Annotated in this window: 44 protein-coding genes and 5 pseudogenes (2 of these 49 cut by a window edge); 17 read left to right on the top strand and 32 right to left on the bottom strand. The window is 48.4% G+C overall.

The window, feature by feature from the left end:
* Positions 1–1135 (bottom strand): annotated as a pseudogene (locus K6K13_RS06990) (TonB-dependent receptor) (it extends 950 nt beyond the left edge of the window).
* 308 nt (positions 1136–1443) lie between these two features.
* Here K6K13_RS06990 and K6K13_RS06985 point away from each other — a divergent pair.
* Positions 1444–2940, top strand: coding sequence for a Na+/H+ antiporter NhaC family protein (locus tag K6K13_RS06985; RefSeq protein WP_222160120.1), 1497 nt, complete (start codon positions 1444–1446; stop codon positions 2938–2940).
* A gap of 105 nt (positions 2941–3045) precedes the next feature.
* Here the strand turns inward: K6K13_RS06985 and K6K13_RS06980 are convergent, their stop codons facing one another.
* Positions 3046–3435: a CesT family type III secretion system chaperone gene (locus K6K13_RS06980; RefSeq protein WP_222160119.1), complete on the bottom strand. Its 390-nt coding sequence runs from the start codon at positions 3433–3435 to the stop codon at positions 3046–3048.
* Positions 3436–3553: 118 nt separating this feature from the next.
* Positions 3554–4927: a hypothetical protein gene (locus K6K13_RS06975; RefSeq protein ID WP_222160118.1), complete on the bottom strand. Its 1374-nt coding sequence runs from the start codon at positions 4925–4927 to the stop codon at positions 3554–3556.
* Positions 4928–5197: 270 nt separating this feature from the next.
* Here K6K13_RS06975 and K6K13_RS06970 point away from each other — a divergent pair, with 270 nt between their 5' ends.
* The gene (locus tag K6K13_RS06970) at positions 5198–6091 is read left to right on the top strand and encodes a DMT family transporter (protein ID WP_222160117.1); all 894 of its coding nucleotides are present in this window, start codon (positions 5198–5200) and stop codon (positions 6089–6091) included.
* 66 nt (positions 6092–6157) lie between these two features.
* Here K6K13_RS06970 and K6K13_RS06965 read toward each other — a convergent pair whose 3' ends face one another.
* Positions 6158–7111, bottom strand: coding sequence for a chemotaxis protein (locus K6K13_RS06965; protein ID WP_222160116.1), 954 nt, complete (start codon positions 7109–7111; stop codon positions 6158–6160).
* 516 nt (positions 7112–7627) lie between these two features.
* Between K6K13_RS06965 and katG the strand changes: the two are divergent.
* Both katG and K6K13_RS06955 read left to right on the top strand, forming a co-directional pair.
* A pseudogene (katG, locus tag K6K13_RS06960) lies at positions 7628–9826 on the top strand (catalase/peroxidase HPI).
* Positions 9827–10327: 501 nt separating this feature from the next.
* Positions 10328–10924, top strand: a complete 597-nt coding sequence (locus K6K13_RS06955; protein ID WP_222160115.1) for a DJ-1/PfpI family protein — start codon at positions 10328–10330, stop codon at positions 10922–10924.
* A gap of 38 nt (positions 10925–10962) precedes the next feature.
* Here the strand turns inward: K6K13_RS06955 and K6K13_RS06950 are convergent, their stop codons facing one another.
* Positions 10963–11535, bottom strand: a complete 573-nt coding sequence (locus K6K13_RS06950) for a hypothetical protein (RefSeq protein WP_222160114.1) — start codon at positions 11533–11535, stop codon at positions 10963–10965.
* Between the two features lie 525 nt (positions 11536–12060).
* Between K6K13_RS06950 and K6K13_RS06945 the strand changes: the two genes are divergently transcribed.
* Positions 12061–13386 carry a GGDEF domain-containing protein gene (locus K6K13_RS06945; protein ID WP_252120439.1) on the top strand — a complete coding sequence of 442 codons (1326 nt, stop codon included), beginning with the start codon at positions 12061–12063 and terminating at the stop codon, positions 13384–13386.
* A gap of 140 nt (positions 13387–13526) precedes the next feature.
* On the opposite strand, the pseudogene K6K13_RS06940 reads toward K6K13_RS06945, so the two are convergent.
* Both K6K13_RS06940 and K6K13_RS06935 read right to left on the bottom strand, forming a co-directional pair.
* Positions 13527–14947 (bottom strand): annotated as a pseudogene (locus K6K13_RS06940) (DASS family sodium-coupled anion symporter).
* Between the two features lie 39 nt (positions 14948–14986).
* Positions 14987–16339 (bottom strand): class-II fumarase/aspartase family protein, encoded by a 1353-nt coding sequence (locus K6K13_RS06935; protein ID WP_222160112.1) that lies wholly within the window; start codon positions 16337–16339, stop codon positions 14987–14989.
* A 244-nt stretch (positions 16340–16583) separates the two neighbouring features.
* Here K6K13_RS06935 and K6K13_RS06930 point away from each other — a divergent pair, with 244 nt between their 5' ends.
* Together K6K13_RS06930 and mgtA are read left to right on the top strand one after the other, a co-directional pair.
* On the top strand, positions 16584–17315 hold the full coding sequence (locus K6K13_RS06930) for a GntR family transcriptional regulator (protein WP_222160111.1): 732 nt from the start codon (positions 16584–16586) through the stop codon (positions 17313–17315).
* A gap of 740 nt (positions 17316–18055) precedes the next feature.
* The gene (gene mgtA / locus K6K13_RS06925) at positions 18056–20764 is read left to right on the top strand and encodes a magnesium-translocating P-type ATPase (protein WP_222160110.1); all 2709 of its coding nucleotides are present in this window, start codon (positions 18056–18058) and stop codon (positions 20762–20764) included.
* A gap of 60 nt (positions 20765–20824) precedes the next feature.
* Here mgtA and K6K13_RS06920 read toward each other — a convergent pair whose 3' ends face one another.
* A complete protein-coding gene (locus K6K13_RS06920) occupies positions 20825–21895 on the bottom strand; it encodes a LacI family DNA-binding transcriptional regulator (RefSeq protein WP_222160109.1) in 1071 nt (356 codons plus the stop codon).
* A gap of 332 nt (positions 21896–22227) precedes the next feature.
* On the opposite strand from K6K13_RS06920, the gene K6K13_RS06915 reads away from it, so the two are divergent.
* From K6K13_RS06915 to K6K13_RS06900, 4 genes are all read left to right on the top strand, one after another.
* A complete protein-coding gene (locus K6K13_RS06915) occupies positions 22228–23535 on the top strand; it encodes an MFS transporter (RefSeq protein WP_222160108.1) in 1308 nt (435 codons plus the stop codon).
* A 77-nt stretch (positions 23536–23612) separates the two neighbouring features.
* Positions 23613–25985 carry a glycoside hydrolase family 31 protein gene (locus tag K6K13_RS06910; RefSeq protein WP_222160107.1) on the top strand — a complete coding sequence of 791 codons (2373 nt, stop codon included), beginning with the start codon at positions 23613–23615 and terminating at the stop codon, positions 25983–25985.
* Between the two features lie 211 nt (positions 25986–26196).
* Complete coding sequence (locus tag K6K13_RS06905; RefSeq protein ID WP_222160106.1) at positions 26197–27540, top strand: AMP nucleosidase; 1344 nt, start codon at positions 26197–26199, stop codon at positions 27538–27540.
* 297 nt (positions 27541–27837) lie between these two features.
* Complete coding sequence (locus K6K13_RS06900; protein ID WP_222160105.1) at positions 27838–28575, top strand: carbonic anhydrase; 738 nt, start codon at positions 27838–27840, stop codon at positions 28573–28575.
* A gap of 71 nt (positions 28576–28646) precedes the next feature.
* Here K6K13_RS06900 and K6K13_RS06895 read toward each other — a convergent pair whose 3' ends face one another.
* Positions 28647–29558: a helix-turn-helix domain-containing protein gene (locus K6K13_RS06895; RefSeq protein ID WP_222160104.1), complete on the bottom strand. Its 912-nt coding sequence runs from the start codon at positions 29556–29558 to the stop codon at positions 28647–28649.
* A 163-nt stretch (positions 29559–29721) separates the two neighbouring features.
* Here K6K13_RS06895 and K6K13_RS06890 point away from each other — a divergent pair, with 163 nt between their 5' ends.
* Positions 29722–30723: a class I SAM-dependent methyltransferase gene (locus tag K6K13_RS06890; protein WP_222160103.1), complete on the top strand. Its 1002-nt coding sequence runs from the start codon at positions 29722–29724 to the stop codon at positions 30721–30723.
* A 59-nt stretch (positions 30724–30782) separates the two neighbouring features.
* Here the strand turns inward: K6K13_RS06890 and K6K13_RS06885 are convergent, their stop codons facing one another.
* From K6K13_RS06885 to K6K13_RS06860, 6 genes are all read right to left on the bottom strand, one after another.
* Positions 30783–31919: a M24 family metallopeptidase gene (locus K6K13_RS06885; RefSeq protein ID WP_222160102.1), complete on the bottom strand. Its 1137-nt coding sequence runs from the start codon at positions 31917–31919 to the stop codon at positions 30783–30785.
* Positions 31912–32715: an ABC transporter permease gene (locus K6K13_RS06880; RefSeq protein WP_222160101.1), complete on the bottom strand. Its 804-nt coding sequence runs from the start codon at positions 32713–32715 to the stop codon at positions 31912–31914. Before K6K13_RS06880 ends, K6K13_RS06885 begins: the two co-directional genes overlap by 8 nt.
* Positions 32712–33566, bottom strand: a complete 855-nt coding sequence (locus K6K13_RS06875; RefSeq protein ID WP_222160100.1) for an ABC transporter permease — start codon at positions 33564–33566, stop codon at positions 32712–32714. The genes K6K13_RS06880 and K6K13_RS06875 overlap by 4 nt, the downstream gene beginning before the upstream one ends.
* Positions 33563–34693: an ABC transporter ATP-binding protein gene (locus K6K13_RS06870; RefSeq protein ID WP_222160099.1), complete on the bottom strand. Its 1131-nt coding sequence runs from the start codon at positions 34691–34693 to the stop codon at positions 33563–33565. Before K6K13_RS06870 ends, K6K13_RS06875 begins: the two co-directional genes overlap by 4 nt.
* The gene (locus K6K13_RS06865) at positions 34693–35823 is read right to left on the bottom strand and encodes an ABC transporter substrate-binding protein (RefSeq protein WP_222160098.1); all 1131 of its coding nucleotides are present in this window, start codon (positions 35821–35823) and stop codon (positions 34693–34695) included. Before K6K13_RS06865 ends, K6K13_RS06870 begins: the two co-directional genes overlap by 1 nt.
* A 229-nt stretch (positions 35824–36052) precedes the next feature.
* Positions 36053–36934, bottom strand: a complete 882-nt coding sequence (locus K6K13_RS06860; protein ID WP_222160097.1) for a MurR/RpiR family transcriptional regulator — start codon at positions 36932–36934, stop codon at positions 36053–36055.
* A gap of 249 nt (positions 36935–37183) precedes the next feature.
* Here K6K13_RS06860 and K6K13_RS06855 point away from each other — a divergent pair, with 249 nt between their 5' ends.
* Positions 37184–37834, top strand: coding sequence for a hypothetical protein (locus K6K13_RS06855; protein WP_222160096.1), 651 nt, complete (start codon positions 37184–37186; stop codon positions 37832–37834).
* A 32-nt stretch (positions 37835–37866) separates the two neighbouring features.
* Here K6K13_RS06855 and K6K13_RS23130 read toward each other — a convergent pair whose 3' ends face one another.
* The 8 genes and pseudogenes from K6K13_RS23130 to K6K13_RS06820 form a co-directional block, all read right to left on the bottom strand.
* On the bottom strand, positions 37867–38535 hold the full coding sequence (locus tag K6K13_RS23130) for a diguanylate cyclase (protein WP_252120438.1): 669 nt from the start codon (positions 38533–38535) through the stop codon (positions 37867–37869).
* Positions 38536–38565: 30 nt separating this feature from the next.
* Positions 38566–38928 (bottom strand): MASE2 domain-containing protein, encoded by a 363-nt coding sequence (locus tag K6K13_RS23125; protein ID WP_252120437.1) that lies wholly within the window; start codon positions 38926–38928, stop codon positions 38566–38568.
* A gap of 215 nt (positions 38929–39143) precedes the next feature.
* Positions 39144–41298, bottom strand: a pseudogene (locus K6K13_RS06845) (YjbH domain-containing protein).
* Complete coding sequence (locus K6K13_RS06840) at positions 41298–42077, bottom strand: capsule biosynthesis GfcC D2 domain-containing protein (protein ID WP_222160095.1); 780 nt, start codon at positions 42075–42077, stop codon at positions 41298–41300. Before K6K13_RS06840 ends, K6K13_RS06845 begins: the two are co-directional and overlap by 1 nt.
* A gap of 9 nt (positions 42078–42086) precedes the next feature.
* A complete protein-coding gene (locus K6K13_RS06835) occupies positions 42087–42746 on the bottom strand; it encodes a YjbF family lipoprotein (protein ID WP_286206783.1) in 660 nt (219 codons plus the stop codon).
* 93 nt (positions 42747–42839) lie between these two features.
* Positions 42840–43097 carry an exopolysaccharide production protein YjbE gene (yjbE, locus tag K6K13_RS06830; RefSeq protein ID WP_222160093.1) on the bottom strand — a complete coding sequence of 86 codons (258 nt, stop codon included), beginning with the start codon at positions 43095–43097 and terminating at the stop codon, positions 42840–42842.
* Between the two features lie 408 nt (positions 43098–43505).
* Positions 43506–44912 (bottom strand): NADP-dependent phosphogluconate dehydrogenase, encoded by a 1407-nt coding sequence (gene gnd, locus K6K13_RS06825; protein WP_222160092.1) that lies wholly within the window; start codon positions 44910–44912, stop codon positions 43506–43508.
* 166 nt (positions 44913–45078) lie between these two features.
* On the bottom strand, positions 45079–45981 hold the full coding sequence (locus K6K13_RS06820; RefSeq protein WP_222160091.1) for a sugar phosphate nucleotidyltransferase: 903 nt from the start codon (positions 45979–45981) through the stop codon (positions 45079–45081).
* Positions 45982–46169: 188 nt separating this feature from the next.
* Between K6K13_RS06820 and rfbA the strand changes: the two genes are divergently transcribed.
* The 4 genes and pseudogenes from rfbA to K6K13_RS23700 form a co-directional block, all read left to right on the top strand.
* The gene (gene rfbA, locus K6K13_RS06815; RefSeq protein ID WP_222160090.1) at positions 46170–47042 is read left to right on the top strand and encodes a glucose-1-phosphate thymidylyltransferase RfbA; all 873 of its coding nucleotides are present in this window, start codon (positions 46170–46172) and stop codon (positions 47040–47042) included.
* A gap of 139 nt (positions 47043–47181) precedes the next feature.
* On the top strand, positions 47182–47715 hold the full coding sequence (gene rfbC, locus K6K13_RS06810; RefSeq protein ID WP_222160089.1) for a dTDP-4-dehydrorhamnose 3,5-epimerase: 534 nt from the start codon (positions 47182–47184) through the stop codon (positions 47713–47715).
* Positions 47715–48560: a dTDP-4-dehydrorhamnose reductase gene (rfbD, locus tag K6K13_RS06805; RefSeq protein ID WP_222160088.1), complete on the top strand. Its 846-nt coding sequence runs from the start codon at positions 47715–47717 to the stop codon at positions 48558–48560. Before rfbC ends, rfbD begins: the two co-directional genes overlap by 1 nt.
* Before the next feature lie 265 nt (positions 48561–48825).
* Positions 48826–48930, top strand: a pseudogene (locus K6K13_RS23700) (integrase); the annotation flags it as partial.
* A 283-nt stretch (positions 48931–49213) separates the two neighbouring features.
* Here the strand turns inward: K6K13_RS23700 and K6K13_RS06800 are convergent.
* The 9 genes from K6K13_RS06800 to K6K13_RS06760 all read right to left on the bottom strand — a co-directional run.
* Positions 49214–50380, bottom strand: coding sequence for a nucleotide sugar dehydrogenase (locus tag K6K13_RS06800; protein WP_222160087.1), 1167 nt, complete (start codon positions 50378–50380; stop codon positions 49214–49216).
* Between the two features lie 54 nt (positions 50381–50434).
* Entirely contained in the window at positions 50435–51442 is a 1008-nt protein-coding gene (locus tag K6K13_RS06795) for an NAD-dependent epimerase (RefSeq protein WP_222160086.1), read from the bottom strand.
* 46 nt (positions 51443–51488) lie between these two features.
* Positions 51489–52232, bottom strand: coding sequence for a glycosyltransferase family 2 protein (locus K6K13_RS06790; protein WP_222160085.1), 744 nt, complete (start codon positions 52230–52232; stop codon positions 51489–51491).
* Positions 52233–52284: 52 nt separating this feature from the next.
* On the bottom strand, positions 52285–53304 hold the full coding sequence (gene galE, locus K6K13_RS06785) for a UDP-glucose 4-epimerase GalE (protein ID WP_222160084.1): 1020 nt from the start codon (positions 53302–53304) through the stop codon (positions 52285–52287).
* Between the two features lie 34 nt (positions 53305–53338).
* Entirely contained in the window at positions 53339–54112 is a 774-nt protein-coding gene (locus K6K13_RS06780) for a glycosyltransferase family A protein (RefSeq protein ID WP_222160083.1), read from the bottom strand.
* Between the two features lie 6 nt (positions 54113–54118).
* Positions 54119–55225 carry a glycosyltransferase gene (locus K6K13_RS06775; RefSeq protein WP_222160082.1) on the bottom strand — a complete coding sequence of 369 codons (1107 nt, stop codon included), beginning with the start codon at positions 55223–55225 and terminating at the stop codon, positions 54119–54121.
* 498 nt (positions 55226–55723) lie between these two features.
* A complete protein-coding gene (locus K6K13_RS23535; RefSeq protein ID WP_222160993.1) occupies positions 55724–55987 on the bottom strand; it encodes a hypothetical protein in 264 nt (87 codons plus the stop codon).
* Positions 55988–56394: 407 nt separating this feature from the next.
* Positions 56395–57615 carry an oligosaccharide flippase family protein gene (locus tag K6K13_RS06765; protein ID WP_222160081.1) on the bottom strand — a complete coding sequence of 407 codons (1221 nt, stop codon included), beginning with the start codon at positions 57613–57615 and terminating at the stop codon, positions 56395–56397.
* Positions 57608–57671, bottom strand: partial view of a N(5)-(carboxyethyl)ornithine synthase gene (locus tag K6K13_RS06760; protein ID WP_222160080.1) — the 3' portion only. 1061 nt of this gene lie beyond the right edge of the window; the window shows 64 of its 1125 coding nt (coding positions 1062–1125); its start codon lies off the right edge, out of view — the gene reads right to left on this strand; it ends in the stop codon at positions 57608–57610. The genes K6K13_RS06765 and K6K13_RS06760 overlap by 8 nt, the downstream gene beginning before the upstream one ends.

The raw sequence follows: 57671 nt of genomic DNA, 5'->3' as shown, positions 1-57671 counted from the left end.
GGAACGCTTTGCCGTTATTCGCCAGAACGATGCCGTCCTTCATGCGGGCATCCCAATACTGGCCCCCAACCGTTAACAGATGGCTGTCTCCCAACGGCGCGACCAGTTTGGAATCAAGGATAATATTGGTATTTTCAAGATCGCGCTTGGTTCCCGCCAGGCCCGTAGCAGCAGGAACAGAAGCGTTGGTGATCAGTCGGCCTTTATTCTCGGTTTTATTGTACGAGAGGCTCGAATTCCAAGTACCGAAGCTCAGATAATTATCACTGCCAAGGGTCACTTTACGACGCTGATAACGCAACGTATCTTCATATCCTCCTGCGGCACCGATCGTACCAAGTTGGCTTTCGGCGTTATCGTATTTCTGATTGGCGATCTCACCATCCAGCCAGAACACATTTTTATCATTAATCTGCCACTGTAATTTATTGCCTAGCGTATAATTATCTGACTTAACGGGGTTTGGCCCACGATTACTCAGTTCAGTACCGGTACTTGATGATTCAACCTGAGAAGCCCCGCGACGAAAAATACTGCCGCGTAGTGACAGCCCCAATTTATCTTCAATTAATGCACCGCCGGAATAAAATGAGAATTTTGAACTGTCGCCAAAGTCAGTGTTTTCCTGAAAGGTGTGCTCCAGCGTTGCGGTACTGCCCCATTCGTTGGGCACTTTTTTGGTAATAATATTCACCACGCCGCCAATAGCATCAGAGCCATATAGCGTCGACATCGGTCCGCGAATAACTTCAATACGTTCAATGGCAGAAAGTGGCGGCATAAAACTGGTATTCATGGCACCAAACCCATTTGGCGTAACATCAGAGGTACCATTCTGTCGGATGCCATCTATCAGGATAAGCGTATAACTGCTGGACATACCGCGAATACTGATATCAAGGCCTCCCGTTTTACCCGTCGTACTATGGACATCCACCCCTTCGATATCACTGAGCGCATCGGCAAGATCGGTGTAACTTTTCTGGCTAAGCTCACGTTGGCTGATGACAGAAATACTGGCCGCTGCCTGCCGCAATTTTTGTTCATAACCCTACGCAGTGACGACCATCACATCGTTATTTTCTGCGGAGATCCCGTAAGGTGCTGCCGTGATGGTAAGTGCCGAAACTAACATTTTTTTTATCATCCCAACTCCCTTGAAACGCGTCTAAATGGATGCCAATGAAGTGACTTGCGAGATGATTTGAAATGATAATACAAACAACAGTCATTATCATTTGCATTTCTTTACCATTTTATAGGGAATCTTTACAAAGTAAAAAAGGGATGAGAAAAAACAGACTAACATTTAGCAATGGGTGTCCCATTACATACTTCGATACCACAGCAAAAAGCGGCTATGCTTAAACCAGAACACGCCGCGCAACACGATCATGCCAAATTTAAAAAAACCTTTTCACCTTAACGGGATATGGAGCATATATGGTCAACGATCCCAAGTCTCCCCGTACAATAAAAGCGCCAAGTTATTTTGATGCTTTACTCCCAGTCGTCACCTTGATCGTGCTGGTAGGGGCTTCCGTTGCCTTATTCGGCTTGGATGCGGTAAATGGCCCGCTGCAAGTTGCAATTATTCTTAGTACCATGATCACGTCGATGGTCATATTAAAAAATGGCCACACGTGGGAAGACATTTCTGAATCAGGGCGAAAAGGGATTGCCACCGTCTCCGGTGCCATCTTTATTCTTTTTTCCGTGGGCGCATTGATTGGCACCTGGAACATGTCCGGCACCATACCAACCATGGTGTATTACGGCATCGTCATGATCATGCCGAACTGGTTTTACCCCATCGCCTTTTTGGTGTGTGTGGGCGTGTCACTCAGTATTGGCAGTTCATGGACAACCGCCGGTACATTGGGTGTTGGCTTGGTCGGATTGGCCAATATGCTCGGCTTATCGCCTGAGATCACCGCCGGTGCCGTCATTTCCGGTGCTTATGTGGGCGATAAAGTATCACCGCTGTCTGAAAGCACCGTATTGGCTGCCCAACTGAATGGTGTCGAGCTGTATAAACATATTCGCACTCAGATGTGGACCACCCTACCCGCAGCAGCTATTGCCTTGATAGCGTTTATTGCGCTCGGTATGAATCAGCACAGTGCCTTCGATGCCAACGTCACGGATAATGAGTTGAAACGGTTTAACGAACTGTTCCACATTACCCCCTGGAATCTGCTGCCTTTATTCTTTTTACTCACGCTCTCGGTATTAAAGGTGCCTGCGTCGCTGGCGATTATGTGCTCCGCATTACTGGCAGGCATTATGACGCCGATAATGCAACCGCAGGTGGTGCTGCGTTTTATTGCTGAGCCAGATACCGCCGCACCACTGCTTGCCGTAAAAGCAATGTGGACAGCGATGGCAACAGGTTTTCAGGAGAATTCGGGGATTGAGCAGATCGATGCGCTGCTGTCGCGCGGTGGCATGGATAGCATGTTACTGACCATCTGGCTCATCATCGGAGCGGTCACCTTCGGTATTATGGTGGACGATTTTGGTCTGCTCAACAAACTGGTTACACCGCTGTTATTACGTGCCAGAACAGTTGGCCGCTTGATTGCTTCGGTCGTTGCTACGGCTATTGGTTTAAACATTGCTGCAGGCGATCAATACATTGCTCTGCTGTTACCCACTCGCTTATTCAAATCTGAATTTGCCCGACGAGGATTGGCACCGGAAAACCTTTCCAGAGCAGTTTCTGACGCCGGTATTGTTACCTCGCCGTTGATTCCCTGGAACTCCTGTGGGGCTTATATGGCAGCGGTGCTCGGTGTCTCTACCATGGCCTACATGCCGTTTGCTATCTTTAACATTGCCGCCCCGTTAATCACATTAATATTGGGCATCACCGGAATGAATATTCGGCGTATCCTTGTCACTGCGCCAAACACAATGCAAGAAAGCGGTGAAAAATAATCACGCTAATCGGCATCACCTTCCCTGCTCAACGGCGAGATGCAGGGAAGGATTTTCTGTTTATCTTACAGGCTCCGTGACAGCACTCTACGGTTCAAACCACTCTTATTCCAGCGTCTCACGCAACACATCCAAACGCTGAACATAGTGATTTAAATTTTCATACAATTCATCCGCATTGTGATTCGTCTCTCGAAACCCACCAACGAACATGAGAATATCCGATGATTCATTGAGGCACAGCCCCCCAATCCCCGTACGTAATGTGTTAAAACTCTCTTTGAGAATTTTTTGATAGAAAGCACAAGGACTATCTTCATTTTTCAAATGACGCACCATGCCATAAAAATACCATTTCCCATCATCAAGTTGCAGTGATACTGGGCATTTACCATCGATTAATAATAAAATCTGTTGTTTTTCATCTAATTTTATATCCAGCCCTAACTTTTCACCTAAATAATGAATTTGTCTTTCCGATCCAGTTCCTGTCATTAACTCCCCTCCCGATAGAGATAAAACGTCACCGCTTCCTCTAACTTATCTGAAAGTGTGAAATAAAATACACTACAACTTATAATAGCTTCACAGTTTCGCTGCCGGTTAAATAGCGTTATTTATCGCCGCTGGATTCGTCTGATGCTGAACCATAAAGACTATCTACCTCATAAGGCTCTGAGGACTCCTGTTGATACAAACGAAGTTCTTCTGCTGTTGGCGGTGGCGGAAAATCATCAATATCTGACAAATCATCTTGTATAAGCTTAAGTTCTTCCGGCGTTGGCGGGGGTGGAAAATCATCAATATCTGACAAATCATCCTGTATAAGCTTAAGTTCTTCCGGCGTTGGCGGTGGAGGTAAATCATCACTGTCAGCTAAAGATATTACCTCGGTGTCGTCATCTTCACTGCACACTGAACTAAAAAAGCTGTCAATACTTGACGTATCCGATAACGATTCTTGCAAACTATAAGGTGTTACCGGCGCTGATAATGGAACCCAATGTTCAGTGTCCCCCCGTTCTACATTCGCTTTCTCGATAGCGTCTCTTATATAACCATCGTAGAACTCCTTCGCTAAATAAGCATACATACCGCTACACAATAGATTTTTATCTTCACTGCTTTTTAATTTTAGTTTATCATTGAATAAAAAAACATCGCAGAGCAAGTTATCTAATGCCGATGAATCATTACCCATAGATATATTGAGTAGAGCTAACCGTTCATCCATTTTCAGTGCAAACGGTTTTCCAGGAACCTGGTTAAGACTCTCTTTCTCTTTATCCGTACCAGACAAGGTATGCAAATAGCATTTCAGGGCGTCCAACGAATAATTATTCCCTAATGCATTTACATTTAAAAACTCCAACATCCGGGCCTTAATGTCATTGTAAATACCACTAGGGACTCTGTTAGCTTGTAAGATTTCATTTACCTGATAATTTATTTCATTGTGGAATTTTTTTAAAACCCTATCATCCTTTCCAGATAGAAAATCATAAAACTCCTTTTTAATTTCCGGAAAAGCTTGGCTCAGAACGACTTTCATAGCTATAAGGTTTTTTTGATTATGATATTTGGTGATAAATGATGAAGGGTTTATTTTAGAGGCTAACGTTAAATACTTAGTGATATTTTTACATTTCAGATACTCCCCCCCAGATTTACCCTCGGGCAAACGGCCAAGTAAAAATGTATTGCCGAACCCTTTATTCAATGTTTCTAAAAAAGCGGTAACTGCATCGTGTTGTTGGAACTCAATTTCTTGTTTATAGTTAGAGATGCATTTAAAATCAGAGAGCCATGGAATCTTAGAGAAAAACAATATAGCACGATCAGCGATAGAGTAATTCGATGACAAACAAACTTCCCCCTTATTATTTCTTATCAATCGGATAATATCATCAGACTCTGATTTATCACAGACACTCACAAAATGAGAATAGCTGAGATCGACTTCTTTAAACGTGATACAATGTGGCATTTCCCCTCCAATATCATCAAATCAATCAATGGCATATTGTTAACATCCAACCAAATAATAATCATCACTCATTATTTTATAATCAGGCTTTAAAACTATAAGATCATAAAAAATAATTTCCATCATGACATATAATGTTTTCTAAAATGGAAATAGTGACGCCAGTAGTAAACAAATAACTATTTAAATTAATCATTATTGATTTGTATCATTGCCAATCTTTTACCAATGATAAATCATCGCCAATACGCTAATGAAGAGAATGGAATCATGCCTTATCTTTTACTCACAATGGCAGCCCTATTCTGGGGGGGAAATTACGTTGTTGGTCATGTTCTGGTTGCACGCGCTGATCCCATCATCATGACGCAAGCGCGCTGGGCTATTACCGCGATCCTGTTGATAATCCTTTATTTCAAACAGGTACGACAACACTGGCCAACGATGCGGGCATCGATGGGGATCCTGTTTTTTCTCTCCGTGTGCGGGCAAGTCCTTTTTCCCTTGACGCTCTATATTGGCTTGCAATATACCACATCGTTAAATGCTGCAATTTACATGTCAGCGACGCCAGCCGTCGTACTACTGCTTAACCGCTTAGTATTCAACGATCCTGTTTCGCGTAACAATATGCTCGGCGTTATCCTCAGTACCGGTGGCGTGTTGTATCTGGTGGTAAAGGGAGAGATCCCCACGCGAGAAACCTTTAGCGCGCTCAATCAGGGCGATTTATGGACCATGGGATCGGCGCTCAGTTGGGCATTCTATTGCACCTTTTTAAGGAAAAAAGATAAACGTATACCGGGTAATGCATTCGTGGCCGTTAGCGCATTGCTCGGCGCGATACTGCTTATTCCCTTGGTGTTTATTCATGTCATCGACCTTCCCTCGCTCGATGCGGCGCCTTACTTTAGCGGGGATTTTTTAACCGGGTTAGCCTATCTGGTAATATTCCCATCCTGGCTCTCCTATGTCTTTTGGAACAAAGGCATTGGCGATATTGGTGCGACGCGAGGAGAAATCTACACTCACCTGATTCCGTTATCAGGCGGCGTGTTTAGTCTGGTGTTTCTCAATACCACGCTGGAAACGTTTCATCTGGTCAGCGCACTACTGATTGTCTTTGGCATCTGGCTGTGTTCAAAAACCCCACAACCGGCATAATGTAAAATGCCGCTGGTGCCCAGCAGAGCACCAGCGGCATGAATCTTTAACCGTGGAAAAATGGCATCAGTCTAAGACAGAGTGAATCGCTTCTGCCAATTCATTAATTTCAAACTTCGCCACGTAAGCATCCGCGCCCACCTTGCGCACGTGATCTTCATTGGCACTGCCAGAGAGTGAAGAGTGGATAATCACAGGCAGTTTTTTAAGGAACTCATCACGCTTGATATTACGGGTCAGCGTGAAACCGTCCATTTCAGGCATTTCCAGGTCCGTCAGCACAAAGGAGATCTTATCGGTAATCGGACGTCCTTCCTGCTGAGCTTCCTTCGCCATCGCCTGAATCTTGTTCCAGGCTTCCTGGCCGGTGACATGCATCAACGTAGGAATCTGCATGACGCTCAAGCCTTGTTCGAGCATAGAACGTGCCACCTTGGAGTCATCAGCCACAATCGCTACCGTGCCCGGCTTCAGGCGGAACCCTTTGGTTTTCAGTTTATCTTCTTTGATGTCGCGATCGACCGGATTCATGTCGTGCAGAATCTGTTCTACGTCCAGAACCAAGGCCAAACGGTTACTGGATTTATCGGCATCAAGCCGTGCGATACTGGTAATGTAAGTTGAATTAACCCCATTCTCGGCGGCAAGCACCTGACTCCAGTCCAGACGCACGATATCATCTACCGATTCCACGGCAAAAGCCTGCGTGCTGCGCGCATACTCGGTAATGAGGAGAATGTTCAACCCAGTGCTTGGCTCACAGCCCAGCAATGCTGGCAGATCGATAACCGGAATGACCTGCCCGCGAATATTCACCATACCCATCATTGGCGGTTTCATGCCCGCCGCTTTGGTCAGCGAAGGCATCGGTACGATTTCGCGTAGTTTGAACACATTGATACCGTACAACTCAGACTCGGCACCCTGCGTTGCGGGGCCCAAACGGAACAACAGCAGTTCAAATTTATTGGAGGAAGTGAGATTTGTTCTCTCATCTATCTCTTTTTGAAAATTATCCATTATACCCTCAATAAGAATGCGTATTTATGTGCAGTAGCGAGGTGTAGCGCGTCGTCCGAGTTCAGATGACAAGGTACAGTCCTTTCACTGTAAGCTATCCGTGGCATTCTTCAACTCCCTGTTATCCGTTATCGACCGCTACCGACAAAAACATGAGCCTTGCAGTAACAACCCTATGCTATGAAAATCAGTGATATATAATAACACTATAATATTTATGAATTTATTTCAGTGGTTTTTGTTTTTTACTGTTCACATATCGTTCACTCTTTAGACATAAAAATCTGCCAATGGGTTGACGAATGGGTTACCTAGCGTGTTCTGTCATTCCCTACCTTGCCATAAACCACTCAACCTATCGATTTATAAATAAACATAGATCAAAACTATCGTAATAGTTGCCCTTTTCGATTTTAACAATGCCCACAAGATGACTACGCTTAATGTGTCCACAGCACGGTACCGGGCGACCTTGCGCCAGGCCCCATGGAACTCATTAGCAGAGGAAGATATTGCATGACAACTGAAAGCAAATGCCCATTTTCTGGCGGTGGTAGTAAACCTACCGCCAGCAGCGGCACCACGAATCAGGATTGGTGGCCAAATCAGCTCAGCCTGAAAGTACTCCATCAACACAGCCCACTCTCCGACCCTCTTCGTAAAAATTTTGATTATGCCGCCGCCTTCAACAGCCTCGATCTGGCAGCGGTTAAAAAAGATCTTCACGCCCTGATGACCGATTCCCAGCCCTGGTGGCCTGCGGACTTCGGCCACTATGGCCCTTTGTTTATTCGCATGGCCTGGCATAGCGCTGGAACCTACCGTACTGGCGATGGCCGCGGTGGCGCAGGGGCTGGACAGCAACGCTTTGCACCGCTGAACAGTTGGCCCGACAACGTAAACCTCGATAAGGCACGGCGTTTGTTATGGCCGATCAAACAGAAGTATGGCCAAAACATCTCCTGGGCCGATTTGATGATCCTGACCGGCAACGTGGCGTTAGAATCCATGGGCTTTAAAACGTTTGGATTTGCAGGCGGTCGCCCTGACGTATGGGAACCTGAAGAAGATGTTTACTGGGGGGCGGAAACCACCTGGCTTGGGGATAATAAACGTTATTCTGGTGAACGGGATCTGGAAAACCCACTGGCTGCGGTGCAAATGGGCCTGATTTACGTCAATCCGGAAGGCCCCGGCGGCAACCCCGATCCGCTCGCCGCCGCCAAAGACATTCGGGAAACCTTTAGCCGCATGGCAATGGATGACGAAGAGACCGTGGCATTAATCGCTGGCGGCCATACCTTCGGTAAAACACACGGCGCGGGTGATGCCGCATTGGTCGGGCCCGAACCGGAAGCCGCAGGCATCGAAGAACAAGGTTTGGGATGGAAGAGCAGTTTCGGTAGCGGAAAAGGTGGCGATACCATTGGCAGCGGACTGGAAGTCACCTGGACACAAACTCCGACCCAGTGGAGCAACTATTTCTTTCAAAACCTGTTTGGCTACGAGTGGGAACTGACCAAAAGCCCGGCTGGCGCACACCAGTGGCAACCTAAACATGGCGCGGGCGCGGGAGAAATTCCAGATGCTCACGATGCGGCAAAGCGCCATGTGCCTACCATGTTGACCACCGATCTCTCCCTACGCGTTGACCCGGTGTATGAGAAAATCTCGCGCCGTTTCTACGAACACCCTGAAGCATTTGCCGACGCTTTCGCGCGCGCCTGGTTCAAACTCACCCACCGTGATATGGGACCGCGTGCCCGCTACCTGGGTTCAGAAGTCCCGAGCGAAGAACTTATTTGGTAAGACCCGATCCCTGCCGTTAACCATGAACTGATCAACGCGCAGGATATCGCCACGCTGAAACAGCAGATTGCAGCAACAGGGCTTAGCGTATCGCAGTTGGTTGCAACGGCCTGGGCATCCGCATCAACGTTTCGTGGTTCAGACAAACGCGGTGGCGCTAACGGCGCACGTCTGCGCCTTGCGCCACAGAACCAGTGGGAAGTGAACCAGCCCGCACAGTTGACACAGGTATTGAGCGCCCTGGAACGCGTGCAACACGCATTTAATGATGCACAATCAGGCAACAAACGCGTTTCTCTGGCCGATATCATCGTGTTGGGTGGCGTTGTGGGCGTCGAACATGCGGCACAACAAGCAGGCCAACCGGTCGCCGTTCCTTTTACACCAGGACGAATGGATGCCTCTCAGGCACAAACCGATGTCGCCTCGTTCGAGGTACTTGAACCCATTGCCGATGGTTTCCGCAACTACCAGAAAGGACACTACAGCATCAGCCCGGAAGCATTGTTAGTGGACAAGGCACAGTTGCTTACCCTTACCGCACCGGAAATGACCGTACTGCTGGGCGGGTTGCGCGTACTGAATATCAATACCGGGCAAACAGCGCACGGCGTCTTTACCCAACGCCCTGGCACCTTGACCACTGATTTCTTCATCAATTTGCTGGACATGAATACCACCTGGCACCCGATTGATGCATCGCACACACTGCTTGAAGGGCGCGATCGCACCACGGGTCAACCAAAATGGACAGGAACACGCGTAGATCTGATTTTCGGTTCACACTCACAGCTACGGGCGCTGGCGGAGGTTTACGCCAGTGCGGATGCGCAGGCATCGTTTGTGCACGATTTCGTGGCTGTCTGGAATAAAGTTATGAATCTGGATCGTTTCGATCTGGTATAGCGGCTGTTCGGAGCTAGGGTCGTGCAGTAAGACTCTTCTGGCGTCCCAACATGGTCTTAGGGCCATGTTGGGGCATAACCACAGAGCGGATTGCCGCCAGTGGTGTAATTCCGCTCATCAGTTTTACAAAGTAACAGGCAATCCCTTTGACAACCCCACCATCAAGGAAAAAGTGCAAAGTCCAGGTTCCTGTCGTCATCAGCAGAATAGTTAGGACAAACACGCTAAACCACTTCTGTCGTTGCATAAATACCTCACGCTAAAGTGGCACGCAATAAAGCGTGCCGAAATTTGATACCAAGTAAACAAGAAATACATACCAGCATATACTACAACAGAGTGATAATGGCAGTACGAAAATATGTAGAATTTCTTAATTTTCGGAATAAGCAGCTACCACAACCCTGTCTATAAGCACTATGTTCTTGCTGGCTTGACATTTCTTTTTTCTGCGTCAGGTTATACCATCCAAGGGATGACCCTTCCTGCGGAGAGCTGGCAATGACGCTGCAAATTGGAATTTATGTTTTTGATAATGTTGAGGTATTAGATTTTGCAGGGCCTTATGAAGTCTTTACCTGCGCAACGCGTGTGGCGGGTGGACCCGAACCGCGTTTTAGTGTGTTCACGCTCGGAGAGAAGCGTGTGCCAGTGCGTGCGCGTGCCGGATTAAAGATCGATCCCGACTACGCCCTTGGCGATCATCCTGCACTGGATTGTCTGATCGTCCCCGGAGGGGTGGTTACCGCGGAGATGGAAAAACCCGCGGTTATTGACTGGCTTACCCACCAAACCCCGCAAACAACCATTACGGCATCTGTTTGTACTGGTGCTTTTTTACTCGCAAAAACCGGGCTATTCAACCACCGTTCGGTAACCACCCATTGGGAAGACATTGCCGATTTGAAGACGATGTTCCCTACGGTAGACGTGAAAAGTGATGTGCGCTGGGTTGATCAAGGGGCGCTGGTGTCCTCAGCAGGGATTTCTGCTGGCATTGATATGAGCCTGCATCTGGTTGAGCGTTTTGCGGGGCGCGAATTGGCAGAAAGAACCGCCCGACAACTGGAATTTGACTGGACAGAAAACCCTGACTGATGCAAAACAGGCTGGCCAAGCCAGCCTGCTCTTCCACGTTATTTCACGGCATTGCTCATGATTTTACCGAGGCTTATGACCCATTCCTCACCGCGCTGCATCGCTGGCGCATAAGCTTTGTCGTTTACCATGGTAACCGGTTGAATCTCCAGCACCCGCCCCTTAAACAAGGTCGAGCACACCTGGTGCACCACTTTTTCATTCATTATCGTTTGCAGGCAACGAAACCGGGGCGCATCCGGCGCCGCCAGATCTTTCATTTCCGGTTTGATACGCTGACGCAACATCTCTTTTTCAGCACTGGCGACCACTGCATCCAGATCGCGATCGCTGGAGGCTACGGGGATGTTGCCTTTTGCATCTGCCGGTAAGGTATAAAGCGTGACCAGCACTTTACGCATGGTAGCAGGATCAACGTATTCCACCTGAAACGTATGGTAATCAGAGACAACTTCAACCGTGCGCCGCTGCAAGCCATCCAGCGTTTTCGGTAGCATATCGGCGATTTGCTGCGTAGTGAAACCCTCGATAACGTCGGAACTCGTCGCCTGTGCCAAGCCATACAGCGGCAGCATCAGCAACAATCCGCACATACCCTGTTTTATTCTCATGGTGAACTCCCGACAGTGAAAAAGTATGCGCATGCCATCACGCAGTATTCTGGATATATATCCTAAATAATTCGAGTTGCAGGACAAAACGTTTACGTTTTGAACAGCGCTTGCGCTGACCCGTAGGGTGAACCTCAGGGATGAGGTTCATTCATCCCGATGAGCTTACTCAAGTAAGTGATTCGGATGAACGAATGTAGCCAACACACCTGCAACTTGAAGTATGACGGATATAACACTAGCGCTAAAAAGGATTTTCTATCCCGCTATTAGCGGCTTTTTTTACCGAAATGCCGAGAATTTGCATCTACTGTGATCAAAAACAATACGTTAAAAACCAGCATGTTTCATGCAGAGTACTGTTTGCTCCTGGGCTTACGTGTATGATTGCACGCTATTTGAAAGGCAGAGCACTATCCGGTGGAGAAATGGGCAGAGATTATGCATGTAAACCTGACACTGTTTAAAAGTGACAATGTGCTTTTAAATAGCATTAACGTTTTTATTTTGACACTACTGGGCTGCATGTTAGGTTCACATGCACGTATGTCAGGCATCGATCTCTCTGTTCTCTGGCCCGTCAACATTCTGGTTGCTGCCCTGTTTTATCGCTGTCGCAGTCTGAATACCCCTTGGTATTACTGCGTTGCCTATAGCGCCATGATCGCGCAAGACAGCCTGATTTATGGCTGGGGCGTCAGCGCCCTGACTATTAATAGTGCCAATCTGGTGTTTATCTTTGTGCTGGTCAAATTATTGCGTTGGCCAGAACGATATCGCCAGCAAGAAGCCGATATCACCTCCTCATTACACCTGTTTGCCTCTTGTATGATCGCCGCCCTTTGCTGTGCGCTGGTCGGCGCGTTCGCGCAACACATGGCAGGGCAAACACGTCAACCATTTCAACAGGATGTGCTCAACTGGTTCAGTGACCAGTTTTACACCGCAGTGCTATTTTTGCCGTTACTGCTGACACTGCGCAGCGATTTCACATTGCGTATGCCCAACGCTGACTGGCGCAGCAGCATCCCCCTACTGTTTCTTGTACTGTCACTGGGATTGGGCATGCTGGTTGGGCCGATTGCCATTTTAGCGTACCCCCTGCCTGCGCTCACCTGGTGTGCCATCGTGTATCCGTTGTGGGCGATACGCCTGATTACCTTGTGCACGGGTATTGTTGAACTGATCGCGACAGCGCTTCATGTTCAGGGGATTTATGACCATCAGGATGAGCTGTTTATGCAGGCGATCACCATCGCCCGTATCAGTATCGCCGCTATCATCTTTAGCCCGTTGCTGATGGCCATGAACGCCAAAACCATCCGCCAGCTCAATCAACGCTTGTTGATGCAGGCCAGCAACGATTTCCTCACTCACCTGCTTTCGCGCTATGGCTTTAACGATGCGTTAAACCGTTACGGGAAAATACCCCGCTATCGCCAAGCGGCCATCAATATAATGCTGGTTGATATCGATCACTTCAAAACCATCAACGACAGTTACGGCCACGATAACGGTGACCAGGTATTGAAACACGTCGCAAATCTGATTCAACAATCCATCCCTGAACCGGGACTGGTGAGCCGCATCGGTGGAGAAGAGTTTGCGGCAGTCTGTTTTGATTTCTCAGAGCAGGACTTTTTTGCGTTAGCAGAGCATTTGCGCATGCGAATTCGCGACACGCCCTGCATCATTCATGGCTCACCGGTATCCGTTGCCGTGAGCATCGGTATAGCCTATGCGCCCGCTTCAGCGATGGACTTGACGCAGCATGTGCACCAACTCTTCTCTGCCGCTGATAAAAATCTGTATATCGCCAAACGGGAAGGCCGCAATCGAACGGTACAGTAAGGGGCGGTTTCGAGCACTGCCTGCCCTGCAGGGGATTAGCACTCTGTGCGAGGCAGGTTGCCTGATACCGCTTAAGGCAACCTGTCTTAGCGTATTGTCACTCTCATCAGGTGCGGATGAAGCAAAACGCCGCTTTTACATTAATAGAAGCCAAGCAGTTTCCACCACAGCAAGCCCACGCTGAAGGTCAGCACTACGTTAAAGGTGACCACCGCTGCGTTAATTTTATAAAAGCGCGGTCGCGTGAAATAGCCCTGAGCGAAATAAATAGGCCCCGGCCCACCCCCATATTCGGTATTGCCCCACATCAGATTACTGAAAATCCCGAAACAGATGGCAACCATCATCGGTGGTGCCCCCGCAGCAATGGCCGTGGCCGCAAAAGGCACATAAAGGGCAGCGACATGTCCGGAAGCCGTGGCAAACAGGTAGTGCACATAGATGTAGAGCACGCCCAGCAGCACAAAGGTCTGCATGGCACCAAACCCTTGGATCAGGTTGCCCAGCAAGCCCGCCATCCATTTGATGAAGCCCAGATCGGAAAGCCCGGTAGCCAGACTGATAATAACGCTAAACCAGATAACCGTGTCCCAGGCCGCATGATCTTTCAGTAAGGCTTTCCAATCCACGGCGCCGACGGCAAACAGATACGCCGCCAACCCTAACCCTACCGATGTCGCGGACAGGCCGGTGATCAGGCTGGTTCCCCATCCCACCAATGCCAACAGAAAACCAAACGCCACTTTCTTTTCCGTTGTGGTCATGGGGCCTAACTGAGAGAGCGCCTCACGTCCCATCGCTTTCGCTTCCGGCGTGCGCTTCAGTTCAGGGTTCACCAACTTGTACACCAATAATGGCATCAAACAAAAACAGACCAGCGCGGGAACCACTGCAGCAATGAACCAGCCACTCCAGGTGATTTCAACGCCAAGCGAGTTTTTTGCCAGACTGCTCACCAGCGGATTCGCTGCCATCCCGGTCAGAAAAATGGCACCGGTAATCGGCGTAAACTGAAAGCAGACCATGGTCAGGAAATCCCCGATCTTTTTACCGCTTTCACCCGGTGTCGATCCCAATACGGTATTGATAGAACGCGCAATGGGGAAGATGATCCCCCCGAACGGGCGGTTACCGAAGGCATCGCGGGTGCCATGATCAAATCGGAAATGCACAATGAATAGGCAATACCCAGGCTGCTGCCGCCAAACAAAGAAAGCATTTTATAGGCGATACGTTTACCCAGCCCTGAAGTGACAAACCCCAGAGACAGGATGTAAGCGCAGAAAATCAACCACACCGTGCCGCTGGCAAAACCAGACAGCGCTTTTGCTTCGGTAAGCGTTTGGGTGAAGATGGCCACGCAAAGCGCGATCAACATCACCGCCCCCGAGGGCAATGGCTGCGTCAAGATGGCTGCAATGGTAGCAGCAAAAATGGCGAACATATGCCATGCCTGGGGAGAAAGGTTGGCAGGTACGGGAGCAAGCCAGATAGCGATGCCCAATACAATGGGCACCACCACGGCGAACACCTTTTTCCCTGTGGATGAATCGGATGACATAATCATCTCCTCATACGTAGAGCGGGTGAACGCCGGACATTAAGACCGGCTGGCAGAGCTTTTCAGCACCTGATCGACCATTTCTGGTGCCATGCCGAGATAGTTGGTCGGATCGGTCAAACGCTCAATCAATTCCGGAGCCAAACGATCCGCCACGTTCGGCATCGCATTGAGCACATCCGCCAGTCGGCCCCCCTTCTCATTCACAATGCGACAGGCATCGTAGACGATATCGTGCGCATCCTGTCGGCCAATATAAGGTGCCAGCCCCATCATCACCGCTTCCGCGACGATAAGCCCTTTGGTCATATCGAGATTACGCGCCATCGCCTGTTCATCCACGATCAGTCCGCTGAGCATAAAGTTGGCCTGATGCAGCGCGCCGGCGGAGAGAATAAAGCTTTCCGGAATAGCGATCCATTCGGCATGCCACGGCCCGGTGGCACGTTCGAGATCCTGCACCATCGCGTCTAACATCAAACCGGCTTGCTGCCGCACACCTTTGGCATATGCCAACATCAGTTCGCTCGAAATAGGATTACGCTTTTGCGGCATGGTGCTGCTGGCACCGCGCCCCTTCACAAAGGGTTCATACAGTTCGCCAAACTCATTGGATGCCATCAACATCACGTCATAGGCAATCTTGCCCAGCGAACCGGTCATCAGCGCCAGCAGGTTAACTGCTTCGGCAAACCCATCGCGTGCCACATGCCAGGTTGAGACAGGTACACCCAATCCCAACTCTTCCATCAGCGCTTTCTGAACGTCCAGGCCTTTATCCCCCAAAGAGGCCAGGGTTCCGGCGGCACCGGCAAATTCCCCCACCAGAATGCGGGGACGCGCCTGATCGAGGCGTTCCTGGTGGCGATCGAACATATCAAGCCAGATTGCCGCTTTATAGCCGAAGGTCACCGGCAACGCCTGCTGCAAATGGGTGCGCCCCGCCATCGGTGTAGTGCGGTAACGCTGTGCCAGGCCGGCAAGCGTCCCACGTAATGTTTTGATTTCCTTCTCAATCAGTCCAAAAGCATCGCGGATTTGCAAAACGACAGCGGTGTCCATGATGTCCTGGGTGGTAGCGCCCCAGTGAACAAACCCACCGGACTCACCCGCCTGTTTGGAGATTTGATGCACCAGGGGCAGAATCGGGTAGCCAACAATTTCAGTTTCATGACGCAGCAGATCAAAATCCAGCGTATCGGCATTGCAGCGTTGGGCAATCTCTTGCGCCGCCGCCTCGGGGATAACACCACAGCGCGCCTGCGCTTTGGCGAGCGCTATCTCAACAATGACATATTTTCTAATCAGCTCGTGGTCGTCAAAAACGGCACGCATTGCTGGCGTGCCAAATGCATCACGAAACAGTACGGAATCAAGCACATTCGCAGCCATAAAAGCATCCTGAAATGAGAGTAAGAGTGATAAACTGCGCCTGTCATGCCGCAATGGGGTTGTCAGTAAGCCAATACTGTTAACGGGCATGACAGGCACATCGGTACTCACCGGTCTGTACTATTGTTTACGTACAAGCACGTTTAAATGTACGAACAACTTAAAATGTACGGACATTAAAACAAAAGCGTTTTAGCGTAGCTTTGTGATATTGATCCGTTATGCGGAAAAAAAACCGTTGCCTATGAAAGAATCGTTGTATCGACGCATTGCGCGTGAACTTGCACAGCAAATCCTCTCCGGACAATACCCGGTGGGTTCCCTGTTACCGACGGAAATGGCGCTGTGTGAGCACTACCAAGTCAGCAGACACACCATGCGAGAGGCGCTGCGCGACCTGACCGAGCAGGGATTGATTACGCGGCGCAAGGGCGCTGGCACGCAAGTGACTGACAAAGCACAGCACAAAGGGTTAAACCACCCGTTGGCTTGTCTGGAAGATCTGTTTTTTCTGGCGAAAAACAATCCGCGCGTGGTGAAAAGGATTGATGAAGTCGTTGCTGACTACGACCTGGCACAGACCATCGGCTGTGAGCCGGGATCTCGCTGGTTACACGTTGCCAGCATTCGAGAGGACAGCGAAAACAAAGACGCGCCCATATGCTGGACGGACAGCTATGCTAGCGCCACCTTCACCAAAGTGCGCCAGTTGGTGCGCAGCGATCCCTTTGCACTGATCAGCGATCTGATCGAAACCCACTACGGCATTCAAAGTGAAGAGGTGCGGCAAACGATTTCTGCGGTCACCGTGTCCGCGAAAATAGCCAAGGTGCTGAGCGTTGAGCCTGGCTCACCCGCGCTGAAGATTGTACGCCGTTATCAGGATCGAGACGGCAATACGTTTGAAACCACGATTTCGGTGCACCCGGCCGATCGCTATGCGTGTTCTATCGTACTGACACGGGCAAAAGGTTGAGAGCGTCACATTCTGCATGAAACGGATATGAACCATTCTCACGTTGCAGATACGTTTAGAATTCAGCCGCTATAGTACGCGCAGTATAACTACGGAGAGCGATTTTTTGGACAGTCAAAGCGATATACGTTGTGAAAACATTAATCGTGAAAGCATCAATGGTAAAAACAACGGCATTATCTCTCCGGCAAACTGACACACACTACTGTGCGTTGCTTGCAGGTAACGGTGGGCGACGCAATAAGCACTTATCACGATTGAATCCCTGTTAAACCTTGATCCGTGACGGCGTACATGAAAAGCCGTATAAACAGGAAGCATCAGGATGCATCTCTACACTTACGCACTCTTTCCTCCCGGCCAATAGCGCCTTTATATCCAGTAATCCCTTGCGTTCAGGCTGCGGTGGAAGCGTTACGATGACGCTCCCTCGCCTTACCCTCAAGCGATTATTCTGAATACACGCCCGGTTTTTCCGGATATTACTGCTTTCCTGGCATCCCGGCATCACTACGTTCAAGCTATCGCTTCTCAGCGGTTAAGGAGCCGAAATGGACGATCACCCCAGTCAGCAATCTACAACGCGTAGCAAAGGATGACACGCTAGCTCGTTTGCTTCTCCATCCTCGCTGCCACGCATAACAATTAGTCCGTTTGCACATCATGCCCCTGAAGGACGGCCTCTCCACGTCTTTAAAAAGACGTACTGAAAGCGATGTGCCTAAAAATGAGTAACGTTTATGACTCAGATGTTAGAAAACTTGCCCGTTCGCCGTCAGCAGTCGGTAAAAAAAAGCTACCTTATTGCAGACGAAGCGGTAAAAAGCCTTGATAGCACCCTTACCTCGCTTTCTTCCAACCTGGACGGTTTGGTAGAAGCCGAAGCAAAGGAGCGTTTACTTGAAAACGGCCCCAACCAGGTGGCGCAAGAGAAAGCACCTCCCGCACTAACACAGCTCATCAGCGCCTTTAATAACCCCTTTATTTTTATTTTACTGGCATTGGCTGCTATCGGTACATTTACCGATTATTGGCTGCCCTTGCAGCGCGGAGAAGAGACCGATTTGACCGGTACCATCATCATTCTGGTCATGGTAACCCTGAGCGGTCTGCTGCGTTTTTGGCAAGAGTTCCGCACCAATCAGGCAGCAGAAGCGTTGAAATCGCTGGTGCGCACCACCGCCACCGTGCTGCGCCGCGCCCATCCCAATGCCCGCGCAGAATGCAGCGAAATCCCGCTGCAAGCGCTAGTCCCTGGCGATATCATTTTGCTTTCGGCAGGGGACATGGTGCCCGCCGATGTAAAATTGATTGAATCACGCGATCTGTTTATCAGTCAGGCGGTCCTCACCGGTGAATCCCTTCCCGTTGAGAAATATGACACCTCGGCTCATGTGGCAGAGAAATCGTGTCAGACGCCCATCGATCAGGAGGGGGTTTCTCTGCTGGAAATGGGCAATATCTGCCTGATGGGCACCAATGTTTCCAGCGGCATCGCCAAAGCCGTAGTCGTGGCTACCGGCAACCACACCTACTTTGGTTCGTTGGCTAAATCCATCATCGGCACCCGTGCGCAAACGGCGTTCGATCGCGGTGTTAACAGCGTGAGCCGTTTATTGATTCGCTTTATGTTGGTGATGGTACCCGTCGTATTGCTGATTAACGGTTTTACCAAAGGCGACTGGGCAGAAGCCGCGCTTTTCGCGCTGGCCGTCGCGGTTGGGCTAACACCAGAAATGTTGCCGATGATTGTTACTGCCAACCTGGCGAAAGGGGCAATCAGAATGTCGCGCAGCAAAGTGGTCGTCAAACATCTCAATGCCATCCAGAATTTTGGTGCCATGGATGTGCTCTGCACCGACAAAACCGGCACATTGACGCAGGATCGCATCATTCTCGAGCACCATCTGTGCGTCAACGGTAATGAGAGCGAGCAGGTGCTGAGGCTGGCCTGGTTGAACAGCTTCCACCAAAGCGGGATGAAAAACCTGATGGACAAGGCCATCATCCGTTTCGGCAAGGAAAAACCGCATATTGAGGCGCTGACCCAACATGACAAAATCGATGAGCTGCCCTTTGATTTTATTCGCCGCCGACTGTCCATTTTAATCAACAGTGGAAACCAGCAGTACCAGTTAATCTGTAAGGGCGCGGTAGAAGAGATGCTCGCCATCGCGACCCATATCGATGAAAACGGTGAAAAACAGCCACTGGATGATACCCGTCGTAGCGCGCTGCTTGCACTGGCAGAACGTTATAACCAGCAGGGTTTCCGTCTATTAATGATAGGAACGCGTGAATTTGGTGCCAGCGATTACCACTTCCCACTCACCGAAGCCGATGAGCGGGACTTGGTAATCCATGGCCTATTGACCTTCCTCGATCCCCCGAAACCCTCATCCGCTTCGGCTATCACCGCACTGCGAGAAAACGGTGTGCAGGTCAAAGTGCTCACGGGCGATAACCCGGTGGTATCCAGCAGAGTGTGCAAAGATGTTGGGCTTGATGCAGACCAGCCGCTGCTCGGCGCTGATATCGATAACATGGATGATGCCACGCTGGCGCGTGAAGTGGAGCAACGCACACTGTTTGCCAAGCTGACACCGATGCAAAAATCGCGCGTGCTGAAAATGTTGCAACGCAACGGCCACACCGTCGGTTTTTTGGGGGATGGCATCAACGATGCTCCGGCACTGCGTGATGCGGATGTCGGTATCTCAGTGGATACCGCAACGGATATCGCCAAAGAGTCGGCAGAAATCATTCTGCTGGAAAAAGACCTGATGGTACTGGAACAAGGGGTAATCACCGGACGTGAGACATTCGGCAATATCATCAAATACCTGAACATGACCGCCAGTTCCAACTTTGGTAACGTCTTTTCCGTGTTGGTTGCCAGCGCCTTTATTCCCTTTCTGCCGATGCTGGCCATCCATTTGCTACTGCAAAACCTGATGTACGATATCTCTCAGCTCAGCCTACCGTGGGACAAAATGGACAAATCGTTCTTACAACGCCCGCGCAAGTGGGATGCAAAGAACATTGGTCGCTTTATGCTGTGGATTGGCCCGACCTCTTCGCTGTTCGACATTACAACCTTTGCCGTCATGTGGTATGTGTTCGCCGCCAATAGCGTTGAGCATCAGGCCTTATTTCAGTCAGGCTGGTTCATTGAAGGGCTATTGTCGCAAACGCTGGTAGTGCATATGTTGCGCACGCAGAAAATTCCTTTTATTCAAAGCACTGCGGCGCTACCGGTGATGCTGACCACCGCATTGGTCATGGCAATCGGTATCTATATTCCGTTCTCGCCGCTGGGGGCATATATCGGTTTAACGCCGCTGCCGTGGGAATATTTCCCCTGGCTGGTCGCCACCCTGCTGAGCTACTGCCTGCTCACTCAGGTGATGAAACGCATCTATATCCGACGTTTCGGCCAGTGGTTCTAAGCTGAAAAAACGGTCGCTCACGCAACATTGCGCGCCTTTCGCATCGCTGCGTGAGCCATCTTAATCGTAAAGTTTCTCTTCATCACCGCGCGCTGGCGTTCGACTGGCGCGCAGTCGTTTGACGGAGGCATTAAGCGCCATCGTGCCGTGCAGCAAAATGTTGCTGGCAGGGCGTAATGGCGATGCCAAACGCTGCTGCAATAGCCTGATCGCCTCTTCGCCCAGCTCATAACGTGGCACATGCAGCGAGGTTAACGCAATATCATGCAACGCCAACAGATTAAAGCCATCAATGCTCATGATAGAGATATCCTGTGGTACGCGAATCCCCGCATGTTGCAACGCATTCATTGCCCCTAACGCCATAAAATCACCGCCAGCCAAAATAGCGGTTGGCCGCAGATCGTTCGGGCAGTGCGCGAGAAATTCCGTCAAAGCACGTTCACTTTCCGCAGCGCTGAAACCGTTTGCCAGCAGCAGATGACGCGACTCGTCAAAAGGAAGATTATGGGCATTAAGCGCTTCACGGATCCCTTGTAAACGCCACTCCATGGTATAGCGCCGCAGGCACACCAGATTGAGGATCTTATGGTGCCCTTGCTCAATCAAATAGTGCATTGCCACTTCGCCAACCAAGCGGTGATCTGGCGAGACGCTGGGTAAGCGCATCTTTCTGTCATAGCTGTTAATCAGGATGCAGGGTTTGCCCAAATCCGCCGCCAGGGCATGAATATAGGGATCATCGATCCCAATTAGTAGGGCCGCTTCCGTCAGCGGATCGTTCATTTTTTCCAAAAACAGGGCGGCATCACTGTTGTTTTCTTCCAGGCCACAGTAGCGTAAACGTACTTCATGGGGCGTCAGGGCATTGACTAGCCCCTGGATCACTTTGTAGTAAAAGATGTCAGACCGCGAATCAAACGCTCGCGACGGTGCAAACACCATAATTCCGTTGATTAACAGGCGTCCAGAGGCGATATCATCAAGCACACCGTACTCTCGCGCACATGCCATCACGCGCTGCTTAGCTTTTTCGCTGGTGTTAAATTTGCCTGACAACACGCGAGATACCGTACTGATAGAAAGCCCGGTTTGTGCCGCAATTTCCTTGATTTTAAGCTTTCCATTCATTTTGTGATCCCCTTCAAATTTGAAGATGAAAAAATTTTCATGCTAGAACTGCCCATATCCTAACCGGTTTTTATATCCAACGCTAAAATAAGCCAACGTTATGAAAATTTTTGCAAAAAAGAGCGTATCCCACATCCATTATCTCCTTTAGGCTTAATTGGTAGACCAATTGAGAAAACAGCACCTCAAGAAGAGTCTTATATAACAAACTGAATTTTAATATAAATAATCAGAATATATCGATAGGGTGAGTATTTTAGGTTACTGATGGTGTAACAGAAAGAATAACTTATCAGGCCAAATAAAATCATCACCCTCTGACGGAGATTATCATGAGTCTCAATATTGACAATGCTGCACCCGCAGCGCATGGGAAACGAAAAATCAAGAACCTGCGTTGGTGGGTTTTGGGGCTGTTTCTTTTAGGCGTCACCGTTAACTACATTACGCGTAACTCGTTGGGTATCCTGGCACCTGAATTGAAAGCCACCATGGGGATCACCACAGAGCAATACTCATGGATTGTGGGCGCATTCCAGTTGGCCTATACCATTTTCCAACCCCTGTGCGGCTGGCTGATTGACGTTATTGGCCTTAAAGTTGGCTTTCTGGTGTGCGCCTCTATCTGGGCACTGATGTGTATCTTGCACGCAGGCGCAGGCAGTTGGTTACACCTGGCGATTCTGCGTTTCTTCATGGGGGCGTCAGAAGCGGCCGCTACGCCAGCTAACGCCAAAACCCTCGGGGAATGGTTCCCGAAAAAAGAACGTCCGATCGCCGCAGGTTGGGCGGGTGTGGGCTTCTCTATCGGCGCGATGTTAGCACCGCCGATCATTGTTATTGCACACAGCTACCTCGGCTGGCAGGGTGCATTTATGTTTTCCGGCGTGCTGGCCTTGCTATGGGTGGTACTGTGGTGGTTGTTCTATTATGACCCGGAGCAACACCCGAACCTGAGCAAAACCGAGCTGGATTTCATTAAGCAGGATAACGAACCGGCACCGGTTAAGCTGCCTTTCTTCACCGCACTGAAAACCGTGGGCAAAAACAAACGCTTTTACGGTATTGCGATTCCGGCCTTTATGGCTGAGCCGGCCTGGGCCGTACTGAGCTTCTGGGTGCCGTTGTATCTGGCAAAAGAACGTGGGATGGATCTGAAACAGATTGCCATGTTCGCCTGGCTGCCCTTCCTGGCTGCTGACCTGGGCAGTATCGCCAGTGGTTACCTGACTCGCGTCTATACCCGTCTGTTTGGTTGCAGCCGCGTCAACTCGGTGGTTGCAAGCTCCGTCACCGGCGCTTTCCTGATGATTTCCTTGGCATTGGTCGCGCTGACGAAAGACCCTTACATCACCATCCTGCTGATCTCCATCGGTGGTTTTGGTCACCAGATCATCTCCTGCATGCTGAGTGCGCTGGTGGTTGAATCGTTCGAGAAAGGCCAAATGGCAACGGTCAACGGCATGCGTGGCTCCTTTGCCTGGATCGCCAGTTTCTTGTTCTCACTGCTGATTGGTGTGACAGCAGACAAGATCGGCTACAACCCACTGTTTATCGCTATGGGCTTCTTTGACCTGATTGGTGCCATCTTCCTGGTTGCCTTCATCGCCGAGCGTCGTAATAAAGCGCGTGCTGCATAACCTGTTGTCGAAAGGCCTTGTTGCGACAAGGCCTTTCGTACTGTGATGTCTTCGATTGTTTAGTTTGGAACGTTGCTATGAAAATTTTGAAAAACTGGGTGCTAAGCCAACAAACACAAGCGTTTGTTGAAATCAACGTAGACAACCAGCATCTGTTTCGCCTGTATGTGCTGGAAAATGACCTGTTTCGTGTGCTGATCAAACGTAAAGGGAAACTGGCCCTGGATCGCACCTGGAGCATCGCCCCGGAAGCAGGGAAAGATGTGGCATGGGAAGGACGTGAACGCGAAAGCACCGCGGGCTTTGCCCTGCCCGGTTTTACCCTGACGACCCTTGAAGACGGTCTGCAAGTCGCTACCGATAAACTGCGCGTTACCGTGCATCAACCGCTGTGGTTGTCATGGGAGTACCGTGACCAACAAGGTGTTTGGCAACCGCTTGCAGCTGACCGCCACACCAGTGCGTACCTGCTGAATGCCCACGGTGATGGCGTTGAGCACTATCAGCGTCGCCATCCGCAAGAGCAGTATTACGGGCTGGGTGAAAAAGCCGGCGATTTGAATCGCGCTGGCCGCCGTTACGAAATGCGTAACCTCGATGCCATGGGCTACAATGCGCAGTCTACCGACCCACTTTACAAACACGTGCCCTTCACCATCACCCGTCGCGGTGACGTCAGCTTCGGGATGTTTTACGACAACCTGAGCAGCACCCGTTTGGATCTGGGTAACGAACTGGATAACTACCACGTTGCTTACCGTCGCTACAGCGCAGAAGCGGGCGATCTCGACTACTATCTGTTCCTCGGTCCACGCGTGTTGGATGTCACCAAGAAATTCGTGCGTCTGACCGGTAAAACCCTGTTTGGCCCCAAATGGAGCCTGGGTTACAGCGGTTCAACCATGCACTACACCGACGCTCCTGATGCACAGCAACAACTGCTGAAATTTATCGAGCTGTGTAAAGAGCACGCTATTCCGTGTGATTCGTTCCAACTGTCATCCGGCTACACCTCGATTGGCAACAAACGTTACGTGTTTAACTGGAACTACGACAAAGTCCCGCAACCGAAGGTGCTGAGCCAATCGTTCCACGATGCCGGTCTGAAACTGGCTGCCAACATCAAGCCGTGCCTGTTGCAAGATCACCCGATGTACCAGCAGGTGGCTGAGCAACAACTGTTTATCCGCGACTCCGAGCAAGATGCGCCAGAGCGTTCCTGCTTCTGGGACGACGAAGGCTCACACCTTGACTTCACCAACCCGGCAACGGTGAAGTGGTGGCAGGATAACGTCACCTCGCAACTGCTGGAAATGGGTATCGATTCCACCTGGAACGACAACAACGAATATGAAGTATGGGACGGCGAAGCACGCTGCTTTGGCTTTGGCAAACCGATCGCCATCAAGCATATTCGCCCGGTCATGCCGCTGCTGATGATGCGTGCATCGATGGAAGCGCAACAGCGCTTTGCACCGGAAAAACGCCCTTACCTGATCTCCCGTTCCGGCTGTGCCGGGATGCAGCGTTACGTGCAAACCTGGAGCGGCGACAACCGCACCAACTGGACCACATTGCGCTATAACATCCGTATGGGTGTGGGCATGAGCCTCTCCGGTTTGTATAACGTCGGCCACGATGTCGGTGGTTTCTCTGGCGATAAGCCTGATGCGGAACTGTTCGTACGTTGGGTACAAAACGGCGTGATGCACCCGCGCTTCACCATTCACTCCTGGAATGACGATCACACGGTTAACGAACCGTGGATGTACCCGGAAGTCACTCCGGCAATCCGCGACGCCATTGCGCTGCGTTATCGCCTGCTGCCTTACCTGTACACCCAGTTGTGGCACGCCAGCCAGGACGATGAGCCGATGCTGCGCCCCACCTTCCTCGATCACGAACACGACACCTTGACGTTCCAGGAAACCGATGACTTCCTGCTGGGCCGCGATGTGCTGGTTGCCAGCGTGGTTGAACAAGGTCAACGTCAGCGTCAGGTTTACCTGCCGAAGAACGCGTCTGGCTGGTACGATTTCTACACCGGCACCTGGTTCAGCGGCGGACAAACCATCACGCTGGATGCACCGCTGGAACGCCTGCCGCTGCTGGTTCGCGCCGGTGCGATGCTGCCAACCTCTGCACGCCTGAAGCACGTCGAATACCAAACGGACGATCAGCGCGATCTGCTGCTGTTCCCTCCGTGCGGCAAAGGTCAGGACAACGGCCTGCTGTTTGAAGATGACGTTGAAACCCATGGCTGGCAGCAAGGTCATGCGCTGTGGTTGCGCTGGAACATCACCAGCGACAACTCACGCATTGATGTGACCTTCACGCAGGAAGGTGACTTTGCGCCTGCCTGGAAACGTCTGCATGTTCGTTTGCCCGCGCAGGACCAACGCACGCTCTACATCAACGGTGAAGCACAATCTCACTGGGATCGCGCATAACCACCCCCCATAGACCTCAGGCGCACAGTTTTCTGTGCGCCTTTTTTCTTTCTCCAATCAAGCGCAGTTTTCCCGGGCGTAGTACCGAGATATTGTTCAAAGCCTCATCAAACAGAACAATGGATATACGTTTCGTCACGTGGCTGATCTATGCTGGGTGTAACCGCCGCAATGACATTGCGGGAGATAACCCAAAAAGGATGGAAGAACGATGACGCATTGTGGTTCCCCTGCCCGCCTCACGGCCGCACAAGCGCTGGATTTACTGAGTTCGCAGTATAACGAGGCGGTTAACGCCTTACGCGCAGCCATAAAAGCCTACGTAACAGATGGCTCCTTGCCCGATGCACAAGCACGCCGCAATGGGTTGTTTGTCTACCCGGAATTACGCGTCAGTTGGGATGGCGTACAGCAAGGTAAAAGCCGCACCCGCGCCTATGGACGTTTTACCCATAGCGGAAGTTACAGCACTACGGTCACGCAACCTGCGCTGTTTCGCCGCTATCTGTCTGAGCAACTGACCTTACTGGTCGAAGAGTACGGCGCACACATTGAGGTATCCCCGTCGCAGCAGGAAATTCCCTTTCCTTATGTGATTGACGGCTCTGATTTAGCACTGGAACGCTCGATGTCCGCCGGGATTTCGCAGCACTTTCCCACTACGGAACTGGCTCAAATTGGTGATGAAACCGCAGATGGTCTGTTTCACGCTACCGATACCCGCTTCCCGCTTTCACATTTTGATGCCTTGCGTACCGATTTCTCTCTGGCACGATTGCGCCATTACACGGGCACCGCCATCGAACATTTTCAGCCTTATATTCTGTTCACCAACTACACGCGCTACGTGGATGAGTTTGTGAGTTGGGCCTGTGAACAAATCGCCAATCCTGACAGCCCTTACGAGGCACTCGCGGCAGCAGGCGGTATCCTCCTCACCGGCAAAGACGCGACCGCCGAAGCGTGCGTTTCCGATGTTGCCTGGAAGAAACATCAGATGCCGGCTTATCACCTGATTGCCAAACAAGGACCGGGGATCACCCTCATCAATATTGGCGTTGGGCCGTCTAACGCCAAAACCATCTGTGACCATCTTGCCGTGCTCCCGCCGGATATCCCCATTCCAAGCATCGCCGAGGTGCAGCGCGCGTTGTATGACGCCACCAAAATGGTGAGCGGTATGGCTGGCGAAGCGGTAAAGCAGCGGCTACGTACCGGCACGGTAGTGACCACGGACGACCGTAATTGGGAACTACGCTACTCCGTCTCAGCCCTGCGTTTCAACCTGAGCCGCGCCGTGGCCGTGGACATGGAAAGTGCGACGATTGCGGCGCAAGGCTATCGGTTCCGCGTGCCTTACGGCACCCTGCTGTGCGTTTCAGACAAACCGCTACACGGTGAAATAAAACTGCCCGGTCAGGCCAACCGTTTTTATGAAGGTGCCATCTCCGAGCATCTGCAAATCGGTATTTGCGCCATGGACCTGTTACGCGCAGAAGGCGACCATCTGCATTCACGTAAACTTCGTACGTTTAACGAGCCACCGTTTCGCTGATTGCCCTTTGTCGGGCCCTACCGGGCCCGACAAAGGGCAATCAGAATTGCCGGACATAAACAGCAAAAACACAAAAAACCCATTGTTTTACAATCAAAAAAACCAAAAACACTGGCTGCACAGTGACGTTATGCTCCCCCACCAGCCACAACCCTACCTGTAGCGCAACTACACTTACCGCAATTGATTACCAACAGCCATTATTAGCACCGCTACCTATCACGTAGCTGGCGTGTCATTGACGTCCTGCACCAGGCGGTGGCGTCGCCATACCCACAATAACAATGAGGTATTATTATGAATACGTTCGACGCTCCCGAACCATCGCGCCGTGCTGTGATTAAGCGCACTGCCGCCCTCTCCGTGCTGGCACTCACTGGTATCAGTGGGTTTACGGTTCCCCACGTGACCTATGCCGCCTCGTTGACTAAAGCACAGCGTGACAGCATGACGCCCGACGATGTCATCAAAAGCTTTAAAGCGGGCAATACGCGCTTTCGGGAAGGGAAAATGCAACAGCATGACTTCGTGGCGCAAAAAATCAGCAGCCAGGAGGGCCAGTTCCCCGCTGCGGTGATTTTAAGTTGTATCGACTCACGTGCTCCCGCTGAAATTTTGCTGGATACGGGCATTGGCGAGACGTTTAACGCGCGCGTGGCAGGCAACGTGCAGAATGAAGACATTCTGGGCAGTATGGAGTTCGCGTGTGCGGCGGCGGGAGCCAAAGTGGTGCTGGTGATGGGCCATACCGCCTGTGGTGCCGTGGCGGGTGCGATAGACAATGTCGAGTTGGGCAACTTGACCGGGTTGCTGAACAAGATTAAACCAGCCGTCGAGAAGACCGCCTATGAGGGTGATCGCACAGGCAAAAACATGGCGTTTGTCGATGCGGTAGCGAAAACCAATGTGGCGCTCACCGTCGAACACATTCGTGAACACAGCCCGATTCTGAAAAAGCTGGAACAAGAGGGCAAAATCAAGATCGTCGGCAGTATGTACCACTTGGTTGGTGGCGAAGTTGAGTTTCTGAGTTGATAACTACCAAAGAAGAATGAACCCTAATCCCCCAGCCGTGGCAGTCAAGCTGTCACGGCATTCACACGGGGTTAAATGGATTTCGGGTAGCGCCCATAATAACGCCAAAATGCCACGCTAAAATTGTTGGCGTGACGGTATCCCACCCGCCAGGCCACTTGCGCAACCTGTAAGCCTTGCTCCAACAAACGGTGCGCCTCTTCCATGCGCAATTGCAACAACATCTGCCCCGGCGTGGTGTTGAAATGGCGATGAAACGCCAGCTTGAGCTTGTATTCGCTTAGTCCAGCCACCAATGCCAGCGCGCCGAGAGAGAGCGTTTCACTCAGGTGCGACACCATCCAATCGCGGGCGCGCTCCACCGCGACCACATCCTGAGGGTGTAAGCGGGCCGACTCCCGTGTCTCTTCAAACAAATAACGGTGTGCTGCCAGCAGATTCAAGGCATGGATGTGCATGGAGAGCATGTCACCCTGTGCCTGTTGCAGTGCATACAGGTGTTGTTGCGCGACAGGGGCCAACCGACTGCAGGCATGCTGCCGCAGCCGATAATCACCAAACAGCCGCTCTGTTGCCGCCCCGCCAATGTAGCGCTCCAGCATCGATTCGCTCACCAACAGGCGCAACTGGTCCACTTTTTGTCGTTCCGGATAATAACGTTCGCCCAAGCTGTGATGAAAACTGGCGATGGTGACATGCTGTTGGCGGAACGTCATGCTGGCGCCCCGCTTTTCGCTGTAGTTCGACTCGCCGTTCAAACCAAAGGTCATCACCAACACGGGCTGAGAGTGGGCGGTTTCAGCTTCCTCCACCAGTGGTTTCAGCGGTTGATAGGAGGAGGTCACCAGCGTCAACCCATCAGCAAGCGCATCCGATTGTGACCAGCACTGACCAAATTGATCCGGTAACTGGCGGCGGTTACCCTCGCGCAATACCATACGCGGCATCACACGCAGCGTTGATGAACCTCGCCCTGCTCCCATTTTCTTTCTCTTCCTATCCTCAGAGAAAAACCGCCGTCACGCAGACAAACCAAGACAATAATAATTCTCATTTATAGATAACATAAGGCTATCCCCGGCGGCAACGCCCACGTTAACCCACGCGACGTGATTAACGCCGCAACACTGCCTGCAAGGAGCCACCATGTTCCCTACCACGTTGACCGATTTATGGACACTGACCGCCAGCAGCATTAAAACAGAGGCGGTTCGACTGGCCCTGGATAGCGCACTGTTCGAGCAACTGGCACAGCCTTCAACGGTTGAGCAGTTCGCACTGCACCAACAGTGGGAACCACAGCAAGCCGCAGCGCTGTTGGAACTGCTGTGGAGCATGAAACTGCTGACGCGCGACGCGGCAGGCTATCAAACCAGCGCGGAGATGCAAGCCTATCTGTGCCAAACCGGCGCACGCTATATTGGCGATAGCTGGCGTTTTCGCTATCAGTCGCTGCGTGAGGTCGGGCAGCAACTCGCCGCGCTCATGCAGCAAACACCCGGTACACCGCCTCCCGCCGCTCGCATGGATGCCGGTTGGGCGCAGGCAGCACAAAAACAAATTGCCCAGGAGCAACGCGCGCTAACGGTCGATCGTGCCTGCGACATCGTGAGTGCATTGCCCGAGTTCCCGCAGGCCAAAACGTTGCTGGATGTGGGCGGTGGTCCAGGCATGATTGCCATCGGCCTGACACAGCGCCATCCCACGCTGCAAGGGGTAGTGTTCGATTTGCCACAAACCGCCGCCGTAGCGCAAGAGAATATCATTGCCGCCGGCCTACACTCACGTTTAAGCACTGCCAGCGGCGATTTTAACACTCAACCGTTTGCTACTGGCTATGCTGATATCATCTGGTGCTCGTCCTTTCTGCACTTTGTCGAGGATATCAGCACCTGTCTTGCACAACTGTTCAATGCGTTGACGCCGGGCGGCGTGTTAGTCGCAGTGCACGCAGAGATATCGCCCAACCAGGAGGATGCCGCGCCAGTATTGCCTTTCTATCTGCCGTTGATGCTGCGCGGACGTCGGGTAACGCGAGAAGGCGAATTGGCATCATTGCTAGGCGATGCCGGTTTCAGCCGGGTAGAAACACGGCGACATCAACCGTTTCCGATGTCGCCACTGACTGTATTGATAGCGCGAAAATAGGCGTTACGACGATCTGAAGGCAAGGCGGCGCGGCGCACAGCCAACCGCCTTGTTCCCCGTTATGCGGTCGTAAACAACTGGCGTGGAATCTTCGTCAAACGCTCACAGCCATTTTCCGTTACCAGCACCGTTTCGCTGATGGCGAGACCCGCCGCATACAAGTACATGTGAAACACCATGCCCGCTTCCAACTGCCACTCAGACGTGGGCAAAAACACGTGGCTAAAATCGCTGGTGCGCGGCGTCGTCTTCGGATAATAGCCGAGCGTGTATCCGGTAATGCTGGCGTAATCCTGACGCAGCCCCGCTTTTAGCACCGCGTTACGCGCCAGCGCATCAATGTCTTTAGCCACTGCGCCAGGCTTCATGGCCGCAAGCTGTTTATCCTGGATGGCGATCAGTTGCTGAGCTATCTCTTGCTGTGCTGCTGACGCCGTACCGATAATCACCGATCGCATGATCTTGGAGCTGTAGCCGCGTTTGAAGGAGACCACTTCAAGATGCAGGATATCTCCCTGTTCCAGCGGCCGTTCCTGCATATTGGCATGCAGAAAACTGTTGCCACCGCCCGTCGTGACAATGCCGCAGCGGTTGGAGTCCATCCCGTGGCGAATCAGGACTCGGTGGATAATCTCCGCCGCCTGACGCTCCGTCTTACCCACCCCCATTTCGGTAACCACTTCACGAATCGCCTGATCGTTGGCCGCTGCAGATTGTTTGATGCACTCGATTTCCTGCGGGATTTTGCGGGTACGCAATTGTTTAAGCACACCGGAGAAATCTTTTACCTGAATCTGTGGCAACATCGCCTGCAAGCGCTGGAAGCGGTTGATGGTCATGCAGTAAGAATCGAAATCGATGCCGAGCGTCGCACTTTCCCAGCCGCGAGCACGCACCGTATCGGCCAATATCGCTAACGGATCCTGCCAGTCATGAAACGTCACGATGTCGGAAATCCAGCTGTTTTCACTGAACGCACGCTGGTCCATGGCGCGAAATACCATCACCGGGTCGCCCGTTAACGGCAACAGGCAGGCGCGGTACATGTTTTCGGAAATGCCAAATACCGTGAGGTAAAACAGGAATTCAGTCTGGTCAATCAGCAATAGGGATATATCCCTTTCTTGCATATAGGCGCGGATCTTTGCGACGCGCTGCTGATACTCGTGGAGCGGGAAAAGCCAACTTTCATTCATAACGGTTACCTGATGTCGTTTTTTTTCTATTCACCACGCTCGTAATCCCCAGTGTCACTATTGTCACGCCGATCGACAGCACGCTGACGGCCGCAATAGAAGGATCGAGCTGAAACTGTACCGTGTTCCAAATCCGCACCGACAGCGTTTGGCTGCCGTGATCGGAAAGAAACAGCGCAATAAGCAGTTCATCAAATGAACTGAGAAATGAGAAAATCGCGGCCGAGAACATGCCCGGTGCGGCGAGCGGCAGCGTGATACGTCGCAATACGTTGAAGTGGCTGGCGCCGAGACTCATTGCCGCCTGCTCCAAGCGATAATCCATACCTTGCAGCGTCGAAGACAAAATAATGGTGGCAATCGGCAATGCAATCAGGGCATGCCCGATAACAATACGGGTGAAGCTATTAAACAGCGCCAACTCGGAGAAGAAGAAGAACAGCGTCAACGCCACAATCACGTTGGGCACAATCATCGGCAACACGATCAGCGCATACACCAGCGTTTTGCCGACAAAACGACAGCGCACCAGCGCCAGAGCAGCAAACAGCGCCAGAATCATGGCTAACAGCGTAGACATTAACGCAATGGTAAACGACAGGCCGATAGCCTGTAGCCACTGTGAATCCTGTAAAATCGCGCGCATCCACTTCAAGGAAAACCCCTGCGGTGGAAACGACAAATAGCTATTGGTGCTGAACGCCAGAGGAAAGATCATCGCAATCGGGACCAACAAAAAAGCGAGGGTCAACAGCGTGATCAGCAGCGGCAGCCAGCCGGGGCGGTTTCCGTTCATCCTTTCGCCTCAAACAGTCGTTCCAATCCCACGACCCGAACATAGATCCAAAACAGCAATAAGGTGCACAACAGCAGCAACGCAGATAGCGCCGACGCGAAGCCCCAGTTGAAATAGACTTCCAACTGATTTTCGATAACCATGGCAATCATGGTATCGCGCGGACTGCCCATCAGCGCCGGTGTCACAAAGAAGCCAATCGACAAAATAAACACCAGCAGGCTACCCGCGGCAACGCCGGGCAGTGACAGCGGTAAAAAAATGCGCCAAAAGGCCCGAAAGCGGGATGCGCCAAGGCTATATGCCACCCGCAGCAGCTGCGGATCGATGCCGCGCATCACGCTGTAAAGCGCCAGTACAATATAAGGCAGCAAGATATAGGTCATACCGATTAGCACGCCGAGCGGGGTATACATCAGTTTGAGCGGCGTATCGATAAGCCCCAGCGCGCGCAGCACCTGATTGACAAACCCGTCACTGCCTAACAGCACCATCCAGGCATAAGTGCGCACCAACACGCTGGTAAAATGGGGAATAATGATGATGACAATCGCGATACTGGCTAAGCGCGCAGGGAGTTTGCACAGCACCCAAGCCACCGGATAGCCCAGCAGCAGCGTCACCAGCGTGACCAGCAGCGAGGTACGCAGGGTGATCCACAGCACTTGCAGCCAGACCGGCTCCTGTACAATGCGCGTAAAGTGTTTGCTGGTAAGCCCCGGATCGAACAGGCTATAACCGAGCATTTTCGCCAGCGGGATCAGCAAAAAAATCGTCAGAGCCAGCAGCGTTGGTGCCAGCAATAGCCAGGGTTTCCAGCGACTCAGACGCCTGCCATCGCGCCCGCTCATCGCTGAGCCTCGGCGGGAATAAACCAGAGGCTTTCTGTTGCCCACCCGATACGCACGCTGGCGCCCGGCCGCAGGGTCCCCTCCAGCGCAGAGTTCTGCAACTGTGCTAATAACGTTGCACCATCACTCAGCACCAGCGTTAATTTAAGCGTATGCCCCAGGTAGAGCATTTCAGCAATGGTAGCGCTAATCGGCAAATGCGCTGATGAATCCCCCGGCAGCCCAATGCGAATATGTTCTGGCCGCAGCACCGCTAAGACAGACTGCCCTACCCCAAGATGAGCTACGCCCTTACCGCACACCGTTTCACCGCTGGAAAGGCGCACGTCATAGCCTTGTTGCTGAATGGCGCTCACTTGGCCGTCAATAAAATTGGATTGGCCAATAAATTCAGCCACCCAGCGATTCTTTGGTTTGGTATAGAGATCGTGCGGGGTATCAATTTGGGCAATCAGCCCCTGTTGCATCACAGCAATACGATCGGACAAGGTCAAGGCTTCTTCCTGGTCATGGGTGACAAACACCACCGTTGAGCCCGAAGCCACATGCAACCGTTTTATTTCCAACTGCATGTGTTCACGCAGTTTTTTATCCAGAGCACCCAGCGGCTCGTCCATCAACAGTGCCGCCGGAGAAAAGATCAACGCACGTGCCAACGCAACGCGCTGCTGCTGCCCACCGGACAGCTCTCGCGGCAAACGATGCCCTTTATCATCAAGCTGGATCAACGCCAACGCATCCGCCACTTTCTGCTTGATATCACGACGTGCCACGCCGCGCATTTCTAGCGGAAATGCCAGGTTATCCGCCACCGAGAGGTGCGGAAACAGCGTGTAGTGCTGAAACACCACGCCGAGATCGCGTTTTGCCGGGGGAAGATGCGTAATATCCTGATCGTTAATCAGCACGCGCCCTTGGCTGGGTTCGGTAAAGCCCGCCACCATCATCAAGGTGGTGGTTTTCCCTGAACCGCTGGCGCCGAGCAGCGTCACAAACTCGCCAGGTGCTATCGCCAAATCCAGATTATCGACGACGGCAGCCTGTTCGTAGCGCCGGGTCAGCCCCTCAAGGCGGAGTGCAGCTCCCGGCTGACGCCGGGAGCTGTGGTGTGTTGAATCCGTTTTCATTACCCCTGACCCAAGATCCATGGTTGCCAGATTTTACCCACTTCCTCAATGTTATCCGTCCACCATTGGGCATTTTGCACAAAGGAGCGCGAGTAATACTCAGGGTTAGAAGGCAGTTTCACCAAATCCTCTGGGCGAACAAACTGGAAGGCTTTTTTATTGGTAGGGCCATAGGCGATAAACTGGGTAATTTTCGCCTGAACCTCGGGCTGTAATGCAAAATCAATCAGCAACTGCGCATTTTCCGGGTTTGGCGAACCTTTCAGCACGCTCCAATACTGCAACTGCTGTTTGATCTGGTTCCACTCAATGGCTAATGGCGCGCCCTGATCGATCAACGCTTGTGCGCGACCGTTCCACAATGCGCCCAACACCGCCTCTTTGCGCTCCATCAACTGCACGGATAGCGCCCCCGTATCCCACCATTTTACCACGTGGGGTTTAATACGGCTCAGAGAAGCAAACGCCCGCTTGATATCGATCGGGTAGATATCTTTCATGTCTACGCCATCGGCAAGCAGAGCAAATTCCAGCTCAGTGGAACTGGTGCGCAGATCCGTTAAGGTGCGCGGACCGGGGAAACGTTCCGCATCCCAAAATTCTGCCCAGGTACGCGGGTGGTTGCCATCACGGAAGACATCCGTGTTGTAAACCATCACGGTCGAGAAGAACAGGTTTCCGACCATATTGGGGCGGCGTACTTCGGGGAAGATATCGTCGGGGTTGGTAAACTTCATGCCCGCGTAGTTGATTGGCATCAACGCACCGGCCGCATTGAGGTTGGTTTGTGTCACATCGCCGATATCGAGCACATCAAGCGTCACACGACCAGCTTTGATCATTGCCATGATTTGCGCGGCCGTCGAAGGCTGAATGATCACTTTAATGCCGGTCAATTCCGTAAAAGGTTTATAGACCGCATTTTCCAGCGCTTCCTGATAGCTGCCACCAATCCCACGCACAATCACTTCTTTGCTGGGTGCGGCAAAAACCGCAGGTGAGAAGGCACCGAGCAGAGCCCCTGCACCAATAATCGATGTTTGTTTAATTAAGCGACGACGATCGGCATTAACCCCTTCATCAACGCTGGACGGCATGAAACCCTGTTGCTTTTCGTTTCCTTTGTTCATATGTTTTCCTTTGAGAAACAAACGGTAAGAAACTACTTTTCTCTGATGTCAGCAACATAAGACACGGTTTAATCAAAACGAGGATTAAACAAAAAATGGTGTTCCAGCAACACATTGATTAGTCAAATAATGAAACGAAGGCGCGAAGGTATTTCTTTATAATGTTACAGCGGTGGCAATAACCACCGCTGTATTACTGCTTGTTATTTTTACTGCTTTATAATTATATCTATTTATTATTGTTAAATAATTCCCTGGTGTTGGCATTTTTCCAATGGCCCAGAAGACGCCAGGCATCATCGGAAAGTTTTAAATTCGCTTTGATCTTCTCCTCATCTTTAGTGATTACCTGCGCCATCAACCAATCGGCGACGATCATCGGACTCACTTTCGACCACCATGCCACCGCGGATGAACTGCGTACGATATACAACATTTCATCGGCTTCATTGGCTAAAGGAGAGCTGGCTCGATCTGTCATCGCGACGACATAGGCTCCCCGCTGCCGGGCAAGGCTCATTAAATCAATGGTATAGGGGATGTAACGCTCCCACCCGATACCAATAAACACATCCTGCTCATTCACCTGCAATATGCGGTCTGCCACATCACCGTGACCGATATTGAACACCTCGGTATTGCCGAGGAAATGATTCAGTTGCATCGCCAGGTAGGAAACCATGGAAAATGAGGTTCCGTTACCACTTACCCAAATACGTCTTGCGGCGGCGATACGCCCAGCGACTGCTGAAACAATACGGTCTTCATTCAGTTCTGCCGTGGCTTTCAAGAGCTGGCTGGCATTGGCAAACACGCTCTCTTTTAATTCTGTTTCACTGGGCAGCGCCGGTTCGCGATGCAAGATGCCACTGGCGCCAGTGCGCTCAATCAAGGCATCCCCCAATGATTCTTTCATATGGGCATAGCCCTCATACCCCACTGCACGTGAAAAGCGCACAATGGCGGCATCACTGATGTTCATCACAGCGGCCAACTGACGGGCCGTCATGAATGCGACGCGATCTTTGTTGCGTTCGATGTAGCGTGCAATCATCTGCTGTGACGGGGTCAAGCGCGAAAAACGTTCCCTCAATAAAGCGGTGAACTCCATACTGCCCCCTTAAAGAATCAGTTGCTACATTTAAAATCAAAAATGTAGCAATTGCAACACTGCATTTTATTTTTTCTTATTAACGTATAAAAAAAATAAATAGCAGGCTATTAATAACCCATTCACAAAAGAAGGGTTGTATTTGCTTCAGACATAAAACATTTTAGGCCAATTTGCAGACAACCGCTTGCCAATGCGGCTTCAGAACAGCGCCTAGGCGCAGGAGACGGAATATAGAAGAAAGCGTTGGTGGTGATGCGCTACAGTTTTAACTCCCCGCCACCACAACGTTCACAAAAAACCATCATGATAAGCACTATTGCAACATCGACACTGCTGCTCTCTTTCAGGGCACGCTTTGCTGACAGCTTGACCTCCGCAGTCAGACTTGCGGACAAAACAAAATCCCCCAAGCATATCGCCTTTGCAGAAACCCTGCTTAGGATAAAAAGAGCGGCACCCGACACCCACCTGGAGTCACTGACGCGTTTCAAGGCATATCCCTACAGCTATTCACGCTCACATCAACAACGCATTCGGGAAGATAAGTACCAGCAACTTGGCAATGCACTCGATCGGGTTAAGGAGATACGGAAATTTTTAGACGGTGTTTCGCCAACAGAAAAAGCAACACCCGCCCCGGAAGTCAGATTACGTCGTGAGGTAAACCAGCATCTGACACGATTCTATGGAGACTCACCGGGCATTTACGCAACAAAAGCGGCTATTTATGCCATCAGTCAGCATGTCGATCAAAAAAAGCAAACGGTAAACCTGGAGAACTTCACACGTCTCACCACGGATATTCACACCATGATTGATGCGGAAAAACCGCTGGGAGAGATAACCAACCAGATTATTGACTTCAAAATCTACCACCGGCTGAATTCACTGCCGTAGCCTGCATCATTGCATGTCATGATGATGAGGCGTTAGGCCACTTCGGTACGCCCGCGCCCTTTGTTTTTCGCCATATAGAGTGCAATATCCGCCGCTTTGAGCCAGTCGTGATACTGGTTCATGGTCGGGCGATATTCTGCTACGCCGACGCTGATGCGAATCCCCAGCTGTGGCGTTTGCGTTAAGCGCTTAGCGGCCAAACGAGTACGAATGCGGTTGATTATCTCAACCGCATCAGTTGCTCGCGCCTCAGGCAAAATCACCGCAAACTCGTCCCCCCCGAAGCGACCAATCACATCGGTCGCACGCAAACCGTTACGCAACTCTTCTGTCAAAAACAGTATTGCTTCATCACCCACATTGTGACCAAAACTGTCATTGATGGTTTTGAAATGGTCGATGTCGATCAGCGCTAATGTAGAGGGTTCATCAATGTGGCGACAAATTTCATATTCGTTGTGCAACAACTGCTCCCAGTGATGGCGGCTATAGACGTTGGTCATACCATCGTGGGTACTCATCAACATCAATCTGCGCTTATGTTCAGCCAGCTTGGTCGCCGTTACATACGTGACATAGCCAAGTGCCATCGGATAAACGAGCAGCATGGGCAAACAAGCGTAGAGCTGAGTGGGTGTCGTCACTACATCGATGCGGTGTGCGTTAAGGCCTGCGACCAGAGCAGCGCTGAGCAGTTGCAAGCTAACGCCCTGGATAAACAAGCGAACGCCTCACCCGGCCATGCTATTCATGCCTACCATGGCGATGATGATGACGCTGGGCAACACGTTGAGCCCCATCATACCGATCCAGAATCCACCATTAACGACATCCACCAACAAATTCCCTCGCTCAAAGCGCATAGGATCGGCGGAACGTGTAGACAGGTAATAGGCAAGATAGGGCCACACAAACACATTGAGAAAAAGCAGTACCCATACCCAAAACGGCGTGGTTTTTGTCACCAACACGGAAGCGATAAAGAGGGGGCACAACAGCGTACCGATAATACGCGGCAGGAAGACCCGCTTGGAAAAGCGTATCCCAGAAAGACGAGAGTCCACTGTCAATAATGTAGGCGATTTAACAGACATGACGCCTCTCCCATTCCATTGCATCAAAGGGTGAACAGTATGACCTAAATCATGCCATTCGCCCCGTATTAACGCAGTTAATTTGTTATTTATATCGTTACCTGAAATACACAAAACGTCTACTGTGAGCCGACAATATTCCTTTCTCAGATAAAAATAATGCGGCCCTACTCCGAAGAGTAAGGCCGCAGGTTAATGCCTTCCAGGTATTACCGCTAACGGATTTCACCCGCCACGCCGTAGAGACCGTTACGCCGTTGCAGCATCTGACCAACATCACGCGTCAGCGGGGTCCAGCCGACAACACCACGTTTCACCGTCGGTTCGGTAAACATCAGATCGAACGGAATAGAGATATAGAAGCCCTTGGTAAAGCTGCCTTCGCCGTAGTCTTTGCTGCTAACATCGGTTTTGGTGGCAAACACCCCGGCGGTGATGCCGCTGTCAAAGCGACGCGACAGATCGACCGTAACACCATAGTCTCCGGCCAGATAGCGCCCGACGCTGATTTTGGCAAACGAACCTTCTACATACGGCATTTCCCAATACGCGGTAAGGTGCCCAGTCACCACGTCATAATCCGCCATGCGCATGATGTCATTCCAATCACGCTGCTTGACGTAGTTGAAGTCCCAACGCCCAACGCTCGCCAAACGGACGGTACAGCACTTCGGAACCGACCCCGGCATACATCATTTCCAGATAACCACCGTATACCTGGGTGTACCAGTCTGTCGCCGGGTTATCCATGCGTGTCAATTGCAGGTTGGTCAGCAGCAGGTCGGAAGAGGTTACATATTCACGAATCCAGGTTCTGACGCGCGGCAAAGCGGTGTCATTCGGCGGCGCTTTATAATTAAAACGATCGTAGTTATTGATCAGATTTAATGAAGCTGCACCGCCGACCGACCAGTGATCGCTCAGGCGATAATCTGCACCGCCATTGAGTGATATCTGATACATATAAAACGATTCTGCTCCGCCAACAGACTGCGCCAATGCCGGCTCTAACGAATAGGTAAAGCGCGAGGGTTCGCTGCGCAATACTGGCTGCCCATTGATATCAGAAATGGGCTCCGCACGGTGGCTCACCGGCTCCGGTTGCCCTAACGGCGTGGAGGCGGTTTGCACTTCGCGGAACGCTTTAGTATCCACCGCCGTGCTCTCTACCAGCAAACGCTCGTTACGGCGTACGATGTGGTATTCCCCTACGCTTTCAGGCACATGGTTAGCTAAAACGGTCGCCGCACGCTGATTGGCATCATTTTTATCGCGGTATTTCTCTTGATCGGCAACGATAGTGACCTGCTGGGCATCAGCATAAATATCAGCATCGCTGTAACCGGCCTTCTCATCCAGTTCACGCGCCACCTGTTGCCAGTTGGTGCCATTATCAGAACGAACGGGCGCATAAACAGGTGGAACATCTTCCGGATGCACCGGGCGCAGATCGTTAAAGTTGGTGTGCAGGCTAAAGCCCCACATTAGGGTGTTGCCGCGCTGCCAGGAAAGGGTGGTATCGAAGTAATCACTGACGCGGTAGACCATGCCGATATTAAAGGGAGAGTCTTGCTTGATTTTCTCTGACGCTTTACGGCCCTGATCTGCGGCTTCGGCACTGTAATCGTTACCGTCATATTCCAGCTTAAAGCTCAGCGGGTTCCACGGGGTTTGGTATTCTATCCCACCAAACAATGCAGCGGGACCGTGGAAAAAGTTCCCTACTTCAAATTGCCCACCACCCGTTTTAAAGCTGCTGCTGCGTTGGCAAAAACTGGCTTTAAATTCACAAGCCGGGTTTTTGATATTACCGCTCTCGGCCATATTGCCCCAGCCAATACCGAGCGTAAAATCAAACGGCCCCATGCGCTTGCTGGCAACCAGGTATTCACTATCAAACAGCCCGGTACCGGCGATATCACGCAGACCAAAAGAGACATCAGGCAGCCATGCGCTTTCCTGCCAAAGCCGCGCTTTCACATCGAAAGACTTGTCTTTATAGGTTTGATCACCACTAAAGGCGACATTATTGCTATAAGGCCGGGTACGAATATCGGTGTAACGCACCGTGGTTTCCAGCCAATCAAACAGTTGCATTGACACCGAATAACGTCGGTATTCGTCGTTATCCCGGTAGTTCAGGTTGAATTCGCCGCTGCGCGCCATACGCGCCGTGGGCATTTGCAGTAACCCGGTGCCACCGAAATCAGACTGCGATACACCAGCACTGTCAAAGCGAGTATTGGAATTGGTGACGTCCTTAAGACGATCACTTTGCTGGGCAACATCCTGCGCCATAGCCTGACCACTCAGTACACCGCCGATGGCCAACGACAGACAACCTATTTTAAATCTTCTGTTCTTTGTCATTAGTGTGGAATCCGGTTAGCCAAAAAATCAGCAATTTGATCGTTCAGAGACGCAAACTCGTTGGGCAATACGCCGGGATCGAAACCAATAAACAACGTTTCACCTGCCGCAGGCTCAATATGCTGCTGGTTCCACAACGCCAGTGGCACCTTGCGCCATGCACCTTGACCATCGATAAGATAGCCGAAATCCTGGTTAGCACCGGCCAGAAAGCGACCTTCCAGCACATAATCTCTAACCGTCCCACCGGATTGCAACGCCACATCGCCCACGGTTTTCAGTTCCGCGATATCAGGATCGGTATTAATCAACCCAGCCAGGGTAAAGCGGGATGCCAATGGTGCGATATAGAGCGCATAGTCGCCCACCAACGGGCGGTTAAGGCGTGGATTGATACGAACCTGGTCAGGGTCGAGCGGCGTTAAGATTCTTCCGGCCACGTCAACCTGATCCAGCATTTTGCGCATCAGCCAGGCGGAAATCGCCAGGTCGCCATCACCAGAGTTGCGCCAGCGGGTTTCCAACTCGGCCAGTGATTTACGCAACGCTTCTGCCTGTGCATAGACCTTTTGCGTACTGGCATAATCAGAAATCAACGCAGTACGCCAGTTAACCTCAGCGGGAAACGTCACCTGCTGATAAAACGCCGTCAGCCGGGTACCATCGGCTTGTTTCACCACCGCCAGCGTTTGCTGCGGGGTTTTTACCGTTAACTGTGCGGCCTGTGCCCCCCCCGCAGTCAACAGCATCAGGAGCGCCATACGGGAAAATGCCAACATGTCAGTCCTTTATTGTACGTAGGGTTTTAATACCGTGAATTTAACCAGCGCCATGTCCGGCCCCATCTGTTGCCAGGTTTGCACCACCTGCCCAGTGGTCGGCTCGAGCCAGTAGGTATTGGTGTATTCCGCGTTTAAGGCGGGAACCGAAACCTGTTCGGTAAATTTTAACAACTGGCGCGGCTTGTCCAAAATGGTCACGGTCTCTTTACCGTGCGCCTGAAACACGGATTCTATCGCATAATCACCGCGTTGCACCTGTGACCAGGCCATTTTCCCCTGCCAGTGCAATGGCGTTGAGGGTTTTAACAAACCGACAGCAAGCGGATCAGGCGTGACATTGATGACATGAGCAATATCTTCACCGAAGCCTTGGGTTTTAACGATACGTCCATTGTGCGTCACGACAATATTGCGATCGGCACCAATCCATTTGAACTGGCCATTCTCAGCAAAGGCCAACACCACAAAAGCCTGGGGGGCTTTTCCGACTCTCAGGTACGCGGATGCATAGGGAGTTTGTGCCACCTTCTCAGCGGAGACCTGCACATCATCCTGTCCCCAAATCGCCAGCTTGGCCGTTTTTTGCAATGCATCCATATTTTGTGAACAACCGACCAATGCCAGTGCGAACAATGGCAGCAGCATCAACACACTGCGCTTTGTCACGAGCGTTATTTTTATCATTGTGTGAATGTCTCGCAAAACCGCCAGAAATAACAAAAGAAAGGCCACCGAAGTGGCCTTGGTAGTCAAATGACATTAACGAGCCGGCACAGTACCCGTAGTCGTGGTTCCGGTGCTATTACTGTCATTGCTGGCAACAGCAACAGCAACACCAGCCGCTACTGCGGCAGTGACACCAACAGCAATAGCCGCAGTAGTACCTGCAGCAATACCAGCGCCAGCGCCAGCACTAGAACCTGCTGTACCGGCCGCACCGATGGAACCCGGAGCTGCTGCAAACGCACTGGAGGACATGGCGACAGCCAGGACCAACGTAAGTAACGTCTTCTTCATTACGATTTCCTTTATTAACAAATGAAGCGCTTCAGGGAGGAATACCGTTCAAGAAAAACCGCATCCCAACCTTCTTTACCGCGATGCGCGGCACAGCCTACTCCGACCGCGGCGACATCGCTCCACTGAGGAGACTCTCAGCAATAGATTATAGGACAGGGAATCTCAACGCTCCCCATTCCCTGACTCTGTTTTTTTACACACGCTTAAAAATAGCAAGATCTCGCTACAATAAACAGTGAAATTGTAAATTACGCTCATATTGACGTTAACAAAGATGGGTAGCGACAAAAAGGAAGTCAATCATAACAGCATGATTACCTTTAATTAAATGAGAAATCTCAATGCAAAACGCCGAATAGCGACACTATTCGGCGTTTATTTAATAACGTAATTTTAAGAAATAACTTATTCCAACCATTCGGTGTGGAATACGCCTTCCTTATCCGTACGTTTATAGGTGTGCGCGCCAAAGTAATCGCGCTGAGCCTGGATCAGGTTGGCAGGCAACACCGCGGAGCGGTAGCTGTCGTAATAAGCGATAGCTGCCGAGAACGTCGGCGTCGGAATACCGTTTTGCACCGCATAGGCGACAACATCACGCAATGCCTGCTGGTAGTCATCGGCAGCTTTCTTGAAATACGGTGCCAGCAGCAGGTTGGCGATATCCGGCGTTGCCGCGTAGGCATCTGTGATTTTTTGCAGGAACTGGGCGCGAATAATGCAACCGGCACGGAAAATCTTGGCGATTTCACCGTAGTTCAAGTTCCACTGATGCTCTTCTGAAGCGGCACGCAGTTGGGAGAAACCTTGCGCATAGGAAACAATTTTACCCAGATAGAGCGCACGGCGCACATTCTCGATAAAGGTCGCTTTATCACCGCTAAACGGTTTTGCCTGCGGCCCGGTTAGCACTTTAGAAGCAGCAACGCGCTGATCTTTGAGTGAAGAGATATAGCGCGCAAACACAGACTCAGTGATCAGAGACAGCGGTTCGCCAAGATCGAGCGAACTTTGGCTGGTCCATTTGCCCGTACCTTTGTTGGCCGCTTCATCCAGAATCACATCAACCAGATAGTTACCCTCTTCATCTTTCTTGGTGAAGATATCTTTGGTGATGTCGATCAAGTAGCTGCTCAGTTCCCCGGCATTCCACTCAGAGAAGGTTTTTGCCAGCTCTTCGTTGGACAGGTTCAAGCCGTGTTTCAGCAGTGAATAGGCTTCAGCAATCAATTGCATATCGCCGTATTCGATGCCATTGTGCACCATTTTTACATAGTGACCGGCGCCGTCTGGTCCAATATAGGTAACGCAGGCTTCACCTTCGGCACGGGCAGCAATTTTTTCCAAAATAGGTGCCACCAGCTCATAGGCATCTTTCTGCCCCCCCGGCATGATGGAAGGGCCTTTCAGCGCGCCCTCTTCACCACCGGAGACGCCGGTGCCGATAAAGTTGAACCCTTCCGCAGACAGCTCACGGTTGCGGCGGATGGTGTCCTGGAAGAAAGTGTTACCGCCATCAATGATGATGTCGCCTTTATCCAGATAGGGCTTCAGGGATTCGATCGCTTTGTCCGTGCCTTCACCGGCTTTGACCATCAACAGAATGCGACGCGGGGATTCCAGCGACGCGACAAACTCTTCAACGGTATAATAAGGCACCAGTTTTTTGCCGGGATTTTCGGCCACCACTTCCTCGGTTTTTTCACGAGAGCGGTTGAAAATGGACACGGTGTAACCACGACTTTCGATGTTAAGCGCCAGATTACGCCCCATCACCGCCATACCCACCACGCCAATTTGCTGTTTGGACATTAAAGCAACTCCTGTCTGAAGGATAACCTGCCTGTATCACGACGACGACAGACAACGCAAAAGCAGGCGGATATGGTAACTCAGCTTAAGGCATGTGGATAGTGATAGGTCTAAAGAAGAGAAAAGCCCTGCACGGTGGCAGGGCTTAACAGGGGATCAATGCTAATTATTTATTCAGCAATTCTTTAATGCTGACTTTAAACGCATCACCAAACTCAGGATTACGCAGACCATAAGCGACAAATGCCTGCATATAACCGAGCTTACGCCCACAGTTAAAGCTGCGGCCCGCCATCTGCACTGCATCCACCTGATGGTTTTGCTCAATCAGCTCAGCGATGGCATCGGTCAGTTGAATACGGCCCCAAGCACCTGCGGAGGTTTTTTCCAAAATAGACCAGGCATCCGCAGACAGCACATAACGCCCGACCGCTGACAAATCTGACCCTTCTTCCGGCGGCACTTCCGGTTTTTCAATCATGGAAGTGATAACGGCTGCGTCACCTGCGTGGTTCAATGGCTTAGCGCATTCCACCACTGAGTACTCCGGCAGCACTTCATAAGGACGATGTTTCACCAGCACCTGGCTGTGGCCCGTTGCTTCAAAACGCGCAATCAACTGTGCCAGATTCTCTTTACTCTGATCGGCACTGGCTTCATCCATCACCACATCCGGCAACACCACCACAAACGGATTATCCCCAACGATGGGACGCGCGCAGTTGATGGCATGACCCAGCCCCAGCGTTTCGCCCTGACGCACATTCATAATAGTCACGCCCTTAGGACAGATGGCTTGTACATCGGCCAGCAGTTGGCGTTTTTGCCGCTCTTCCAGCAACGATTCCAGCTCGAAAGAGGTATCAAAATGGTTTTCAATAGCGTTTTTTGAGGCGTGCGTAACCAGCACAATCTCTTTGATACCCGCATTGACGCACTCGTTAACGATTTTCTCGATTACCGGACGATCCACCAACGGCAGCATCTCTTTTGGGATTGCTTTTGTTACCGGCAGCAGGTTCATACCTAACCCGGCGACGGGGATAATCGCTTTCAATGTTGTTGCCATGCATTAACTCTCTTGTTATCCGTTGTCATTTTTCTGCCATCATAACGCGGCGGTGAGAATAAGGTTACACCCAATTGGCCACAAAGCGATCTTGGTGACTTCAGATTTCTGATAGATCAGACAATTCTGCATCGATATTGTATGATGACAACCTGCTACTTCAAGTATCCACAGCAAAGGTTAAAACAATGAAAGGCATCGTATTGGCAGGTGGTTCTGGCACAAGACTTTACCCCATCACCCGTGGCATATCGAAGCAACTGCTGCCTATCTATGACAAGCCCATGGTGTATTACCCGATCTCTGTGCTGATGTTAGCAGGCATTCAGGATATCTTGATTATCAGCACCCCCGAAGACCTTCCTTCGTTCCAGCGCCTATTAGGCGATGGCAGCCACTTTGGTATCAGCCTCAGCTATGCAGAGCAACCGAGCCCTGATGGACTGGCTCAAGCGTTCATTATCGGTGAAGAGTTTATCAACGGTGAGCGCTGTGCATTGATTTTAGGTGACAATATCTATTTTGGTCAGAGCTTTGGTAAAAAGCTGGAAAGTGCAGTGGCGCAGGAACAAGGCGCAACAGTATTTGGTTATCAGGTAACCGACCCAGAGCGTTTTGGCGTGGTGGAATTTGATGCCGATTTTAAAGCCCTGTCGATTGAAGAGAAACCGCTCAAACCTAAATCTAGCTGGGCGGTGACCGGGCTCTATTTTTATGACAACAATGTGGTGGAAATGGCTAAGCAGGTTAAGCCTTCCGCACGCGGTGAATTGGAAATTACTACACTGAACCAGATGTATCTGGAGCAAGGCACGCTCAACGTAGAGTTGTTAGGCCGGGGTTTTGCCTGGCTGGATACCGGCACCCATGATAGCCTGATTGAAGCCTCACAGTTTATTCATACCATTGAAAAACGTCAGGGAATGAAAGTCGCCTGTCTGGAAGAAATTGCCTTCCGTAAAGGCTGGATCTCGCGTGAACAAGTAGCAAAAGAAGCCCAATTACTGAGCAAAACACAATATGGGCAGTATCTGGCGCGACTGGTTGAAGAAACGCGTTAGTAAGCCGATAACATGTCACAACGTTCGTGAAATGCTAATGTCTTTATGCTCAGCAAACGTGATACTTACCGTCCTCGGCATAAGCCAGGAATATCTGGTGCACAAATTTAGCTAACCTTACCATTATTGAACAAACACTATGCAAGTGATCGATACCCCCATTTATGGCGCAAAAGTGATTCAACCCAAGGTTTTTGGTGATGCGCGCGGATTTTTTTTAGAGACGTTTGAGAAAAATCGTTATCAGCAGATGCTGAATATCGATCTGGATTTCGTGCAAGATAACCACTCGCGTTCCAGCAAAGGCGTATTGCGTGGACTGCATTTCCAGAAAACTCGCCCGCAAGGCAAGTTGGTGCGAGTGGTGCGCGGTGAAGTGTATGATGTTGCGGTAGATATTCGCCGTGATTCCCCCAGCTATGGCAAATGGTTTGGCGTGCTGTTAACTGAAGATAATAAGACCCAATTTTGGCTGCCGCCAGGGTTGGCGCACGGTTTTGCCGTGCTCTCTGACGTTGCGGATTTTGAATATAAATGCACGGAATATTATCAACCCTCCGATGAAGGCTGCTTACTGTGGAACGACCCGGTTTTGGGCATTGAATGGCCGCTGGAATCACCGCTGCTTTCAGAGAAGGATAAACTCGGCAAACGCTTCAAGGAGCTGGATTGATGAAAGTGCTATTGACCGGCGCAAACGGCCAGCTTGGGCGCTGCTTTCAGGATAGGTTGCCTGCTGATTGGCAAATTCTTGCTACCGATTCTGCAGAATTGGATATTACCGATCTGGCTCAAGTTACAACAGCCGTGAGTACTTTCAAACCGGATGCTATTGTTAATGCAGCGGCTTATACGGCAGTGGATAATGCAGAAAGCGACGTGGAATTGGCGGAACGCATTAACGCCACAGGCCCCGCTAATCTGGCAAGTGTGGCGGCCCAATACGGCATTCGTTTGGTGCACGTTTCAACCGATTACGTTTTCGATGGCAACGCCAACGCGCCTTACACTGAAGAGAGCCCAACCAACCCGCTCAGCGTGTATGGCAGGACCAAACTGGCGGGGGAGCACACCGTTAGCGCAACTGCACCTGACGCGATTATCGTGCGCACAGCTTGGGTGTTTAGCGAATATGGCAATAACTTTGTGAAAACCATGCTGCGGTTAGGCAAAGAGCGGGATGCGCTGAGCATCGTTGACGACCAGCGCGGTTGTCCCACTTACGCGGGCGATATCGCACAGGCGATTATTGCACTGTTACACCAACAGGCTGCGGGTGGGATTTATCACTACGCCGGTGATAAAGAAGTGAGCTGGTTTGAGTTTGCTCAGGCGATATTTACGGTGGCGGTGCAGAAAGCAGTGTTGAGTAAAGCACCGACGCTTACACCGATCACCACAGCGCAGTACCCCACTCCGGCACACCGACCTGCCTATTCAACACTGGCAGGGGACAAAATCAAAGCGTTAGGCATTACGTTATCTGACTGGCAAGGTGCACTGAATAAAACGATCTGAGATTCTTGCCAATACCGCTTAAAAATGGTTAGCACCAGATACAATAGCAATGCATCCGGTGTTTTTAGCATAAGCATTTCTACGACGAAAACGCTATCAAAAGCCATTTGCTTAAAGATGAAAGGAAATTCTTTCGCACGGCAATACTCAATTCACCGCCTAAAGCTGCTGTAAGTATCCAGGTAAACCGAACCATTCATTGCTCTCGGAATAGAAATCGATCTGAATCTTCCAGCGCAGCGGGTGGTCACAGAAATCACAGACGGAATATAACAGCGAGCGGCCTCTTGATTCCCTGAATAACCTGACGCAGGAAGAATACCGGCTGATGACAGAAAAACCGGAAATCTCACAAAGTGAGTGGAACTAAAACCGGTGTGCTTACAGAACCGGACGGGGTTGGAACTACCGGCCACACTGACACCGATGCATCTTGCGATGCCCCTCGCCAATTCCCCCCCCAGAAGGGCAGCTAAACGCGCGACACAAAAAAACGCAAACGCGCTCGGTACCGTCAGGCAGGATTTCAATCCTGGCACCTAATTTTGTAGGTACAAATTAACGATATCGCCTTCGGCGGTGAGTGGCAAGGGGTTTACTGCTTCAGTAAATGAATGCGTATTCGCAAATCTCCACTTCATTTGTAGACTTAATCAATCTAAACCGAACAGATCGCGGGTATACACTTTATCCGCAACATCCGCCAATTCCGGTGCCATACGGTTAGAAATAATCACATCTGCCATTTCTTTGAACGCATCAAGATCGCGGACAACACGAGAACGGAAGAATGTGTCTTCCTGAAGGACTGGCTCATAAACAACAACTTCGATGCCTTTAGCTTTAATACGTTTCATCACGCCTTGAATGGCGGACGCACGGAAATTATCTGAGCCAGCCTTCATCACCAAGCGGTAAACTCCCACCACTTTGGGGTCACGGTCGATAATGGAATCAGCGATGAAATCTTTGCGAGTACGGTTTGCGTCAACAATCGCGCTAATCAGGCTATTAGGCACGCTGGCATAGTTAGCAAGCAGCTGCTTAGTGTCTTTAGGCAGGCAATAACCACCGTAGCCAAAAGACGGGTTGTTGTAATGACTGCCGATACGCGGATCTAACCCTACGCCATCAATTATTTGTTTGCTATCCAAACCATTCATCTGGGCATAGCTATCCAGCTCGTTAAAATAAGCAACACGCATTGCCAGATAGGTATTAGAAAACAGCTTGATGGCTTCTGCTTCTGTTGAATCTGTGAATAAAACCGGCACATCTTTTTTGATTGCACCTTCAAGCAACAAGTTAGCGAACTGCTCTGCCCGCGCTGAACGTTCTCCTACAACGATACGCGATGGGTACAGATTATCGTGGAGTGCTTTACCTTCACGTAAGAACTCGGGGGAGAAAATGATGTTGTCTGTCGCGTATTTTTCTTTTACTGATTTGGTAAAGCCAACAGGAACTGTAGATTTAATTATCATTACAGCATCTGGATTAATTGCCAAAACATCACGAATTATTGATTCAACTGACTGCGTGTTAAAATAATTAGATTTAGGATCATAGTCAGTTGGAGTAGCAATAATGATGAAATCAGCGCCCAAGTACGCTTCTTGCTTATCAAGTGTAGCTAAAAAATCAAGCTCTTTTTTACTTAGAAATTGCTCGATTTCATTATCAACAATAGGTGACTGTTTATTATTTAATAACGTAATTTTCTCTGCCACAACATCCAATGCAACAACCTGATGACATTGAGACAACAACATGGCATTTGAAAGGCCTACATACCCTGTACCTGCAATTGCTATTTTCATTATTCTAACCGTTAAAATTCATGATTATCTTTTCTATCATTATTCGATAAGTGATCAGCAGTTATAAAATTTTCGATACCATTCAACAAACCTGGCAACACCCTCTTCAACATTCACTTTCGGTTGATAGCCTGTTACTTTAAAAAGATCTTCGGTATCAGCCCACGTTTGGTAGACATCACCTGGTTGCATAGGTAGAAAATTCTTCTTAGCTTCCATTCCCAACGCTTTTTCTAGCGCTGTAACAAAATCCATCAGTTTTACTGGACTGCCATTGCCAATATTGTAGATACGATATGGGGCTGAGCTGGTTGCAGGGCTTCCTGACTCAGGTGTCCAGTGGTCATTACGTTCAGGGACAACATCAATTAAACGGATAATGCCTTCGACAATATCATCTATGTACGTGAAATCCCGGCTCAAATTGCCATTGTTATAGATATCTATGAGTTCATTATTAAATATTTTTTGTGTAAATTTAAACAACGCCATATCAGGGCGTCCCCACGGGCCATAAACAGTGAAGAAACGCAGGCCTGTGGTAGGAATGTTGTACAAATGGGAATAAGAGTGAGCCATTAATTCATTGGCTTTTTTTGTTGCAGCGTAAAGTGAAACCGGGTGATCAACAGAATCGTTAGTTGAAAAAGGCGTTTTACTGTTCAAGCCATATACGGAGCTTGATGATGCATATATAAGATGTTGTATTTTAAATTGACGGCAGCATTCAAGCACATTTAAGAAACCGATAAGATTACTATCAGCATAGGCTGATGGATTTTCGATTGAGTACCTAACGCCAGCTTGGGCAGCTAGATTTATGACACAATCGAAACACGACTCACTAAACAACTTAATAAGGGATGCCTTATCACAAAGATTGATATTAAGAAATTTAAAATTATCATAACTATCTAACTCGACCAAACGAGCTTTTTTTAATGACACATCATAGTAATCGTTTAAGTTATCGACGCCTAAAATACGTTCATTATTAGAAAGAAGTTTTTTCGCAAGGAAAAAACCTATGAACCCAGCAGACCCAGTAATGAGCACATTCATATTAACATTGAACCTTAATCATGGCATACAAAAACAACATATGAAACTAGTGGTAAAAATGCTTAATGCAACCATTAACGCAATATGTAAGTATATAAAAACATCGTTTAGAAAATGATATATCCGCAACATATTTAAGCACATGCAATTGCTTTTTAATTTCCTTTATTTTTGATGAAGATACTGATCCGGCCCGTCTTCTATAATATGCTTCACACCCTGGATACAAATATGAAGAAAAACCATTCCTCATGATTAGCAACCATAAAGCATAATCCTCTTTAACAACATTAGGAAAACGTATAGAATCTATTTTTTCAGAATCTAACATTACCGTAAGACATCCAATATCACATTTCCTGAGTAAGTCTGAATACGATATTACTTTAGGCGGGATTATTTTTTTATTAAGTCCACCACCATCAAACATTTTATATTTACCATGGGTCATAGCCAGGTTATTTTCTTGCATAAAAGATACTTGAGAAGCCAACTTATCTTTTTCCCAAAGGTCATCGCTGTCAAGAAAACATATAAATTTGAACCTTGACTTTAAAATACACAAATTTCTTGTTTCAGCAGCACCTCGAGACATAAAACTCTCAATTAAAATAATTCTTTTATCAATATCTGAATACTTCTTAATTATTGCGTTTGTATTATCAGTAGAACCATCATCACATATAATCAACTCAAAATCAGGAAAAGATTGATTTAAAACGGACTCTATGGACTCAGCTATTGTGGCATCAGCATTATGAGCAGGCATAATTACACTGACTAAAGACATGTAAACCCCAATGTAAATAATTCAGCAAAAATAAGGTATCATGAATGCCGTTCTAATAATTACATTCATATCCATTCGGATTAAGTGTTTGCCAATTCCAACTATCTCGAATCATCTCTTCTAAATCTCGCGTAGCCACCCAATCTAATTCAGATTTGGCTAATGAAGGATCTGCCCAGCATTCTGGAGCATCTCCGGGACGTCTAGGTTCGAATTTATAATTAATCTTAATACCAGTGACTTTTTTAAATGAATTTATAATATCTAATACCGAAAAACCTTTCCCAGTACCAAGATTATATACATTATAAAGATTGCGTTGCTTATTCTCTATAGCTGCAATATGTCCTGAAGCCAAATCCATAACATGTATGTAATCTCTAACACCCGTACCATCTTTAGTGGGATAATCATTTCCATATACTGATAACTGTTCAAGATTACCTATTGCAACCTGTGTTATATACGGAAGCAAATTAGTTGGTACTCCATGTGGATCTTCGCCAATTAAACCAGATGGATGAGCGCCTACAGGGTTAAAATAACGTAATATAGTAACATTGAAATCAGGATGGGATAATGATAAATCTTTCAGAATTCTTTCAGAAATATATTTAGATGTTCCGTAAGGATTTAGTGTATTCCCCGTCGATTCACATTCATTCAATGGGATATTACTAGGAAGTCCATAAACCGTTGCAGAAGAGCTGAATATTATACTTTTAACATGTGCTAATTTCATTTCTTCAAGAAGACATAACACACCAACCACATTTACATCATAATATTCTAGAGGATTCTTTATTGATTCACTAACCGACTTTAACCCTGCAAAATGAATCACATCTGAAATTGCATAACGACTGAATATATCACGCAATTTATTTTTATCTCTAACATCACCTTCATGTACATCAAAATTTATACCGGTAATAGTCTTTACTCGTGTAAGAGATTTATGACTAGAATTTGTAAAATTATCCAAAACAACAATGTCATACCCCCTTTCCAACAATGCTAAAGCTGTATGCGAGCCAATAAACCCAGCCCCCCCAGTAATTAAAACAGTCATAATATCTTTCCCCTAGATATCGGTTATTGAGAAGTTATTTTATAAATGCATTGTAAGCAAAGAAAAGCACCTTTCTTTTTTTTATTAACAAAGGGATTTTCTTTATAAAAAAGCAAAACATCATAACACTTCCAATTCTTTTAAACACACGTTTGAACATGGCTTTTTTTGCCCTTACTTTATTTGATGTACTAAAAAAATCTAAGCCGGAAGAAATCTCAGGATGTGTTGATGACAGAATATTGCTTTGATAAACCTTATAACCATTATCTAACGCATCAGTTATAAATATATATTCCTCACCGGAAGGAAGCGAAGTTCCAAGACCAAAATTCTCGTCAAAGAAAATACTTTTATTAACTTCTCGCCTCATACATATATCAATGGAACAGATGCCAGCAGCAGAAATTTTATTGTGATGAAATTGTTTCTCTCTAGTATCAATTATTTCTTGGTTGCTAAAAAAATGATTTAATATAACAATATCGCAATGATTAGATTCGAAGCATTCAACAATTCTATCTTCAAGATTATCCAACACTTCGACATCATCATCCATGATCCATAAGTATTTACCACAAGAGTTTTTTAATGCTATATTTCTACTTTTTGAAAGACCTATGGTATTACTTTGAATATACCTTACTCGCTCACTAGCGATATTTTGATTATAATAACTTTCATAATCAGTCATTTTCCCATTGGTTATTTGGTGAACAATGAGTACATCGTACTCTTTGTTTAATTTAATATTAAACACCCCATCATTTAAGGTTGATATTAATATTTCAAGTGATTTAATTTCCATTTTATATCAATCCCAAGAAGTCAAAGTTGTTGTGTATTCCTGCATAATTCTATCTGCATTATGATTTTTAATAATTATAGTCCGAGTATCTACCTTTGCTTTATCATTACTAAACAACTTATCTAATAATTTTGATAAGCACTCATAATCATTTACAGGGAAAAGATATCCAAATTTTCCTCTTTCTAAGACCTCGGATGAAGCACCAGGACTATCAGAGCATATAATTGGAATATTTAAAGCCATTGCTTGCAAAAGACTATTTGGCATTCCCTCGTAATGTGAGGCTAACACAAAGCAGTCCGCGTTACTTAAAATAGAAAAGGGATTTTTTTTAAATCCTAAAAAAGAAACACAATCTGATAATTGTAATTCATCAGTCAAACGCACAAGGTCTTCGTTCTCAGGACCATCACCAACTGCATAAAAATGAAATTGATGACCCTTTTTCTTTAACAAGCTCAATGCATGTAGAATTGTATCGTATCCCTTAGATTTATATAATCGAGCAACAGACACTATGTTTTTCACTGCTGGATTTAATATAGGATTGCCTTTAATACAATCAACTTTACTTAGCTCATCTAGTCGTTCAATATTTACGGGATTATAGATAACCTTTATTTTTTTTGAATCTATAGCAAGAAAGTTATCAATATCATTTTTCATATGAAATGATAAAGCCACAACTCTATCTGCCCGGGGATACAAAAACTTAACGAGAAAGAGTTTAATTTTTTGTAACAATTTCGACTCTCTAGAAAACTCTTCACTTAGTGTGTTAGCTTCTCGAATAACCACTTTAGCCTTGGATAGCGAAATAATACTAGCTAAAATAGCAACAACATTATTTTCTTTCAACGTTGAAAAGAAAACATCAGGTTTTTTATTTAAAAAATAAAAAACAAGCTTAGGTAGAGAAAATATAACCCTACCACAATTTAAATTATTAATATTGATTTTTTCAGAAACTATATCTTTTAAAGGCCCACGATTTTCAGCGACAATTAAATCGATTTGATGCCCCATATCTGCCATGTAGTTAGCAATATTAACCATAACAGTTTCTGCACCACCTTGTAAAAAATTAGGTATGAAAATAGCAATCTTCATTATTGAAAAGGTCTCTATGTAAATATAATATCAATTAAATATGTAACTTTTATATAAAAATTCTGCTTTTGCGAGGAAGGTTACTTTAGCTATATAAGGAATAATAGCATAAAGTGAAACCAGTCGAGCAATAACCGATTTATGTCTATCGTTAAAATAAAAAAATAAATAATAAAAAGGGAATGCATAAAAGAAAACGAAATATGCTGAAACTCTCCCTAACAAACCAACGTATAACATTAAAAAAACGACCGTTAAATAACTGTGAATATAAAAACACACATTTTAAAATAATTATCATACTGAATCGACAAAATATTATCTTTAGCATAGACAAAGTAAAATAATAGAATTGCTGGTAAGTAGTATATCTTAGTGATAATCACGTTAAAATCAACACCGTCAAAATACTCACTATCTTCGTAAAATGAATAACTACCGCCCATGAGTGACATAAATGGCTTTATATATTCCCCACCAAAATAATAAACTGGGGCACTAATAATAAAAATAGCAAAAAATATTTTCACTCAAAATAGCACTGATGTATCTAAGTGAGTATGCGATAAAAAATAATACAGCAGTCAAATAAAATGTCATGGGGAAAAGTATTAATACAATCTCCTTAATATTTTTTCTTTCACAAATAAAATTTGTAATTATAGGAAAGATGATTAGAGCGGTATACTGTCTCAATCCATTTAATTGATTGTTGTAAATATTGCTAACAGTATAAAAAACACAAAAAAAACTAGACCGTATACCCTTTTCCCTTCAAGGTGGATATCTAATAGAATAGAAAAATAGTTTGAATCAATGAATAATGACAAAAACAAATTGAGAAGACGCTTTAAACCACCCTAAAAAAAACATTTATTAAGTAGGAAAAATATTCGCCTGCATTTAAATACTTCCCTAAAAAAAAGGGGTTTTCATAAATATAAATGTAGGATGTGTAATCTGAGCCAACATTAAATTGTAATGCAGCGGTAGCAAAATAAATTAGGAATGGTGGCGCGTATATACATAATTTAGCCACCCAGCCTCGAATCGTGACTTTGCTAATCCCCCATAGATATAAGCCACAAAACGACGATACAAACAAAAAATCCCATTAATATGCGCCTATGTTGAATTCTCAAAAATACTTATGACGAAATTCAAAAAAACTAAATGAATCTATTTGTAAGTTTAAAATAGTTAAAACCATAAAAAATAAAAAAAAGTAATCTAGCAAAAAATATCCCACCGACAGCACCTATAACCCCATAAAGATATATTAGAAAAAAACAACTAATTCCTGATATACTCGAAACAATCACTGATACATCTCTAAATATATAATCAAAACCTCTTGGCAAGAAGAACCCCTGACTGTATGAATTAGCTGCCCCTACAAATATCATGCTAATTAATAACGTATTAAGATAAAAGCCACCATCAGAGTAATCTATATTCAATATAAATTCTAATATGTTTTGACCAAACAATGCTAAAAAAATGGCCACCGAACATGAAAAAAAACCATTCACCAGCAATAAAGTTTTTACGTAATTGATCTTACTTCTAGAAAGAAAAGGATATATTGCTTTAGAGTAAACATTTTGGATTATATATATCAAACCACATACTCGCATAGCAATCGCAAATTTAGCGAACTCCTGTTGATTACTGACACCAGCCAAATACATTACGGGTATTGCATTGTAGAAATTTGGTGCAAGAATACCAATAAATACACCATACCCATTTTTAAAATAGGATAATATCGTATGAAGTTTAAACCGACCCATGATGCCTATTCCATAATTACAGAATAGTAAATATCGCATTCCTAGTCCTGCTATCAATACAGGAACAGAGGATACATAGAACAGTACAAAAAAATCACTTTCATTTTTAATAAAAAAAAGTATAAACACCAAACTACATAATCTTGATATGAGAGAACTTATTGCCAGTAATGAGACTTTGTTAATCGCTTGGAAAAACCATGGACTACTAAAAAAATATCCTAGTAAATATATTGCGCCGTTACCTACAAAGAGATAAAAATAAGCCCTTTGGTATATAGAGCAATAAGCAGCTACACAAAGTATATATACCATCAACAAAATCAATCTTATCTGTTGAAAATTGATGTATTTTAATATTGTCTTTTTTTTATTTTCACTTGTTTTTGCAACAGATCTAACGCCAACATAATGCACTACATAATCAATGACAGTGAAACCAAACGTCAAAATCGTAGTGAATAAAAGATAAACACCATACAGTTCTAGGCCAATGCTTCTAGTTAGAATCGGCATAGTAATAATTGGTATAGCAACACCAATAAAATCTACAATGCCGAAGCTAATTATATTTTTAATAATTGATTTTTTATTCATATTTTAGTTTGTGAGGGTATTTGTTAGCTCTTTCTTGAAATGAAATGATTTTTTCA

Origin of the sequence: Symbiopectobacterium purcellii, from assembly GCF_019797845.1 — a bacterium.
In the GTDB taxonomy this organism is placed as follows: domain Bacteria; phylum Pseudomonadota; class Gammaproteobacteria; order Enterobacterales; family Enterobacteriaceae; genus Symbiopectobacterium; species Symbiopectobacterium purcellii.
The sequence above is the reverse complement of the archived record's forward strand: the minus strand, read 5'-3'. Positions and strand labels throughout refer to the sequence as shown.

Coding starts and splice junctions, on each gene's coding strand:
- K6K13_RS06915 (WP_222160108.1), top strand. CDS start 22,228: ATGAGTCTCAATATTGACAATGCTGCACCCGCAGCGCATGGGAAACGA.
- K6K13_RS06900 (WP_222160105.1), top strand. CDS start 27,838: ATGAATACGTTCGACGCTCCCGAACCATCGCGCCGTGCTGTGATTAAG.
- K6K13_RS06920 (WP_222160109.1), bottom strand. CDS start 21,895: ATGAATGGAAAGCTTAAAATCAAGGAAATTGCGGCACAAACCGGGCTT.
- K6K13_RS06870 (WP_222160099.1), bottom strand. CDS start 34,693: ATGAAAACGGATTCAACACACCACAGCTCCCGGCGTCAGCCGGGAGCT.
- K6K13_RS06910 (WP_222160107.1), top strand. CDS start 23,613: ATGAAAATTTTGAAAAACTGGGTGCTAAGCCAACAAACACAAGCGTTT.
- K6K13_RS06975 (WP_222160118.1), bottom strand. CDS start 4,927: ATGCCACATTGTATCACGTTTAAAGAAGTCGATCTCAGCTATTCTCAT.
- K6K13_RS06950 (WP_222160114.1), bottom strand. CDS start 11,535: ATGAGAATAAAACAGGGTATGTGCGGATTGTTGCTGATGCTGCCGCTG.
- K6K13_RS06765 (WP_222160081.1), bottom strand. CDS start 57,615: ATGAATAAAAAATCAATTATTAAAAATATAATTAGCTTCGGCATTGTA.
- rfbA (WP_222160090.1), top strand. CDS start 46,170: ATGAAAGGCATCGTATTGGCAGGTGGTTCTGGCACAAGACTTTACCCC.
- K6K13_RS06880 (WP_222160101.1), bottom strand. CDS start 32,715: ATGAACGGAAACCGCCCCGGCTGGCTGCCGCTGCTGATCACGCTGTTG.
- K6K13_RS06775 (WP_222160082.1), bottom strand. CDS start 55,225: ATGAAGATTGCTATTTTCATACCTAATTTTTTACAAGGTGGTGCAGAA.
- K6K13_RS06965 (WP_222160116.1), bottom strand. CDS start 7,111: ATGGATAATTTTCAAAAAGAGATAGATGAGAGAACAAATCTCACTTCC.
- K6K13_RS06935 (WP_222160112.1), bottom strand. CDS start 16,339: ATGGCTGCGAATGTGCTTGATTCCGTACTGTTTCGTGATGCATTTGGC.
- K6K13_RS06980 (WP_222160119.1), bottom strand. CDS start 3,435: ATGACAGGAACTGGATCGGAAAGACAAATTCATTATTTAGGTGAAAAG.
- mgtA (WP_222160110.1), top strand. CDS start 18,056: ATGACTCAGATGTTAGAAAACTTGCCCGTTCGCCGTCAGCAGTCGGTA.
- K6K13_RS06890 (WP_222160103.1), top strand. CDS start 29,722: ATGTTCCCTACCACGTTGACCGATTTATGGACACTGACCGCCAGCAGC.
- K6K13_RS06840 (WP_222160095.1), bottom strand. CDS start 42,077: ATGTTGGCATTTTCCCGTATGGCGCTCCTGATGCTGTTGACTGCGGGG.
- rfbD (WP_222160088.1), top strand. CDS start 47,715: ATGAAAGTGCTATTGACCGGCGCAAACGGCCAGCTTGGGCGCTGCTTT.
- K6K13_RS06790 (WP_222160085.1), bottom strand. CDS start 52,232: ATGTCTTTAGTCAGTGTAATTATGCCTGCTCATAATGCTGATGCCACA.
- galE (WP_222160084.1), bottom strand. CDS start 53,304: ATGACTGTTTTAATTACTGGGGGGGCTGGGTTTATTGGCTCGCATACA.
- K6K13_RS06945 (WP_252120439.1), top strand. CDS start 12,061: ATGTTAGGTTCACATGCACGTATGTCAGGCATCGATCTCTCTGTTCTC.
- K6K13_RS06955 (WP_222160115.1), top strand. CDS start 10,328: ATGACGCTGCAAATTGGAATTTATGTTTTTGATAATGTTGAGGTATTA.
- K6K13_RS06930 (WP_222160111.1), top strand. CDS start 16,584: ATGAAAGAATCGTTGTATCGACGCATTGCGCGTGAACTTGCACAGCAA.
- gnd (WP_222160092.1), bottom strand. CDS start 44,912: ATGTCCAAACAGCAAATTGGCGTGGTGGGTATGGCGGTGATGGGGCGT.
- K6K13_RS06800 (WP_222160087.1), bottom strand. CDS start 50,380: ATGAAAATAGCAATTGCAGGTACAGGGTATGTAGGCCTTTCAAATGCC.
- K6K13_RS06885 (WP_222160102.1), bottom strand. CDS start 31,919: ATGAATGAAAGTTGGCTTTTCCCGCTCCACGAGTATCAGCAGCGCGTC.
- K6K13_RS06905 (WP_222160106.1), top strand. CDS start 26,197: ATGACGCATTGTGGTTCCCCTGCCCGCCTCACGGCCGCACAAGCGCTG.
- K6K13_RS06985 (WP_222160120.1), top strand. CDS start 1,444: ATGGTCAACGATCCCAAGTCTCCCCGTACAATAAAAGCGCCAAGTTAT.
- K6K13_RS23125 (WP_252120437.1), bottom strand. CDS start 38,928: ATGTCTGTTAAATCGCCTACATTATTGACAGTGGACTCTCGTCTTTCT.
- rfbC (WP_222160089.1), top strand. CDS start 47,182: ATGCAAGTGATCGATACCCCCATTTATGGCGCAAAAGTGATTCAACCC.
- K6K13_RS06865 (WP_222160098.1), bottom strand. CDS start 35,823: ATGAACAAAGGAAACGAAAAGCAACAGGGTTTCATGCCGTCCAGCGTT.
- K6K13_RS06820 (WP_222160091.1), bottom strand. CDS start 45,981: ATGGCAACAACATTGAAAGCGATTATCCCCGTCGCCGGGTTAGGTATG.
- K6K13_RS06860 (WP_222160097.1), bottom strand. CDS start 36,934: ATGGAGTTCACCGCTTTATTGAGGGAACGTTTTTCGCGCTTGACCCCG.
- K6K13_RS06780 (WP_222160083.1), bottom strand. CDS start 54,112: ATGGAAATTAAATCACTTGAAATATTAATATCAACCTTAAATGATGGG.
- K6K13_RS06795 (WP_222160086.1), bottom strand. CDS start 51,442: ATGAATGTGCTCATTACTGGGTCTGCTGGGTTCATAGGTTTTTTCCTT.
- K6K13_RS06970 (WP_222160117.1), top strand. CDS start 5,198: ATGCCTTATCTTTTACTCACAATGGCAGCCCTATTCTGGGGGGGAAAT.
- yjbE (WP_222160093.1), bottom strand. CDS start 43,097: ATGAAGAAGACGTTACTTACGTTGGTCCTGGCTGTCGCCATGTCCTCC.
- K6K13_RS06895 (WP_222160104.1), bottom strand. CDS start 29,558: ATGGGAGCAGGGCGAGGTTCATCAACGCTGCGTGTGATGCCGCGTATG.
- K6K13_RS06875 (WP_222160100.1), bottom strand. CDS start 33,566: ATGAGCGGGCGCGATGGCAGGCGTCTGAGTCGCTGGAAACCCTGGCTA.